Annotated in this window: 47 protein-coding genes and 1 pseudogene; 28 read left to right on the top strand and 20 right to left on the bottom strand. The window is 69.8% G+C overall.

Annotated features, from left to right (window positions below; all coding sequences use genetic code 11):
• Positions 1 to 145 precede the first annotated feature (145 nt).
• Genes HV742_RS32635 through HV742_RS28180 form a run of 3 tightly spaced genes read right to left on the bottom strand, consistent with a single transcriptional unit; the run spans position 146 to position 1,963 of the window.
• Entirely contained in the window at positions 146 to 475 is a 330-nt protein-coding gene (locus HV742_RS32635) for a pentapeptide MXKDX repeat protein (RefSeq protein ID WP_175146944.1), read from the bottom strand.
• A gap of 47 nt (positions 476 to 522) precedes the next feature.
• Entirely contained in the window at positions 523 to 1,314 is a 792-nt protein-coding gene (locus HV742_RS28185) for a molybdopterin-dependent oxidoreductase (protein WP_059270250.1), read from the bottom strand.
• A 10-nt stretch (positions 1,315 to 1,324) separates the two neighbouring features.
• Positions 1,325 to 1,963: a cytochrome b/b6 domain-containing protein gene (locus tag HV742_RS28180; RefSeq protein WP_054416903.1), complete on the bottom strand. Its 639-nt coding sequence runs from the start codon at positions 1,961 to 1,963 to the stop codon at positions 1,325 to 1,327.
• A gap of 211 nt (positions 1,964 to 2,174) precedes the next feature.
• Between HV742_RS28180 and HV742_RS28175 the strand changes: the two genes are divergently transcribed.
• Positions 2,175 to 2,906 (top strand): response regulator transcription factor, encoded by a 732-nt coding sequence (locus HV742_RS28175; protein ID WP_175146943.1) that lies wholly within the window; start codon positions 2,175 to 2,177, stop codon positions 2,904 to 2,906.
• The gene (locus HV742_RS28170) at positions 2,903 to 4,375 is read left to right on the top strand and encodes a sensor histidine kinase (protein ID WP_068979860.1); all 1,473 of its coding nucleotides are present in this window, start codon (positions 2,903 to 2,905) and stop codon (positions 4,373 to 4,375) included. The genes HV742_RS28175 and HV742_RS28170 overlap by 4 nt, the downstream gene beginning before the upstream one ends.
• Positions 4,376 to 4,424: 49 nt before the next feature.
• Here the strand turns inward: HV742_RS28170 and HV742_RS28165 are convergent, their stop codons facing one another.
• The 4 genes from HV742_RS28165 to HV742_RS28150 all read right to left on the bottom strand — a co-directional run bounded on the left by HV742_RS28165 (position 4,425) and on the right by HV742_RS28150 (position 9,008).
• Positions 4,425 to 5,582 (bottom strand): NAD(P)H-dependent flavin oxidoreductase, encoded by a 1,158-nt coding sequence (locus HV742_RS28165; RefSeq protein WP_049074078.1) that lies wholly within the window; start codon positions 5,580 to 5,582, stop codon positions 4,425 to 4,427.
• 183 nt (positions 5,583 to 5,765) lie between these two features.
• Complete coding sequence (locus HV742_RS28160; RefSeq protein WP_020927869.1) at positions 5,766 to 7,154, bottom strand: tripartite tricarboxylate transporter permease; 1,389 nt, start codon at positions 7,152 to 7,154, stop codon at positions 5,766 to 5,768.
• On the bottom strand, positions 7,151 to 7,624 hold the full coding sequence (locus tag HV742_RS28155; RefSeq protein ID WP_054498876.1) for a hypothetical protein: 474 nt from the start codon (positions 7,622 to 7,624) through the stop codon (positions 7,151 to 7,153). Before HV742_RS28155 ends, HV742_RS28160 begins: the two co-directional genes overlap by 4 nt.
• A gap of 94 nt (positions 7,625 to 7,718) precedes the next feature.
• Complete coding sequence (locus tag HV742_RS28150; RefSeq protein ID WP_063581747.1) at positions 7,719 to 9,008, bottom strand: hydroxymethylglutaryl-CoA reductase, degradative; 1,290 nt, start codon at positions 9,006 to 9,008, stop codon at positions 7,719 to 7,721.
• A 141-nt stretch (positions 9,009 to 9,149) separates the two neighbouring features.
• Between HV742_RS28150 and HV742_RS28145 the strand changes: the two genes are divergently transcribed.
• Positions 9,150 to 10,580, top strand: a complete 1,431-nt coding sequence (locus HV742_RS28145; protein WP_175146942.1) for an aminotransferase-like domain-containing protein — start codon at positions 9,150 to 9,152, stop codon at positions 10,578 to 10,580.
• Here HV742_RS28145 and HV742_RS28140 read toward each other — a convergent pair.
• The 7 genes from HV742_RS28140 to HV742_RS28110 form a co-directional block, all read right to left on the bottom strand.
• Entirely contained in the window at positions 10,571 to 11,362 is a 792-nt protein-coding gene (locus HV742_RS28140) for an anaerobic ribonucleoside-triphosphate reductase activating protein (protein WP_175146941.1), read from the bottom strand. The genes HV742_RS28145 and HV742_RS28140 overlap by 10 nt on opposite strands.
• A complete protein-coding gene (nrdD, locus tag HV742_RS28135; protein ID WP_064525441.1) occupies positions 11,328 to 11,510 on the bottom strand; it encodes an anaerobic ribonucleoside-triphosphate reductase in 183 nt (60 codons plus the stop codon). Before nrdD ends, HV742_RS28140 begins: the two co-directional genes overlap by 35 nt.
• A 64-nt stretch (positions 11,511 to 11,574) precedes the next feature.
• On the bottom strand, positions 11,575 to 13,575 hold the full coding sequence (locus HV742_RS28130) for a ribonucleoside triphosphate reductase (protein ID WP_175146940.1): 2,001 nt from the start codon (positions 13,573 to 13,575) through the stop codon (positions 11,575 to 11,577).
• A 139-nt stretch (positions 13,576 to 13,714) separates the two neighbouring features.
• A complete protein-coding gene (locus tag HV742_RS28125; protein ID WP_049074062.1) occupies positions 13,715 to 14,065 on the bottom strand; it encodes a DUF3325 domain-containing protein in 351 nt (116 codons plus the stop codon).
• Positions 14,062 to 15,675 carry a PepSY-associated TM helix domain-containing protein gene (locus tag HV742_RS28120; RefSeq protein WP_175146939.1) on the bottom strand — a complete coding sequence of 538 codons (1,614 nt, stop codon included), beginning with the start codon at positions 15,673 to 15,675 and terminating at the stop codon, positions 14,062 to 14,064. The genes HV742_RS28125 and HV742_RS28120 overlap by 4 nt, the downstream gene beginning before the upstream one ends.
• Before the next feature lie 167 nt (positions 15,676 to 15,842).
• A complete protein-coding gene (locus HV742_RS28115; protein ID WP_175146938.1) occupies positions 15,843 to 16,835 on the bottom strand; it encodes a Bug family tripartite tricarboxylate transporter substrate binding protein in 993 nt (330 codons plus the stop codon).
• 12 nt (positions 16,836 to 16,847) lie between these two features.
• Positions 16,848 to 18,272, bottom strand: a complete 1,425-nt coding sequence (locus HV742_RS28110; protein ID WP_175146937.1) for a M20 family metallopeptidase — start codon at positions 18,270 to 18,272, stop codon at positions 16,848 to 16,850.
• A 143-nt stretch (positions 18,273 to 18,415) separates the two neighbouring features.
• Here HV742_RS28110 and HV742_RS28105 point away from each other — a divergent pair, with 143 nt between their 5' ends.
• On the top strand, positions 18,416 to 19,342 hold the full coding sequence (locus HV742_RS28105; RefSeq protein WP_175146936.1) for a LysR family transcriptional regulator: 927 nt from the start codon (positions 18,416 to 18,418) through the stop codon (positions 19,340 to 19,342).
• 28 nt (positions 19,343 to 19,370) lie between these two features.
• On the opposite strand, the pseudogene HV742_RS28100 reads toward HV742_RS28105, so the two are convergent.
• Positions 19,371 to 19,664 (bottom strand): annotated as a pseudogene (locus tag HV742_RS28100) (efflux RND transporter permease subunit); the annotation flags it as partial.
• On the bottom strand, positions 19,631 to 20,599 hold the full coding sequence (locus HV742_RS28095; protein ID WP_175146935.1) for a LysR family transcriptional regulator: 969 nt from the start codon (positions 20,597 to 20,599) through the stop codon (positions 19,631 to 19,633). The pseudogene HV742_RS28100 and the gene HV742_RS28095, both read right to left, overlap by 34 nt.
• Before the next feature lie 128 nt (positions 20,600 to 20,727).
• Between HV742_RS28095 and HV742_RS28090 the strand changes: the two genes are divergently transcribed.
• Positions 20,728 to 21,882, top strand: a complete 1,155-nt coding sequence (locus HV742_RS28090; protein WP_175146934.1) for an FAD-dependent oxidoreductase — start codon at positions 20,728 to 20,730, stop codon at positions 21,880 to 21,882.
• Between the two features lie 70 nt (positions 21,883 to 21,952).
• Complete coding sequence (locus HV742_RS28085) at positions 21,953 to 22,768, top strand: hypothetical protein (RefSeq protein WP_175146933.1); 816 nt, start codon at positions 21,953 to 21,955, stop codon at positions 22,766 to 22,768.
• A 23-nt stretch (positions 22,769 to 22,791) separates the two neighbouring features.
• Here the strand turns inward: HV742_RS28085 and HV742_RS28080 are convergent, their stop codons facing one another.
• Entirely contained in the window at positions 22,792 to 24,042 is a 1,251-nt protein-coding gene (locus HV742_RS28080; protein WP_175146932.1) for an NnrS family protein, read from the bottom strand.
• Between the two features lie 240 nt (positions 24,043 to 24,282).
• Between HV742_RS28080 and HV742_RS28075 the strand changes: the two genes are divergently transcribed.
• The 15 genes from HV742_RS28075 to ubiT all read left to right on the top strand — a co-directional run bounded on the left by HV742_RS28075 (position 24,283) and on the right by ubiT (position 41,907).
• Complete coding sequence (locus HV742_RS28075) at positions 24,283 to 25,542, top strand: MFS transporter (protein WP_054416918.1); 1,260 nt, start codon at positions 24,283 to 24,285, stop codon at positions 25,540 to 25,542.
• A 19-nt stretch (positions 25,543 to 25,561) separates the two neighbouring features.
• Positions 25,562 to 26,947, top strand: a complete 1,386-nt coding sequence (locus HV742_RS28070; RefSeq protein WP_054416919.1) for a NarK family nitrate/nitrite MFS transporter — start codon at positions 25,562 to 25,564, stop codon at positions 26,945 to 26,947.
• A 149-nt stretch (positions 26,948 to 27,096) separates the two neighbouring features.
• Positions 27,097 to 30,852, top strand: a complete 3,756-nt coding sequence (locus HV742_RS28065; protein WP_175146931.1) for a nitrate reductase subunit alpha — start codon at positions 27,097 to 27,099, stop codon at positions 30,850 to 30,852.
• The gene (narH, locus tag HV742_RS28060; RefSeq protein ID WP_175146930.1) at positions 30,849 to 32,411 is read left to right on the top strand and encodes a nitrate reductase subunit beta; all 1,563 of its coding nucleotides are present in this window, start codon (positions 30,849 to 30,851) and stop codon (positions 32,409 to 32,411) included. The genes HV742_RS28065 and narH overlap by 4 nt, the downstream gene beginning before the upstream one ends.
• Before the next feature lie 14 nt (positions 32,412 to 32,425).
• Positions 32,426 to 33,073, top strand: coding sequence for a nitrate reductase molybdenum cofactor assembly chaperone (gene narJ / locus HV742_RS28055; protein ID WP_068959025.1), 648 nt, complete (start codon positions 32,426 to 32,428; stop codon positions 33,071 to 33,073).
• Positions 33,074 to 33,090: 17 nt separating this feature from the next.
• A complete protein-coding gene (narI, locus tag HV742_RS28050; RefSeq protein WP_049074034.1) occupies positions 33,091 to 33,774 on the top strand; it encodes a respiratory nitrate reductase subunit gamma in 684 nt (227 codons plus the stop codon).
• Positions 33,775 to 33,789: 15 nt separating this feature from the next.
• Positions 33,790 to 34,548 (top strand): peptidylprolyl isomerase, encoded by a 759-nt coding sequence (locus HV742_RS28045; RefSeq protein WP_175146929.1) that lies wholly within the window; start codon positions 33,790 to 33,792, stop codon positions 34,546 to 34,548.
• Entirely contained in the window at positions 34,545 to 35,591 is a 1,047-nt protein-coding gene (gene moaA, locus HV742_RS28040) for a GTP 3',8-cyclase MoaA (protein WP_254601282.1), read from the top strand. Before HV742_RS28045 ends, moaA begins: the two co-directional genes overlap by 4 nt.
• 3 nt (positions 35,592 to 35,594) lie before the next feature.
• Positions 35,595 to 36,254, top strand: a complete 660-nt coding sequence (locus HV742_RS28035; protein ID WP_175146928.1) for a carbonic anhydrase — start codon at positions 35,595 to 35,597, stop codon at positions 36,252 to 36,254.
• The gene (mobB, locus tag HV742_RS28030; RefSeq protein WP_175146927.1) at positions 36,251 to 36,775 is read left to right on the top strand and encodes a molybdopterin-guanine dinucleotide biosynthesis protein B; all 525 of its coding nucleotides are present in this window, start codon (positions 36,251 to 36,253) and stop codon (positions 36,773 to 36,775) included. The genes HV742_RS28035 and mobB overlap by 4 nt, the downstream gene beginning before the upstream one ends.
• Before the next feature lie 93 nt (positions 36,776 to 36,868).
• Complete coding sequence (locus tag HV742_RS28025; protein WP_175146926.1) at positions 36,869 to 38,806, top strand: type IV pili methyl-accepting chemotaxis transducer N-terminal domain-containing protein; 1,938 nt, start codon at positions 36,869 to 36,871, stop codon at positions 38,804 to 38,806.
• 12 nt (positions 38,807 to 38,818) lie between these two features.
• Entirely contained in the window at positions 38,819 to 39,490 is a 672-nt protein-coding gene (locus tag HV742_RS28020) for a response regulator (protein ID WP_049074026.1), read from the top strand.
• Between the two features lie 82 nt (positions 39,491 to 39,572).
• A complete protein-coding gene (gene ubiU / locus HV742_RS28015) occupies positions 39,573 to 40,589 on the top strand; it encodes a ubiquinone anaerobic biosynthesis protein UbiU (RefSeq protein ID WP_175146925.1) in 1,017 nt (338 codons plus the stop codon).
• Positions 40,580 to 41,476 (top strand): U32 family peptidase, encoded by an 897-nt coding sequence (locus HV742_RS28010; protein ID WP_421436998.1) that lies wholly within the window; start codon positions 40,580 to 40,582, stop codon positions 41,474 to 41,476. The genes ubiU and HV742_RS28010 overlap by 10 nt, the downstream gene beginning before the upstream one ends.
• Positions 41,473 to 41,907, top strand: a complete 435-nt coding sequence (ubiT, locus tag HV742_RS28005; protein ID WP_063581769.1) for a ubiquinone anaerobic biosynthesis accessory factor UbiT — start codon at positions 41,473 to 41,475, stop codon at positions 41,905 to 41,907. Before HV742_RS28010 ends, ubiT begins: the two co-directional genes overlap by 4 nt.
• 38 nt (positions 41,908 to 41,945) lie before the next feature.
• Here ubiT and HV742_RS28000 read toward each other — a convergent pair whose 3' ends face one another.
• Positions 41,946 to 44,105, bottom strand: a complete 2,160-nt coding sequence (locus tag HV742_RS28000) for an ABC transporter permease subunit (RefSeq protein ID WP_175146924.1) — start codon at positions 44,103 to 44,105, stop codon at positions 41,946 to 41,948.
• A gap of 93 nt (positions 44,106 to 44,198) precedes the next feature.
• On the bottom strand, positions 44,199 to 45,239 hold the full coding sequence (locus tag HV742_RS27995) for an amino acid ABC transporter substrate-binding protein (protein WP_063581771.1): 1,041 nt from the start codon (positions 45,237 to 45,239) through the stop codon (positions 44,199 to 44,201).
• 168 nt (positions 45,240 to 45,407) lie between these two features.
• Between HV742_RS27995 and HV742_RS27990 the strand changes: the two genes are divergently transcribed.
• From HV742_RS27990 to HV742_RS27980, 3 genes are read left to right on the top strand one after another with little or no spacing between them, the layout of a single operon-like run.
• Positions 45,408 to 46,547 carry an aminotransferase class V-fold PLP-dependent enzyme gene (locus tag HV742_RS27990; protein WP_175146923.1) on the top strand — a complete coding sequence of 380 codons (1,140 nt, stop codon included), beginning with the start codon at positions 45,408 to 45,410 and terminating at the stop codon, positions 46,545 to 46,547.
• A 39-nt stretch (positions 46,548 to 46,586) separates the two neighbouring features.
• Entirely contained in the window at positions 46,587 to 47,882 is a 1,296-nt protein-coding gene (locus tag HV742_RS27985) for an O-acetylhomoserine aminocarboxypropyltransferase/cysteine synthase family protein (RefSeq protein WP_054416933.1), read from the top strand.
• Positions 47,883 to 47,887: 5 nt separating this feature from the next.
• Positions 47,888 to 48,706, top strand: coding sequence for an alpha/beta fold hydrolase (locus HV742_RS27980; protein WP_254601281.1), 819 nt, complete (start codon positions 47,888 to 47,890; stop codon positions 48,704 to 48,706).
• 92 nt (positions 48,707 to 48,798) lie between these two features.
• Here the strand turns inward: HV742_RS27980 and HV742_RS27975 are convergent, their stop codons facing one another.
• Entirely contained in the window at positions 48,799 to 49,722 is a 924-nt protein-coding gene (locus tag HV742_RS27975) for an AraC family transcriptional regulator (RefSeq protein WP_175146922.1), read from the bottom strand.
• Between the two features lie 211 nt (positions 49,723 to 49,933).
• On the opposite strand from HV742_RS27975, the gene HV742_RS27970 reads away from it, so the two are divergent.
• The 4 genes from HV742_RS27970 to HV742_RS27955 are packed head-to-tail and all read left to right on the top strand — an operon-like array spanning position 49,934 to position 53,589.
• Positions 49,934 to 50,491 (top strand): carboxymuconolactone decarboxylase family protein, encoded by a 558-nt coding sequence (locus HV742_RS27970; protein WP_059270307.1) that lies wholly within the window; start codon positions 49,934 to 49,936, stop codon positions 50,489 to 50,491.
• A complete protein-coding gene (locus HV742_RS27965) occupies positions 50,488 to 51,600 on the top strand; it encodes an acyl-CoA dehydrogenase family protein (RefSeq protein WP_175146921.1) in 1,113 nt (370 codons plus the stop codon). The genes HV742_RS27970 and HV742_RS27965 overlap by 4 nt, the downstream gene beginning before the upstream one ends.
• Positions 51,597 to 52,409 (top strand): ABC transporter ATP-binding protein, encoded by an 813-nt coding sequence (locus HV742_RS27960; RefSeq protein WP_175146920.1) that lies wholly within the window; start codon positions 51,597 to 51,599, stop codon positions 52,407 to 52,409. Before HV742_RS27965 ends, HV742_RS27960 begins: the two co-directional genes overlap by 4 nt.
• Complete coding sequence (locus tag HV742_RS27955; RefSeq protein WP_049074005.1) at positions 52,399 to 53,589, top strand: ABC transporter substrate-binding protein; 1,191 nt, start codon at positions 52,399 to 52,401, stop codon at positions 53,587 to 53,589. The genes HV742_RS27960 and HV742_RS27955 overlap by 11 nt, the downstream gene beginning before the upstream one ends.
• The last annotated feature ends 69 nt before the right edge of the window (positions 53,590 to 53,658 follow it).

Raw genomic sequence — 53,658 nt, 5'->3', positions numbered from 1 at the left:
AGGGGCGCCAGGCCGGCGGCGGCCGCGAAGGCGCCGCCCGCGCCCAGGAAATGCCTGCGTGTCAGTCTCATGGGGGCTCCTTGGGAAAGCGGGCCCGCGCGCGGCGCGGCCGGGGCGGCGCCCGCGGGGCGGTTGGCGGGCGGGCTTACTTGCCCATGCTGTCCTTGCTCATGGAGCCGCCCTTGGACATGCCGTCCTTGGACATCCCATCCTTCGACATGCCATCTTTCGACATGCCATCCTTGGCCATGCCGTCCTTCTTCATGCCGTCGTGCGACATGCCGTCCTTGGACATGGAGTTCTTCGACATGCCGTCCTTGGACATGCCGTCCTTCGCCATGCCATCCTTGGCCATGCCATCCTTCGACATGCCGCTCTTGGCCATGCCGTCCTTGGACATGTCGTCGGCCGCGTGCGCGGTGACCGCGCCAAAGGCCAGGCACAGCGAGAATGCGGCGGTGGTGAGTGTCTTCATGATGCGTTCCTCTGGTGTGTCGTGGTGGGAAAAAAAGTGAAAACCACCTAGCTGCCGCCGAACCAGTTGTAGCCCTGGTCCTCCCAGTAACCGCCCGGGTAGGTGTTGGTGACGAAAATCGCCTGGATGTGCTTGGGGTTCTTGTAGCCAAGCTTGGTGGGCATCCGCAGCTTCATCGGGAAGCCGTACTCCGGCGGCAGGGTCTTGCCGTCGTAGGTCAGCGCCAGGATCGTCTGCGGATGCAACGCGGTCGGCATGTCGATGCTGGTGTAGTAGTCATCGGCACACTTGAATCCCACATATTTCGCGGTCAGGTCGGCGCCCACGCGCTTCAGGAAGGTCGAGAACGGCACGCCGCCCCATTTGCCGATGGCGCTCCAGCCCTCGACGCAGATGTGGCGCGTGACCTGGTCGATCTGCGCCATGGCGCGCAGCTCTTCCAGCCGCCAGCGGCGCTTGTCCGCCACCATGCCGGTGACTTCCAGCCGGAAGCTCTCTTCCTCGACCTGCCGCACCTCGTCGATGCCGTAATACGCATTGAACGGGAACGGGCGGGTGATCATGGATTCCGGGTAGGTGGGGGCCAGTTTGTTCGGGTCGAAGATCCAGCCTTGCACGCGGTCGTTGAAGCGCGACACCGCGGTCAGCGCCTTTTCCACGTTTTCATCGTCGGACAGCGTGCAGCCGGACAGCATCGCCAGCCCGCCCAGCGTCAGGCCGCGGCGCAGGAAGGCGCGGCGCGAGGGCGCTTCGACCCGCTTGTCCAGGATCTTCACGGCTTCCTTCAGGATGGCGGGGCCGTCCAGGCCCAGCAGCGCCAGGCGTCGTTTTGCGCTCACGTTGGGCTCCTTATTTGCCGCGGATCATGGCGATCAGGCTGCGCGGCACCAGCGCCACCATGACCAGGTGGACCGCCACGAACGCCACCAGCAGCGCCATGGCGAAGAAATGGATGCGGCGCGCGAATTCGTAGCCGCCCAGCAGCGTGCGCAGCGTGTCGAACTGCACCGACTTCCACAGCACCAGGCCGGACAGGACCAGCACCGTGATATCCGCGATGACGAACAGGTAGGCCAGCCGCTGCACCTGGTTATAGTGGCGCGGGTCGGCATGCGACAGCTTGCCGCGCAGGGCGGCGGCCAGGTCGCGGGCGACGCCGCGCGGGCCGACCGGGAAGAACTTGCGCCACAGGCGGCCGGTGGTCAGGTTCAGGCCCAGGTAGAGCAGGCCGTTGACCAGCAGCAGCCACATGCCGGCGAAGTGCCATTGCAGCGCGCCGCCCAGCCAGCCGCCCAGGGTGGCGCCGTTGGGAAAGGTGAAGTCGAAGAACGGCGCGGCGTTATAGACGCGCCAGCCGCTGGTCACCATAATGACCACGGCCAGCGCATTGAGCCAATGCACGATGCGCAGCCAGCCGGGATGGACCGGGCCGCGGCTGTCGGGCGCCGGGGCGGCGGGGGCGTCTGGGGTGGCGGGCGTGGCCATCATGGCGGGGCTCCTCGGGGAGGCGGTTGTTGTCGTTGGAGCCATTCTTCCCCGGCGCCGATATCGAAGTCCTCACGCAAACTTAAAATAAATGTGATAACTCGCCGGCCACGGATTGGCGACAATAGCGCTGCCGGGGGCGGATCGCCCGCGCCCGGCGTTGCCGGCCGCTGCCGGGCGGCTTACCCTGATTTCCACCCCTGACCGAGCCCCTATGGATACGCCCCGCCGCGTCCTGATCGTCGAAGACGACGCCCACATCGCCGAATTGCTGCGCCTGCACCTGCGTGACGAGGGCTACGCGGTCGAGCACGCGGCCGACGGCAACGAAGGCATGCGCCGGCTGGAGGAGGGCGGCTGGGACGCCCTGGTGCTGGACCTGATGCTGCCGGGCATCGACGGCCTGGAGATCTGCAAGCGCGCCCGCGCCATGACGCGCTACACCCCCATCATCATCACCAGCGCCCGCTCCAGCGAGGTGCACCGCATCCTCGGCCTGGAACTGGGCGCCGACGACTACCTGGCCAAGCCGTTCTCGATGCTGGAACTGGTGGCGCGCGTGCGCGCGTTGCTGCGCCGCACCGAGGCGCTGGAGCGCAACGCCCGCATCGACGCCGGCAGCCTGCGCCAGCACGGCGTGGCCATCGACCCCATTGCCCGCACCGCTTCGGTCGACGAGCGCCGGCTGGAACTGACGCCGCGCGAATTCGACCTGCTGCATTTCTTCGCCCGCAACCCGGACAAGGTGTTCTCGCGGCTGGACCTGCTGAACCAGGTCTGGGGCTACCAGCACGAAGGCTACGAGCACACCGTCAACACCCACATCAACCGGCTGCGCACCAAGATCGAGGCCGATCCGTCCAATCCGCAGCGCATCCTGACGGTCTGGGGGCGCGGCTACAAGTTCGCGGCCGCGCCCGGCACGCCGGCGGAGTCCGCGTCATGAAGCGCCTGACCCTGACCCAGCGCCTGTCGGCCGTGTTCGCGCTGTTGCTGCTGGCGTGTTGCGGCGCGTCGGCCTGGCTGCAGATCTCGGCCAACGTGCGTTACGAGCAGGAAGTGGTGCAGCGCCTGTCCAGCGGGCTGGCGCAGCATATCGCCGGCACCAACGAACTGATGGACGCCAACGGCTGGAAGCCGGACGCGGTGCGTTCGCTGTTCTCGATGCTGATGATGGTGAATCCGGCGGTCGAGGTCTACCTGCTGGACAACGACGGCCGCATCGTGGGCGATGCGGCGCCGCCCGGCCAGATCAAGCGCGACCGGGTCGACCTGGCGCCGGTGCGCCGTTTCCTGGCGGGCGGGGCGCTGCCGATCGAGGGCGACGATCCGCGCCACCTGGATACGGCCAAGGTATTTTCGGCCGCGCCGGTGCGGGTGGCGGGGCGCGACGAGGGCTATGTCTATGTGGTGCTGCAAGGCCAGGCGCATGACGCGCTGGCAATGGCCGCGTCGCGTAGCGCGGTGCTGCGCACCACCCTGTGGTCGATTGCGCTGGTGGCTTTGTTGGGCCTGGTGGCGGGCCTGGCGGCGTTCGGCCTGATCACGCGGCCGCTGCGCGGGCTGACGCGCGCGGTGCGGGCCTTTGGCGACGACGACGGCCGCGCGTTGGCGGCGCTGGAAAAGCCGGCCGACGCCACCGATGCCAGCGGCGACGAGATCTCGGTGCTGCGCCGCAGCTTCGTACAGATGGGCCGCCGCATCACCGAGCAATGGCGCGAGCTGACGCGCCAGGACCAGCAGCGGCGCGACCTGGTGGCGAACATTTCGCACGACCTGCGCACGCCGCTGACCTCGCTGCACGGCTACCTGGAAACCCTGCGGTTGAAGGACGAAACGCTGGACGCGGCCGAGCGCCGCCGTTACCTGGACATCGCCCTGGCGCAGAGCCGCAAGGTCGGCCGGCTGGCGCAGGAACTGTTCGAGCTGGCGCGGCTGGAATCCGGGCTGGTGCGGCTGGAACCCGAGACCTTCTCGCTGCCCGAGCTGGCGCAGGACGTGATCCAGAAATTCGAATTGGCCGCCGAGGCGCGCCAGCAGCGGCTGACCACGGCGATTGACCAGGAGCTGCCGCCGGTGCGCGCCGACCTGGGCATGATCGAGCGGGTGCTCACCAATCTGCTGGACAACGCCATCCGCCATACGGCGCCGGGCGGATGCATCGAGCTACGCCTGCGGCAGGCGCGCGACGGCGTGCAGGTGCGGGTCAGCGACAATGGCGCCGGCATTCCCGACGCCTTGCGCGCCGGCCTGTTCACCCGCGCCTCGGTGCTGGCGGACGGCCCGCGCGATGGCGGCGGGTTGGGGCTGGTGATCGTGCACCGCATCCTGAAGCTGCATCACAGCGATATCCGGCTGGTGCAACGGCCGGAGCCGGGGGCGGTGTTCGAATTCGACCTGCCGGCGGCGCGCTGACGCGGCGTCAGCCGCCCGCGCGCCGTCGGGGCCTGGCGCTGGCGTGCCGTCAGGCGGCCGCCGGCATCCTGCCGTTCAGCAGATAGTCCATCAGCTCGCGCACGCTGCGCATGGCGTCGCCGAACGGCAGCTTCGACGCGCCGCGGAAGAACAGGCCGCGGCTGACTTCGCCGCGCATGGCGGCGGCCAGCTTCAGGTCGATGCAGAACTGGCCGAAGCGCGCGATGCCGTCGCGCAGGCCGCATTGCGTCAGGCAGTCCATGCGCTGGCTGCAACGGCGCGCGTCGCAGCGGGTGCTGTCCTGCAGGGTCTTTTCCTGGCGCAGGTAGCGCGTCAGCCATGGCGTCGGCACGGCGCGCGCCGGCAGGCCGGCCACGCTGGTGAATTCGGCCAGCTTGTCGGGGTCGGCTTCCATCAGCACGCGCTTGAAGTTCTCGTGGGCGTCGCCTTCCTCGGTCACGGCGAAAGCCGTGCCCACCTGCACGCCGTCGGCGCCGTGGCCGAGCCAGTGGCGCACCTGTTCGTGGCTGCCGACGCCGCCGGCCACGATCAGGCGCGGGGCGTCGCGGCCCAGTTGCAGGTCCTGGAACAACTGGCGGCATTCGGCCAGCACGCGCTTGAAGTCGAAGCGTTCGTCGTGGATGTCGTCCAGGCGCGCGGCGCCCAGGTGGCCGCCGGCGTAGCCGGGGTGTTCGATGACCACGGCGTCGGCCATGCGGCCTTTCTTCATCCACTTTTTCAGCACGGCGGCCACGCCGCGCGCTTCCGACAGGATGGGGACCAGCGCCACCTTGGGGTAGTCGGCGGTCATGTCGGGCAGGTCCAGCGGCAGGCCGGCGCCCATGACGATGGCCTGGGCGCCGCTTTCGCAGGCCTGGCGCACCAGGGCGGGATGGTCGCGCACGGCCTTCATGACGTTGACGGCCACCACGCCGCGCCCCTGCGCGGTGTCGAGCGCGGCGCGCACTTCGCGGTCCAGCGCGACGCGGTTGGCGCTGTCGATCTGTTCACGGTCGCGGCAGTCCTCGGTCTGCTCGATCAGATCGGGATGGTGATGGCGCAAGTCCACACTGGCGATGGTGCCGACCGCGTTCTGGCTGGCGACCGCGCCGGCCAGGCGATGGGCGGATACGCCGACGCCCATGCCGCCCTGGACGATGGGCAGCAATTCGCGGCCGGCGAGAGTGAGGGATTTGAACCACGTCATGAAATGAGAGCCTTTATTGGGAACAGTGGCTCCGAGGCTAGAGCAAGGCATGACGCGCCGCCTTGCGCGGAATCAAGCGGGCTGGTGAAAGCGGGGAGAGGGAACGCGGCAGGGGCGTGGCCCGGCCGGGCAGACAAAAAAAGGGGCGGAGCCGGCGGGCTCCGCCCCTGGCCAATGGTGGCCTTACGCCACCAGCTTGACCAGCGCCGGCACCGTCAGCACGGCGGTGTAGTAGCCCATGAACTGCACGCCGGTGTTGAAGCCGAACAGGCGCGACAGCAGCCCGCCGAACAGGCCCATGGTCAGGATCACCAGCAGGCCCAGGAACTGGCCTTCCCACACGCTGATCACGATGATCAGGCCGACGAAGGTGGCGATGATGGCCTCGTGGCTGACCTTGCGCGACACGAACAGCGCGGCGCGGCGCGCGAAGTTCATGGCGAACGGATACGACACGATCGCCGCCAGCAGCACCGCCAGCATGCCGTAGCCGAGGAACTCCCAGTGGTTCAGCAGGTTGTGCAGGTTGTGCGTTTGGCCGCTGGCCGCGTCCACCGTGAAGCGCGGCGGCGCGTTGAACAGCGGCGCGGCCGGCCCGGCGGCCACCGGGCTGAGCGGCAGGCCGAAAGCGATCAGCGGGATCAGGGCCTCGGCGATGTAGGTCGCCTCGGTGACGCCGTTGCGCGCGCTCAGCACCGTGGTCAGGCGGTGATAGGCGTGCTTGACGCGCGAGCCCACCAGTTCGCCCAGCACCACCGTCATCGCCACCGGGCTGAACACGAAGGTGGCGCTGGAGATGGTGGCGGTGGCCAGGGTCCAGCGGGTCTGGATGCGGTCCATCACCTTGAGCGGGTTGGGGAAGTAACCCGACCAGCCCTTGACGTCCGGCGCCAGCGAGAACGTGCGCACCTTGTCGCGCATCATTTTGGCGCGGCCCTGCGGCGCGATCACGGTGAACAGGTCGGCGATCAGCGGGCCGATGGCGATGCCCAGGAAGTAGCTGATGCTGAGCTTGACGCCGTACTTGGCGGTCAGGCTCTGCAGCGCCACGATCACCACCACGAACGGCACCAGCAGCGCCACCGCGGCCCAGCGGCCGGCCGAGAAATAGGCGATCAGCACCGCCGCGGCCAGGAAGATCCACGGCGCCGACTTGGTGATGGCGCCGCCGAACGGCGCCAGCAGCACGGCGAACAGCACCGCCAGCGGCACCGCCACGAAAGCGGCGACGATGGCGCCCGACACCATCTTGCGCAGCGCGATGTGCGGCACGCCGAGCTTGCGCAGCATGTTGGCGTCCTGCAGCAGCGGCGTGGCGAGCGTGTCGCCGGGGATGCCCAGCAGCGCCGTCGGCACCGCGTGGGTCATGTGCTTGGCCACCGCGCCGGCCAGGAAGAAGGTGAAGACGCCGGCGGGCGGCACGCCCAGCAGCACCACCAGCAGCGTCAGCGGCGCCAGCGTGGTGGTCTCGTCGGTGCCGGACACCAGGCCGATGGCGGCGAACACCACCGCGCCCAGGAGGCCCATGCCGGCGGCCACCATGATCTGTTCAAGCAACACGGGATCGCTCATGCCGGCACCTCTTCACGCAAGTTTTGCGGCCGGCCCTGCGGCGCCGGGGCCGCGGCGGGCGCGGCGAACAGCTCGTACAGGTCCAGTTCCTTGAGTTCCTTGACCACCGCCGGTGGCAGGTCCGCCAGCGTGCCCAGGCCGCCCGGTTGCGCGGCCAGTTCGGCCAGCACCTCGGCGCGCCAGGCCGGATCGTGCGAGGCGCTGTGCTCGACCACTTCGCGCTTGGGCGGGAACAGGCGGGCGCAGATCACGCCCGCCAGCACGCAGCCGGCCAGGCCGGCCAGCATGGCGTAGGCGTGCGCCAGCTCGGGCGAGGCGACCTTGTCGCGCAGCCAGCCGCTGGCGGCGTAGAAGCCCGCCACGCTGACGGCGATGCCGATGGCGATGGCCCACGCCAGGTGGCGCAGGTCGACCGTGTCGTTCCATACTTCGGCCAGGCGTCCGGCGGACGCCTTGCTGTCTCTTTCCATGTCTGTCTCCTTGATGGACGGGCGGCGCGGGAGGTTCCCGGCGCCGCCTCTGTTCTTGTGCGGCCGGCGTGCGTGCGCCGGCCGTGCCGCGCCGTCAGGCCGGTTTCCGCAGTTCCTCCAGCAGCGCCAGCGCGCGGTCGGCGCGCACGTCCTTTTCCTCGGCCATGCGTTTGGCCAATTGGTCGACCTCGGCGCCCACCGCGCCCACGGTCAGCGCGATGTTGCGCGCGTGCAGCGCCATGTGGCCGCGCTGGATGCCTTCGGTGGCCAGCGCCCGCAGCGCGCCCAGGTTCTGCGCCAGGCCCACGGCCACGGCGATCTCGCCCAGCTCCTGGGCCGAGCGCACCGCCATGATCTTGAGCGCCAGCCGCGCCAGCGGATGGGTCTTGGTGGCGCCGCCCACCAGGCCCACCGGCATCGGCATTTCCAGCGTGCCGACCAGGGCGCCGCTGGCGTCCTTTTCCCAATGGGTCAGCGAGGTGTAGCGGCCGTCGCGGCAGGCGTAGGCATGGGCGCCGGCCTCGACCGCGCGCCAGTCGTTGCCGGTGGCGACGATGACCGGGTCGATGCCGTTCATGATGCCCTTGTTGTGGGTGGCGGCGCGGTACGGGTCGGTGGCGGCGAACACGTAGGCATCCAGCACGCCCTCGATGATCTCGGCGCCGCTGCGGTCCTTGGTGTCGAGGGTCTGCGGCGTCAGGCGCACGCGGGCCCGCGACAGGCGCAGGTCGGCCAGGTTCGACAGGATGCGCAGCCGCACCGTGCCACCGGTGATCTCCTCGACCAGCGGCGCCACGGCCTCGGCCATGGTGTTGACGGTGTTGGCGCCCATGGCGTCGCGCACGTCGACGATCAGGTGCAGCACCAGCATCGGGCCGCGCGGCGTGTCGGCGAACACGTGCGCCTCGATGTCCTGGCAGCCGCCGCCCAGGCCGATCAGCACCTGGTCGCGGCTGTTGGCCAGCTTGACGATGCGCTCGCGCTCGCGCAGCAGGGCGACGCGCGCGCCGTGCGGATCGGTCAGGCCCAGCACCTGCACCTGGGCGCGCATCAGCGGCCGGGTGCTGGAGGTCTCGAAGCCGCCGTTCTCGCGCGCCAGCTTGGCCATGAACGAGGCCGCGGCCACCACCGACGGTTCTTCCACCGCCATCGGCACCAGCACGTCGCGGCCATTGACCTGGAAGTTGCCGGCCACGCCCAGCGGCAGCTCGAAGGCGCCGATCACGTTCTCGATCATGCCGTCGGCGCGCTCCAGGCCGAGCGCGCCCGGTTCGGCCAGTTGCTGGCGTTCCTCGGGCGTCAGGCCGGCCGCGTCGGCGATGGCGGCGAGGCGTTGGGCGGGGGTGAGGGCGCGGAAGTTGGGCAGGCGTGAATCGGCCACCATGGCATGTGTCTCCATCTGGAAATCTAGGAATTGGGTGACCGGATTCTAGGTAAACTGTACCGGCATTCAGAGGTACAGTTTGGGCGAACAGTACCATCGCACTGCACCAATTTTCGACTTTTTCCCGCTGGAAACCACGCCGTGGACGCCGACAATTCCCCGGGCCGCGCCCCGCGCGCCGCGCCCATCGCCGAAAGCCTGGCGCGCCTGATCGGGCGCCAGATCGCCGAGGGCGTCTACCGCCCGGGCGATAAATTGCCGTCGCTGCGCGAGCTGGCGCAATTGCATCGCTACGCCAAGAACACCGTGGTGGTGGCGTTCGAGATGCTGGTGGCGCGCGGGCTGGTGGAGCCGCGTCGCGGCTCGGGCTTCTACGTGCTCGACACCGGGCCGGCGCGGCGCGCCGCCGATGAAGAGCCGGGCCAGTTGAGCCGCGCCATGGACATCGTCTGGCTGATGCGCGAGCAACTCAAGACGCAGCCCGACGCCATTGCCGCCGGCGACGGTTTCCCGCCGGTGGAATGGCTGGCCGACATGCGCATGGACCGCTATCACCAGAAGGTGGTGCGCACCGGCCTGGGCACGCTGTTCCGCTATGGCAGCCGCTTCGGCTACGCGCCGCTGCGCGAGAGCCTGGTGCGCAAGCTGGGCGACGTCGGCATCAGCGCGGCGCCGTCGCAGCTGGTGCTGACGCACGGCGCCAACGAGGCGATGGACCTGGTGATCCGCTACTTCCTGCCGCCGGGCGCGGCGGCGCTGGTGGACGATCCGGGCTACTACCCGCTGTTCGGCAAGCTCAAGCTGGCGGGCGTGCGCATGCTGGGCGTGCCGCGCCTGTCGGACGGCCCGGATCTGGCGGCGCTGGAGGCGTTGCTGCAGCGCGAGAAGCCGCGCCTATTTTTCACGCAGTCGCTGGCGCACAATCCCACCGGTTCCGACATTTCGCCGGCCAAGGCCTACAAACTGCTGCAACTGGCCGAGCGCCACAACCTGATCGTGGTCGAGAACGATCCGCTGGCCGACTTCAAGCCGACCTCGGCGGTGCGGCTGTCGGCGCTGGACCAGCTGGAACGCACGGTCTACATCGGCAGTTTCTCGAAGTCGTTCTCGGCGGCGCTGCGGGTCGGCTTCATCGCCTGCGGCGCGGGCCTGGCCAGCGACCTGGCGGACCTGAAGGCGCTGGTGCACGTCAGCAGTTCGGAATACTGCGAGCGCATGGTCGACGTGATGCTGCGCGACGGCCACTACGAACGCCATCTGGTGCGCCTGCGCCAGCGCCTGGAAGAGGCCACCGGCGACGCGCTGCGGGTGCTGGATTCGCTGGGCGCGACGGTCTACACGCGGCCCACCCGCTCGCTCTATCTGTGGGCGGCGTTTCCCGGCATCGACAATTCGCTGGCGCTGGCCGAGGACCTGATGCCGGAGAAGGTCATCATGGCGCCGGGCCGCGTGTTCAGCGTCGATCCGACGGCGGCCTCGCCCTGGTCGCGCTGCAATGTGGGCGCGGTGGCGTCGCCGCGCTTTCACGCCGCGCTGGCGGCGCGCCTGGGGCGCGGCGGCGCTCAGCGGTAGGCGAATTCCTCGAACCAGCCGCGCAGCAGGGCCTGCGCCTGCGCGCCCAGCAGCCGCGCCGGCGGGGTGCTGGGGCAACTGCGCGCGCCTTGCACCGCGAAGCGCTTGACGCCGCGCCGCGCCAGTTCGCGCGCCAGGCCCAGCAGCCGGGTCTCGTCGAGCCAGTCGGGATGCCAGGTGATGCGGCATTCGAAATCCACGCCCGCCGTCAGCAACTGCGTCAGGCAGGCCTGCGCCGACCGGTGCGAATCGCGCCGGCCCGTGATGTCGTCATAGCCCTGCGCGTCGGCCTTGATGTCCAGGCCGACCCAGTCCAGGTGGCGCAGCACGTCGGCCAGGCGCAGCGGGTAGATGCCGGCGGTGTGCAGGCCGATGCGGTATCCCATGCGCCGCGCCTCGCGGATCATCGACGGCAGGCGCGGCTCGCTGAGCGGTTCGCCGCCCGAGAACACCACCGCGTCGAGCAGGCCCTGGCGGTTGTCCAGGAAGGCGCGCACGTCGCGCCAGTCGTAGCGCGCGTTGCGCGTCTGCAATTCGGGGTTGTGGCAGTAGTGGCAGCGCCAGGGACAGCCGGCAATGAAGACGACGGCGGCCAGCGTGCCCGGCCAGTCCACGGTGGAGAAGGGCGTCAGGCCGCCCACCGCCGGCGAATGGCGCGGCAGCGGCAGGGCCGCCGGCCGTGGCGGCGCGGCGTGGGCCAGGCGTGGCGGGTGGCGGGCGGGGGCGGCCTTGCGGCCGCCGGCCGCTTCAGGCACGTTGTTCGACGAAGAAGCGGCGTTCATTGAATTCGCCTTGTTTGCCGGTGTTGAAGGAAGACACGGGGCGGTGATAGCCCATGACGCGGGTCCAGACTTCGCAGCGCACGCGCTGGCTGTCGTCCAGATGCGCGGCCTGCGGGGCGATGGTTTGCGGGGTGATCACGGTTTGCATGATGGCTCCTGGGGGAAAGGCCGGGCGGGGATCGCCCGGGGAAAAAACGCGGTGACCGGCGATGTCAGGCCGGCGCGCAGCACGAGGCCTGCTTGGCCTGCAATTCGGCATCGCACTTGGGGCAGAACTCGTGGTGCCCGGCCAGATAGCCGTGGTTCGGGCAGATCGAGAACGTCGGCGTGACGGTGATGTAGGGCAGGCGGAAATTCGACAGCGCGCGCCGCACCAGTTCCTTGCAGGCGCTGGCCGACGACACGGCCTCGTTCATGTACAGGTGCAGCACGGTGCCGCCGGTGTACTTGCCCTGCAGCGCTTCCTGCAGGGCCAGCGCCTCGAACGGATCGTCGGTGTGGCCCACCGGCAGCTGGCTGGAGTTGGTGTAGTAGGGCTGGGCCTCGGTGCCGGCCTGCAGGATGCCGGGATAGCGCTTGCGGTCCTCGCGAGCGAAGCGGTAGGTGGTGCCTTCGGCCGGCGTGGCCTCCAGGTTGTAGAGGTGGCCGGTCTCTTCCTGGAACTCGGTCATGCGCGCCCGTACCCGGTCCAGCAGGCGCACCGCCAGCGCGTGGCCGGCCGGCGTGGTGACGTCGTCGGCGTCGCCGCTGAAGTTGCGGATCATCTCGTTGATGCCGTTCACGCCCAGCGTGCTGAAGTGGTTGCGCAGCGTGCCGAGGTAGCGCCGGGTGTACGGATACAGGCCCTGGTCGATGTAGCGCTGCACCACCTTGCGCTTGGTCTCCAGCACGTCGCGGCCCAGGCCCAGCAGGTGGTCCAGGCGCGCCATCAGCGCCGCCTCGTCGCCGCGGCAGGTATGGCCCAGGCGGGCGCAATTGATCGTCACCACGCCCACCGAGCCGGTCTGCTCGGCCGAGCCGAACAGGCCGTTGCCGCGCTTGAGCAGCTCGCGCAGGTCCAGTTGCAGGCGGCAGCACATGGAGCGCACCATGTGCGGCTCCAGATCGGAATTGAGGAAGTTCTGGAAGTACGGCAGGCCGTAGCGCGCGGTCATCTCGAACAGGCGCTCGGTGTTGGGATGGTCCCAGTCGAAGTCGGGCGTAATGTTGTAGGTGGGAATCGGGAACGTGAACACGCGCCCCTTGGCGTCGCCGGCCATCATCACTTCGATGTAGGCGTGGTTGATCATGTCCATCTCGGCCTGCAGGTCGCCATAGGCGAACGGCATTTCCTCGCCGCCAACGTAGGGGATCTGTTCGCGCAGGTCGGCCGGGCAGGTCCAGTCGAAGGTCAGGTTGGTGAACGGCGTCTGCGTGCCCCAGCGGCTCGGCACGTTCAGGTTGTAGATCAGCTCCTGCATGCTTTGCTTGACCTCGGCGTAGGTCATCGCGTCGCGGCGGATGAAGGGCGCCATGTAGGTATCGAACGAGCTGAAGGCCTGCGCGCCGGCCCATTCGTTCTGCAGCGTGCCCAGGAAGTTGACGATCTGGCCGATGGCCGCCGACATGTGGCGCGGCGGCGTGGCCTCGATCTTGCCGGGGATGCCGTTGAAGCCCTCGGTCAGCAGCTGGCGCAGCGACCAGCCGGCGCAATAGCCGCTGAGCATGTCCAGGTCGTGGATGTGGATGTCGCCGTCGCGGTGGGCCTGGCCGGCTTCGGGCGTGAAGACGTTGGACAGCCAGTAGTTGGCGGTGACCTTGCCGGCCACGTTCAGGATCAGGCCGCCCAGGCTGTAGCCCTGGTTGGCGTTGGCGTTGACGCGCCAGTCGCGCTGTTCCAGGTATTCCTCCATGGCGCTTTCCACGTCCACCAGGGTATGGCGCAGCGCGCGCAGGCGGGCGTGCTGTTCGCGGTAGACGATGTAGGCGCGGGCGGTGCGCCAGTAGCCGGCCTTGACCAGCGTTTCCTCGACCTGGTTCTGGATGGTTTCCACGCCGGGGCAGACGTTGCCCTCGGCGGCCAGCGCCTCGATCACCGCGCCGGTCAGCGCCTGGGCCACGTCGGCGCCCAGTTCTCCGGTGCCGCGGCCGGCGGCGGCGATGGCCGCCGCGATCTTGGCGCGGTCGAATGCGACGACCCGGCCGTCGCGCTTGAGGATGTGTTGGAGTTGCATCGCTGACACCATATGTTGTGGGGTGGAAAAACTCTACCACCACCTATGGTGTCAAAGACCGGGTCGCCGAGGCGTTTGTCAGGCCGGCTTGATGCCGGTCAAACGGCCCCGGCCGGGCCGGGGCGGGCGCAATGCGGCCCTAGAAGCCGAAGCCGACCCCGGCGATCGAGATGACCACCGCCAGCGCGGCGGTGCGCATCGCCGGGCGCGGCGACCACGACAGCATGCCAACCCACAGCAGGGCGCCTGCCGACAGCCAGCCGAGCCAGGCCACCACGCCCACGGTGTTGCCCCACAGGCCGACGCACGGCAGCAGCGCCAGCAGCAACAGCAGGATGCCGGCGGCGCGCAGCACGCGCGAATGGCCGGCGGACGGATCGCGGCCCCAGACCTGATCGTAGTGGCGCGGCATCGCCAGGCTCAGGCAGGCCATGCCGGAATAGGTCAGCAGCAGCGCCATGGCGATGCCGTATGCGTCGTTCAGATTCATGCCGTGGCTTCCTGGGGCGGGCGGGCGTTGCGCGGGGGCGGCGCCGACAACGGTTTCTTGCGCAATCGTAGCGCGGCCCAGCCGGCCGCCAGGCCTGTGGCCACGGCCGTCAGTTCGACGCCGGCGCTTTCCCAGTCGCCGCGCGCGATCTGCGCCAGCGGATGGTCGCCGATCGTCGCCAGCGACAGCAGCGGCAGCAGCAGGCACAGCGCCGACAGCGCGGCCAATTGCCCGATCCACGCGCGCCGCGGCGCGCACAGCCAGGCGTGGGCCAGCGTCAGCGCCCAGACGATGAAGAAAGCGCGCAGCTCCCAGCCGGCGCGCTGCGGCAGCGCCACCGGCAGCAGGCGGTTGGCCCACAGGTAGGCGACGCAGGCGATCGCCAGGCCGGCCAGCGCGGCCACGTTCAGGCCTTCGATCAGGCGGTAGACGCGCGCGGTGGCGGCGCCGAACTCGTTGCCCATCTTGTGGCGGCGCTTGACCATGAACAGCACCGCGCCCGTGCCCATCATCGCGGCGCCGGCCAGGCCGCACAGGAAATACAGCCATTTCATGGCCAGGCCGCCGAACTTGACCATGTGCAGGTCGGCCATCACCTGGCGCGTGAGCGGCGCGGCGCCGCCTTCGACGCCGCCGGGCGCGCGCAGGCGCAGCAGTTCGCCGCTGGCGGCGGAGAATTCGGCCATGCCGGTGGTGGTGCTGATGAGGACCTGCTGGTCGGCGGCCTCGTTCCAGCCATAGACCGCGATCCGCATCGAGCCGTCTTCGGGGTTGTTGATGACGACGGCGCGGGCGGTCTGCCCGATCAGTTGTTCGGCGCGGGCCACCAGCGGTTCCAGCGGCGGCACCGCCAGCGCGGCGCCGGTCGGCGTCGGCCGGTCTTCGCGGGAGAGTTCGGCCAGGTACTGGCGCGCGGCCTCGGCGCCGCCGCCATAGGCCGCCGTGATCGGCGCGGGCATCAGCGTCAGCGCCGAGATCACGATGCCGGTGTAGGCGATCATGAACTGGAACGGCAGCGTCAGCACCGCCGTGGCGTTGTGCGCGTCCAGCCACGAGCGCTGGCCTTTTTTCGCGCGGAAGGTGAAGAAGTCCTTGAAGATGCGCTTGTGCGTCACCACGCCCGAGACCATCGCCACCAGCATCGCCATGGCCGCGAAGGCCACGATCCAGACGCCCAGCGGCTGGGCATGCAGGTTGTAGTGGAAGTCGACGAAATGGTTGCCGCCGAAGGTGGCGCGGCCTTGCGCGTGATGCGCTTCCTCTGGCAGTTCCTGGCCCGTCTCGGGATCCAGTTCGGCGTCGGCGTATTGGCCGTCGCGATCGAACCAGTACGCCACCAGGCCGTTGTCGTGAAAGCGGTCGACCGGCCAGATCTCCCACATGCCGGCGCCGGGGTGATGCTGGGCCATGTACTGCACCGCCAGGTCGAGCCGGCGCGCGCGATCCACCTTGACGGGCTCGCGCGCCGCCGCCTCGGCCTCGGCCTCGTGGTGCTCGGGCGTCATCCAATGGGTGATGGGTTCGGCGAATACCGCCAGGGTGCCCGTCAGGAAGACGGCGAACAGCAGCCAGGAAAACCACAGGCCGACCCAGGTGTGGAGCCAGGCCATGGACAGACGGAAAGTGGGTTTCAGAACGCGCCTCGTTATTTTTCGACGCGGCCGCGGACCGGCGTCCTTTATTGAGAATGGTTCTGATTCTAATAGAAATGGGGCCAGAGTAGGACGGAATCCCTACGCGCTGGCCCTGCAGGCGCAACGCAGGGCGCCCGCCGGCCTCAATCCAGTTTGATGTTGGCGCGCCGGCCCACTTCGCCGAAGGTCTGCAACTCTTGCCGCATGCGCGCCGTGAAGGCCGCGCCGTCCAGGTAGACCGGTTCCAGCGCCAGATCGGCGACGGCGCGCTGCACCTGCGGATCGGCCATGATCTCGGCCACCGCGCGGTTCAGCGTGTCCAGCACGGGCCGCGGCGTGCGGGCTGGCGCCACCAGGCCGTACCAGCCCACCATCGACACGCCGGGCAGGCCGCTTTCGATGAAGGTCGGCACGTCCGGCAGTTGCGGCACGCGGTGTTCGCCGGTGACGGCCAGCGCGCGCACCTTGCCGGCCTTGACCTGCGGCGCGGCCGACGACACCGTGTCCACGCCCAGCGCGATCTCGCCGCCGATCAGGGCGGTGATGAACTGCGCGCTGCCCTTGTAGGGCACCGGCGTCATTTTGGCGCCGGCGGCTTCGGCGAACATTTCGCCCACCAGGTGCGGCGCCGATCCCGGGCCGAAGGTGCCGTACATCAGGCCGCCGCTGGCGGTCTTGTCGCGCGCCAGATCGGCGGCCTGTTGCGCGGTCTTTGCCGGCACGCTGTTCTGCGCCAGCAGCACCACCGGCGCCAGGGCCACGATGGCGATGTGCTCGAAGCTGCGGCGCGGATCGTAGGGCAGGTCGCGCTTGAGCGCCGGCAGCACGGTGTAGGTGGTGCTGCCCGACAGCATCAGCGTGTAGCCGTCGGGCTGCGCCTGCGCCACGGCGTTGGCGCCGATGACGGTCGAGGCGCCGGGCCGGTTCTCGACGATCACGGCCTGGCCCAGCTTGCCCGACAGCCGGTTGGCCAGCAGGCGGGCCACGGCGTCGGTGGCGCCGCCGGGCGTGAACGGCACCACCAGCTTGATGGCCTGTTCGGGATAGGCGGCGTGGGCGGCGGGCGCGCCCACGGCGGCTTGGAGGGCAAGGGCCGAAAGGCAGGCCAGCGCGGCGGCGCGGATTCTGGCGATCATGGTCGGGTCCGGTCAGGGTTGGGCAATGGTAACGGGGTTGCGGGCGGCCTGGCGCAGCGCGGCGCCCTGGTCGCCCAGGTCCCAGAACAGGCCGGCCATGATGGCCAGGCCTTCGCGCGCCACGCTGCCCAGCAGATGTTCGTTGGGGGCGTGCTGGGCGCAGGCGGGGTAGGAATGCGGCACCCACAGCGTGGGCAGGCCGAGCAGGTCGGCGAAGATGTCGTTGGGCAGCGAGCCGCCCAGGTTGGGCAGCAGCGCCGGCCGCAGGCCCGTGCTGCGCTCGATCGAGGCGGCGGCCCAGCGCGCCCACGGGTTGTCGGGCGACAGCCGGGTGGCGCCGGCCTGCATGCCGACGCGCACCTGCACGTCGCCGAAGCCGGCCTCATCGAGGTGGGCGCGCACGTGGCGTTCCAGCGCCTTCCAGTCGGTGCCGACCACGAAGCGCAACTGGCACCAGGCCGAGGCGGCCGGCGGAATGGCGTTGACCGGCTTGGCCGGATCGCCGGCGCCGAAGGTCAGCACGTCCAGGCTGTTCCAGCCGAACACCTGCTCCGCGGGCGACAGCCCCGGTTCGCCCCAGTCGCTGTCGATCGCGGGATCGTCGGGACCGCCGCCGACCTCCAGGTCGGCCAGCGCCGCGGCCACCGCGGCCGGGATGGGGGGCGGGCGCAGGCCCGGCACCTGGATGCGGCCGCGCGCGTCCACCAGCGTGGCGATGGCGTGCGACAGGATGATGGCGGGGTTGGCCAGCAGGCCGCCCCAGTTGCCCGAGTGATAGCCGCGCTCGCGGGCGCGCAGCGACAGTTCGAAATTGACCGCGCCGCGCGAGCCCATGAACAGCGTGGGGCGGGCAGCGGCCAGGCGCGGGCCGTCGCTGGCGATGAAGACGTCGGCGGCGAGAGTCTCGCGCTGCGCCTCGCAGAACGCCGCCAGGCCCGGCGAGCCGGCTTCCTCGCCGGTCTCGATCAGCCAGGTGGCGTTGAATCCCAGCTTGCCGTCGCGCGCCCGCAGGACTTCGCGCAGCGCCGCCAGGTTGATGGTGTGCTGGCCCTTGTTGTCGGCGGTGCCGCGGCCGTACCAGCGGTCGCCCTCGATCCGCAGGCGCCAGGGATCGCGGCCGGCGTCCCATTTGGCCGCGTTGCCGCGCACCACGTCGCCGTGGCCGTACAGCAGCACCGTCGGCAGCGCGGCGTCCTCGATGCGCCGCGCCACCAGGATCGGCAGGTCCACGCCGGCCGGGTTGGGATGCACCTGACAGGTGAAACCCAGCGCCCGCAGCGGCGGCGCCAGTTCGTCGTTCAGATAGGCGTGCTGGCTGGGCGCCTGGCCCGGCTCCTCGCTCTCGGTCGGGTAGGCCACGCGGCGGGCCAGCTCGGCCTGCAGGGTGCCGTCGTCGTAGGCGTTGGTGGCGTGAAGAATGGCTTGTTCGCGGATCACAGCGGTCTCGGAGGCGAAGAAGGCACAAAGTTATTACGCTTGTTCACATGCCACAATTAGATAATTCGCATTTGATCATTGCCATTTTGGCAATGGTTGGCGTGACCATTGCGAGACGGTCGGAATGACCTGGGGAGCGTGTCGTGATTTCGCTGGGTTTGAGGTATTTCCTGGAGGTGGCGCGCTGCGGCTCGATCGCCGGCGCGGCCGCCGCGCAGCACGTGGCGGCCTCGGCCGTCAGCCGCCAGATCGCCAAGCTGGAGGACGAGCTGGGCGTCGCGCTGTTCGAGCGCCAGGCGCGCGGCATGGCGCTGAGCGAGGCCGGGCGCCAGCTGGCGGCCTACGCCAGCGCCGCCGCGCTGGAGGCCGAGCGCATCGCCACTGGCATCCGCCAGCGCAGCGCGCTGGGCGACGTGACCGTGCGACTGGCTTGTACCGAGGGCTTCGCGCACCGCTTCCTGCCGCAGTGCATGGCCGATTTCAAGCGCCTGCATCCCGAGGCGCGCTTCCATCTGCTGGTGGAGCGGCCGGAGGAGGTCAACCGGCTGATCCTGGAGGGCCTGTCGCAACTGGCGCTGCGCTACACGGTGGCGCCCGACGAGCGTCTCAAGACCGAGCTGCTGTGCCGCGCGCCGGTCTACGCCATCATGTGCCGGCATCATCCGCTGGCCGCGCGCCGCAGCGTCGGCGTGCGCGATCTGGCGCAGGCGCCGCTGTCGCTGGGCGATCCGGGCACCACGGTGCGCGACCTGTTCGACACGGCCTGCGCCAATGCCGGCGTGCACATCGAGCCGGCCTATGTGTCCAACCATTCGGCGGCCTTCCTGCCGATGCTGCCGGGCAGCCAGATCGTGGCGTTGACCGGCTACCTGACGGTGATCGGCCTGCTCGACAGCGCCGGCCTGGTGGCGGTGCCGTTCAGCAATCCCGAAATGCGCCAGCGCAGCATCCAGGTCGTGACCTTGCGCGGCGCCCACCTGCCGCCGCTGGCGCGGGCCTTCCTGGCGCTGCTGGCCGAACGCCTGAGCGTGGCGCCGCGCGCGCAGGAAGTGGAACGGGGCGCGGGCTGAGGCGTCGGGTGCGGCGCGGACGGGCGGATCAGGCGCGCCGCGCGCGCCACCCGGCCACCTTCAGCCGCAGCCGCTCCAGCGCCAGGTACACGATCGGCGTGGTGTACCGCGTCAGGAACTGGCTGATCATCAGCCCGCCGACGATGGTCACCCCCAGCGGCCGGCGCGGTTCCGAGCCTTCGCCCATGCCCAGCACCAGCGGCAGCGCGCCCAGCAGGCCGGCCACGTTGGTCATGACGATGGGGCGCAGGCGCAGCATGGCGGCGCGATGGATGGCCTGTTCCGGCGTCAGGCCCTCGCGCCGCTCCTGGCCGAGCGCGAAGGGCGGCCAGCGCCAGCCGCGGGCGCGCCCAGGCCGGCCTCGGCCAGCCGGGTCTGGATCAATTCAAGCAGCGCCCGGGCCCGCGCGCTGACCGAGTGGCGGTGGCTGTAGACCCCGAGCAACTGCAGGGGCGCCGGTTGCAGGTCCAGCGGCACTTCGCACAGGCGGCCGGCGGCCAGGTCCTCCTGGCATGAGGCGGCCGCCAGGATCGCGAAGCCGATGCCCTGGCGCGCGCCCATCAGCGCCAGTTCGCCGCTGTTGACGCGGTAGCGGCTGCGCACCGGCACCTTGACGATGTCTCCGGCCGCGTCCACGAATTGCCAGGGCATGCCCTTGAGCGCGCTCAGGGTGGTGATGCAGGGCAGCGCCTTGAGCTGGCGCGCCTGGCGCGGCACGCCGACGCGGCTCAGCAGCGCGGGCGAGGCAACCACGATGCTGGGCAATATCGCCAGTTCGCGCGTGATGAGGCTGCTGTCGTCCTGGCGGCCGCGATGGAACACGATCGACAGATCGACATCCTCGCGCAACGCGTCGATGCCATCGAGGCGGGTGTCGCAGGCCAGGTCGATGCCGGGGTGGCGATCGCAGAACTCCGCCAGGATCGGCGCCAGCAGCCGTGGCGCTTCGCCCGGCATGCACAGGTGCAGCGGCCCGCGCAGTTCCTGCCTGGCCGCGCCCAGTTCCTCTTCCGTGGCGGCCAGGCTGTCCAGCAACGGCTTGGCCCGCTGGTACAGCAGTTGGCCGGCTTCGGTCATGCGCAGATGGCGGGTGCTGCGTTCCAGCAGCCGCACGCCCAGCCGCCGTTCCAGTCCCGCGACATGGCGGCTGACGTTCGACGACGGCATGGCCAGGCGCCGCGCCGCGCCCGCGAAACTCTGTTCATCCACCACCGCCGCGTAGACGCGAACGCTGTTCAGATCCAGGGCCTGACCCATGATTATCCCGTTTGCGATATGAAAGGAACCCATTTTTCCATACTAGTTCTCGCATCCGGCGGAATCTACGATGCGGATCCTGTGTGCGGCGATGGGCCGGCACGCGGAATTTGAAGCAAGGATTCAGCATGGATATCGGAATACTGGGCGGCGGGATCGCCGGCCTGAGCGTGGCGCTCGCCCTGCATCGGTCGGGACACCGGCCGCGGGTCTACGAACGCGGCGCCGCGCCGGCCACGATGGGGGCCGGCGTGACGCTGTGGCCCAATGCGGGGTTCGTGCTCGACCGGCTCGGCCTGCTGCCGGACATCGCCGCGCTGGGGGGAAAGCCGGTGGCGATGCGCCGTTACGACCCCGCGGGCAATGCCCTGGGCGGACTCGACATCACCGCGCTGGATCGCCTGATGGGGTACCCGACCCATGCGATCCTGCGCCGCGACCTGCTGGCCGTGCTGCTGGCGCACACGGCGCGCGCCGGCATCACGGTCGAGTACGGCCATCGCGCGGTGGCGATCGAGCCGGGCGATGATGGCCGCGCCACGGCGCGGTTTGACAATGGCGCCGCCATCCGGCCGGACCTGCTCATCGGCGCGGATGGCCGCATGGAATCGGTGGCGCGCCGCTTCGTCACGGGTGACAACAAGCCGGTCTACCAAGGGTTCGTGAACTGGATCGGCGTCGCGTCGGCGCCAGGCCTGGCCGATGACATCGCCATCCAGGACTATTGGGGCGTCGGCGAGCGTTTCGGCTGCGTCGCGGTGCGGCGGGATCTGGTCTATTGGGCCGGGGCCCAGGTCCGGCCGCTGTCCGCCGCCGGGGAGGGGGCGGATCCGCGCGCGGAGGTTGCCGGCCTTTTCGCCGATTGGGCCGCGCCGGTCGGGCGCCTCATCCAGGCGACGCCCGCCGACGCCGTGCGCCTGATCGCCGTGCATGACCTGGACACGCCGGCGGTCTGGCATCGGGACAATGTGCTGCTGGTGGGCGATGCCGCGCACGCGCCGTTGCCGACCTCGGGCCAGGGCGCGTGCCAGGCGCTGGAGGATGCCTGGCACCTGGGCCAATGCCTGGCGGCCGGGCCGCGCGACCTGGAGGCGGCGCTGGCCGCCTTCACCGCGATCCGCCGGCCCAAGACCGCCGGCTTGACCGAGCTGGCCCGCGTCCATGCGCGCGGCCTGTTCGAGCGCGATCCGGAGATCTGCCGCCTGCGCGACCAGCAGGCCAGGGCGGCCGACCCGGCGGCGGCGCTACGAGGTTTGGCCAGCGCCTGGGGCGAAGGGCTGTGAACGGGGATAATACGGTTTTCCAGCCAGTTTCCGCCCCGGCGTGCGCCGGGCCGCTCATAGGGTTTCATCCATGCAAGAAAATACCTCCGCCGCCGCGCTGATCGACGCGCTGCGCACCGACCGCGCCGCGTTGCAGCTGTGGCAAACCTTGGCGCGCGAGTACCAGGGCAAGCATGCCGAGGTGCTGGCGCCGCTGGAGGTCACCGAGATCGAGCTCAAGGCCAGGCTGGTGTTCTGCTTCGACCATGCCGCCAGGCAGAAGGAGCTGACCAAGGCGGAACGCCAGCTGGTGTCCGAGATCGCCGCGCAATTGGGGCAGGAAACGCTGTTCTCGATCCTGCTGGATGGCACGCCGGCCGAATGCGACGTCGAGCGCCTGAAGGCGGTCTACCGCAAGCACAGCGATTCCGACATCGACGCCGAAGTGGCCGAGGAACGCGAGGCCGAGGCGGCCGAGATGGCCGAGATGACCCCCTCCGCGCAGGCCCAGGCAGACGCGCCCGCCATCGCCGCGACGTTCGCGCCCGACGCGCTGGCGCAGGCCGAGGCCTTGCTGGCGCTGGGGCCGGACGGGCTGGACGGCGTGGCCGAAGACAAGCTGGCGCTGGCCATTCCCGTGCTGCGGGAGCAACTGGTGGCCGTGAACCGCGAGCTGGCCGCGTTCGAACGCGACTTCAAGGCCGAATACCGCTTCGATCCGGAGCAGCCGATCGACCCGGCCGACCTGATGGAAGACCTGGACGCGGAAATCGCCGATGTGCGGGACTACATCGGCGAGCTGGAGTTCGAGCTGTCGCAGTTCGTCGACATGCAGCAGCTCAAGGCCTGGCTCAAGGCCATGAAGAAGCAGCTGGAAGCGACCCGCCGGCGCGAAGCGCGCGGCTGATAAACGGGGCGGCCGTCCGCGCTTCAAGGCGCCCGGCGCGGCCCGGCGGGCACGATCTTCATCATCGGCGCCGCCGGCTTGGCGGCGGCGTCCGCGCGCGGCCGGATCATCCACGGCCAGAAGCGCCACAGGTACAAGCCGAACCCCAGCGCCCAGGCGCCGGCCGACGCATGCAGCAAGCCCAGCGTGGCGCCGGTCGGCACCAGGGCGGCCAGGCGCAGCAGCGCCGCCAGGATCACCAGCGCATAGCTCAGCACCATGCTGCGGTCGGCGCGCAGCGGCCGGCCCAGGTGGCCCATCGCCGTGCGCGTGGCCATGCCGATGATCAGCACCGAGAAACCGGCCACGCCGATGACGTGCGCCGGCCAGGCGGGCCGCGCCACGTAGCCGGCCAGTTGCGCCGCGCCCGCCAGCAGGCCGAGGCCCAGGCCCAGATAACCCACGTACAGGACCCAAAGCAGCGGCACGCGGCGCGCGGCCCACGGCTTCCAGGCCAGCCACTGCGCCAGCGCCAGGATGCCGGTGACCGCGAGCAGCAGCGCGGCGGCACGCGGCGCCCCGGCCAGCAGGCCGGCAATCGCCAGCACGCCGGCGCCCAGCTGCCAATGGCCGCTGCGGGTGTGGGGCGGAATTTCCAGGCCGGCGACGGCCCGCTTGGCGAAGAACGGCAGCACGCGGCGCGCGATCAGCAGCGTCAGCACCGCCATCATCAAAAGGCCGGCGTTGAAGTAGCGCATCAGCGCCACGTAATCGCCGGCCAGCGCGGCGCGCAGATACAGCGCGTGGGCCGCGGCCAGCGCCAGCAGCAGCAATGGCACGCCGTAGTTGCGGCGATTGCGCGTGATCCAGACGGCGCGCGCCAGGGCAATGGCGGCCCACAGGAAGAACAGCAGGTCGGCCACGGCGGCCACGGTGAAGGCCGTCATGCCGGGCGCCAGGTAGGCGCCGCGCGCCACCAGCCAGAGCGCGCACAGCGCCGCCAGCGGCGCGCCGCGCAGCGGGTTGCGGCCGGTCCAGTTGGCGCCGGCCGTCAGCAGGAAGCCGACCGCGATGGTGGCCACGAAGCCCCACAGCATCTCGTGCGCGTGCCAGGGCATGGCGGTCAGCACGCCGGCCAGCCGGGCCGGGGCGAACACCCATAGCAGCACCGACAGCAGCGCCCAGGCGCAGCCAGCCAGGTAAAGCGGGCGAAAGCCCATTTCGGTGAAGGCGCGCCAATTCGGCCGCGCGGCGCCGTCGGCGGCGGGTTCTTCCAGGGTGAGCAGGGTGGACATGATGACCTTTGACCGGTAGCCGGCGGAGTGATTTTGAATGTGTATTTGAAATACATATTAATGCCGAAGGAGGCTTTCGGCCCATCGCGCGGATTTGATCCCGCGCAAACGCGGCGGCTTTTCCGGGGTGACTAGTCACATCGGCGCCGCCGATATGGTCGGCCGGCGAATGGTGGCGGCGGGCGCGGATGCCTAGGCTTGGGGCTGTCGTATTCCGTGTGCAAAAAAGCGAGAACCACCATGGCATCAACCCACCCCTCGGCCAGCGCGCCCATGCGGGTCCTGGTATCCAGCACCTTCGCCTTCACCATCTGCTTCGCGGTATGGATGATCTTCGCGGTGCTGGGCATTCCCATCAAGACACAGCTCGGCCTGTCCGAGACCGAATTCGGCCTGCTGGCCGCCATGCCGGTGTTGACCGGTTCCCTGGTGCGCGTGCCGCTGGGCATCTGGACCGACCGCTACGGCGGCCGGCCGGTGTTCTTCGTGCTGATGCTGCTGGCGGTGGTGCCGATCTGGCTGCTGTCCTACGCCACCGAGTACTGGCAATTCCTGGTGCTGGCGCTGTTCGTGGGCCTGACTGGCGGCTCGTTCTCGGTCGGCACGCCCTACGTGGCGCGCTGGTTTCCGCGCAACAAGCAGGGCCTGGCCATGGGCGTGTTCGGCGCCGGCAATTCGGGCTCGGCCATCACCAAGTTCGTGGCGCCGGCGCTGATCGCCGCCGCCGGCGGCGCCTGGGTGATCGTGCCGCAGGTGTACGCGGTGGCCCTGCTGGTGACGGCGATCCTGTTCTGGCTGTTCTCGGCCTCGGATCCGTCGCACCGGGTGGCCGGCGGCGCCAGCCTGAAGGCGCAATTCGCGATGCTGAAGGACCCGCGCGTGTGGCGCTACTGCCAGTACTACTCGGTGGTGTTCGGCGGCTACGTGGCGCTGGCGCTCTGGATGACCAAGTACTACATCGGCGAATACGGTTTCGACATGAAGCTGGCGGCGCTGCTGGCCGCGTGCTTCTCGCTGCCGGGCGGCGTGCTGCGCGCCGTGGGCGGCTGGATCTCGGACCGCTACGGCGCCTACAAGACCACCTGGTGGGTGATGTGGGTGTGCTGGGTGGCGTTCTTCATCCTGAGCTATCCGCAGACGCACTTTACCGTGCTGACCACCGGCGGCCCGCGACAGTTTGACATCGCCCTGGGGCCGACCAGCTTCACCATCCTGCTGTTCATCGTCGGCATCGCCATGGCGATTGGCAAGGCCTCGGTCTTCAAGTTCATCTCGGATGAGTTCGGCCAGAACATCGGCGCGGTCTCGGGCATCGTCGGCCTGGCCGGCGGCCTGGGCGGCTTCATCCTGCCGATCCTGTTCGGCGTGCTGCTGGACCTGACCGGCGTGCGCTCCAGCGCCTTCATGCTGCTGTACGGCACGGTCTGCGTCTCGCTCATCTTCATGCATTTCAGCTTCCGGCCCGAAAGCGCCGCCACCGCGCGGCGCCAAGCCGCCTGATCCTCACCGGAGAAAACCTATGTCTTCCCATGTCCTGGCGCGCTGGGAGCCGGAAAACCCCGGCTTCTGGAAACAGACCGGCGCCCGCATCGCCAACCGCAACCTGTGGATTTCCATTCCCGCGCTGATGCTGGCGTTCAGCATCTGGATGCTGTGGAGCGTGGTGGTGGTCAACCTCGACCGCGCCGGCTTCATGCTGTCCAAGAACCAGCTGTTCTGGCTGACCGCGCTGCCGGCGCTGTCGGGCGCCACGCTGCGCATCTTCTATTCGTTCCTGGTGCCGGTGTTCGGCGGCCGCAAGTGGACCGCGATCTCGACCGCCTCGCTGCTGATCCCGGCGCTGGGCATGGGCTTCGCGCTGCGCGACCCGACCACCTCGTTCCCGACGCTGCTGATCCTGGCGCTGCTGTGCGGCCTGGGGGGCGGCAACTTCAGCTCCAGCATGGCCAACATCAGCTTCTTCTTTCCCAAGGACAAGAAGGGCCTGGCCACCGGCCTTAACGCGGGCATCGGCAACCTGGGCGTGTCGCTGGTGCAGTTCGTGGTGCCGGTGGTGATCTCGATGGGCGTGTTCGGCGCCCTTGGCGGCGAGCCGCAGACGATTACCGCCGGCGGTGTCCAGCGCAGCCTGTGGCTGCAGAACGCCGGCTTCATCTGGGTCATTCCCATCGCGCTGGCCTCGCTGGCGGCATGGTTCGGCATGAACGACATCGCCGACGCGCGCGCCTCGTTCGCCGACCAGGCGGTGATCTTCAAGCGCAAGCACAACTGGCTGATGTGCTGGCTGTATGTCGGCACCTTCGGCTCGTTCATCGGTTTCTCGGCGGGCTTTGCCATGCTGACCAAGACGCTGTTCCCGCAGGTCGACCCGACCACCTATGCCTTCCTGGGCCCGCTGGTGGGCTCGCTGACCCGTCCCGTGGGCGGCTGGGTCTCGGACAAGCTGGGCGGGGCGCGCGTCACGCTGTTCACCTTCATCGGCATGATCGCCGCGGTGCTGGGCGTGGTGATGTTCCTGCCGCTGAACGGGCAGGGCGGCGACTTCAATGGCTTCCTGGCCATGTTCATCGTGCTGTTCGCGCTGACCGGCGTGGGCAACGGCTCGACCTTCCGCATGATCCCGGTGATCTTCCTGCGCGAACGCACCCAGGCCGCGCAAGGCAAGGGCGCGGCCGCGCAGAAGCAGGCGCTGACCGACGCGGCGCGCGAATCGGCGGCAGTGCTGGGCTTTTCCGGCGCGATCGGCGCCTATGGCGGCTTTTTCATCCCGCGCAGCTTCGGCACCTCGCTGGAGCTGACCGGCAGCGCCCAGGCGGCCCTGTATTGCTTCATCGGCTTCTACGCCACCTGCGTGCTGATCACCTGGTGGTACTACGCGCGCCGCAACGCGCCGGTGCCCTGCTGACGGCAGGGTTGGCCGGGGTGACTAGTCACTCTGCCGCGCCCGCCCTGTGCCACCGGCGAATGGTCGGCCGGGCGGGCGAACACTAAAGTGATTTTGACAGCACAGATTGCAGTACGCGCCGGCCGGGCCGGCGCTCTTGGAGAAACGCAATGAGTCATTTTCTTGACCGGTTGAAGTTCATGTCGCGGGTGAAATCCACCTACGCGGACGGTCACGGCGCAGTGGTCAATGAAGACCGCAAGTGGGAAAACGCCTATCGCGCCCGCTGGCAGCACGACAAGGTGGTGCGCTCGACCCACGGGGTCAACTGCACCGGCTCGTGCTCGTGGAAGGTCTACGTCAAGAACGGCCTGATCACCTGGGAGACCCAGCAGACCGACTACCCGCGCACGCGGCCGGACCTGCCCAACCACGAGCCGCGCGGCTGTCCGCGTGGCGCGTCCTATAGCTGGTACGTCTATTCGGCGCAGCGCGTGAAGTACCCGATGATGCGCGGCCGCCTGATGGAAATGTGGCGCGAGGCGCGCAAGACCATGGACCCGATCGCGGCCTGGGAATGGATCAGCCAGGACCCGGCGCGCGCCAGGCGCTACAAGTCGGTGCGCGGGCTGGGCGGCTTCGTGCGCACGGACTGGGACACGGCCACCGAGATGATCGCCGCCGCCAACGCCTACACCATCAAGAAGTTCGGCCCCGACCGCCTGATCGGCTTTTCGCCGATTCCCGCCATGTCGATGGTCAGCTATGCCGCCGGCGCCCGCTACCTGAGCCTGCTGGGCGGCGCCTGCCTGAGCTTCTATGACTGGTATTGCGACTTGCCGCCGGCCAGCCCGCAGATCTGGGGCGAGCAGACCGACGTGCCGGAATCGGCCGACTGGTACAACTCGACCTACCTGATGGTGTGGGGCTCGAACGTGCCGCAGACCCGCACCCCCGACGCCCACTTCTACACCGAGGTCCGCTACAAGGGCACCAAGACGGTGGCGGTGTCCAGCGACTTCGGCGAAATGGTCAAGTTCGGCGACATCTGGCTGGCGCCCAAGCAGGGCACCGACGCCGCGCTGGCGATGGCCATGGGCCACGTCATCCTCAAGGAATTCCACCTGTCGGGCGCCTCGGCCTATTTCCGCGACTACGTGCGGCGCTACACCGACATGCCGATGCTGGTGCTGCTCAAGGAGCGCGACGGCTTTTACGCGCCCGACCACTTCCTGCGCGCCTCGCAGCTGGACGGCGCGCTGGGCGAGCAGAACAACCCCGACTGGAAGACGCTGGTGTTCGACGACACCAGCGGCGACCTGGTGGCGCCCAATGGCAGCATCGGCTTTCGCTGGGGCGAGGGCGCGGTCAACGGCGGCGAGAAGGTCGGCCGCTGGAACCTGGAAGCGCGCGACGGCGGCAGCGGCCGCGCCATCGAGCCGCGCCTGAGCCTGCTGGACGGCGCCGATGCCGTGGTCGGCGTGGGCTTCCCGTACTTCGGCGCCGAGCACGACGACCTGCTGGTGCGCAACGTGCCGGCGCGCCGCATCCGCCTGGCCGACGGCAGCGAGGCTCTGGCGGCCACGGTGTACGACCTGCAGATGGCCAACTACGGCCTGGATCGCGGCCTGGGCGGCGGCAACGTGGCCGCGTCCTATGACGACGACGTGCCCTACACCCCGGCCTGGCAGGAAAAGCACACCGGCGTGCCGCGCGCGCAGGTGATCCAGGTGGCGCGCGAGTTCGCCCAGAACGCCCACGATACCGAGGGCAAGTCGATGGTCATCGTCGGCGCCGGCCTGAACCACTGGTACCACATGGACATGATTTACCGCGGCATCATCAACATGTTGATGATGTGCGGCTGCGTCGGCAAGAGCGGCGGCGGCTGGGCCCACTACGTGGGCCAGGAAAAGCTGCGCCCGCAGTTCGGCTGGGCGCCGCTGGCGTTCGCGTCCGACTGGGTGCGCCCGCCGCGCCAGATGAACGGCACCTCGTTCTTCTACGCCCATACCAGCCAGTGGCGCCATGAAAAGCTGAACGTGCAGGAAGTGCTGGGCCCGACCGCCGACCGTGGCCGCTATGGCGACCTCAGCATGATCGACCTGAACGCCCGCGCCGAGCGCATGGGCTGGCTGCCGTCGGCGCCGCAGCTGCGCACCAATCCGCTGGACCTGACCGCGCAGGCCGAAGCCGCCGGCAAGGACCCGGTGGCGTACGCCGTCGAGCAGCTCAAGTCCGGCGAACTGCGCATGTCCTGCGAAGACCCGGACGACCCCGCCAACTTCCCGCGCAACATGTTCGTGTGGCGCTCCAACATCCTGGGTTCCAGCGGCAAGGGCCACGAGTACTTCCTGAAGTACCTGCTGGGCACGCAGAACGCGGTGTTCGGCGACGAGGCCGACGCCATCAAGCCGGTCGAGGTCACCTACCAGGAAGACGCGGCCGAGGGCAAGCTCGACCTGCTGACGGTGCTGGACTTCCGCATGAGCACCACCTGCCTGTACGGCGACATCGTGCTGCCGACGGCCACCTGGTACGAGAAGGACGACCTCAACACGTCCGACATGCACCCCTTCATCCACCCGCTGAGCGAAGCCGTGCAGCCGCTCTGGGAAAGCAAGACCGACTGGGAGATCTACAAGCTGCTGGCCAGGAAGTTCAGCGACATCGGCGGCCCCTATCTGGGCAAGCGCCGCGACCTGGTGCTGACGCCGCTGATGCATGACACCCCGGGGGAACTGGGGCAGGCTTTCGAACCCAAGGACTGGAAGCTGGGCGAATGCGACCTGGTGCCGGGCAAGACCGCGCCCAACATGACCGTGGTCGAGCGCGACTACAACGACATCTACCGCAAGTTCACCTCGGTCGGTCCGCTGCTGGACAAGCTGGGCAACGGCGGCAAGGGCATCAACTGGAACACCGAGCATGAAGTGGGCGAACTGGCCGGCATCAACGAGCGCGTCGACGAACCCGGCGTGAGCCAGGGCCGGCCGCGCCTGGACAGCGCCATCGACGCCGCCGAAATGATCCTGACCTTCGCGCCCGAGACCAATGGCCACGTGTCGGTCAAGGCCTGGGAAGCGCTGGGCAAGATCACCGGCCGCGACCACACCCACCTGGCGGTGGGCCGCGAGCACGACAAGATCCGCTTCCGCGACATCCAGGCGCAGCCGCGCAAGATCATCTCGGCGCCGACCTGGTCGGGCCTGGAAAGCGAAGAGGTCAGCTACAACGCCGGCTACACCAACGTGCACGAGCTGATCCCGTGGCGCACCCTGACCGGCCGCCAGCAGTTCTACCAGGACCACCGCTGGATGCTGGACTTCGGCGAGGGCTCGTGCGTCTACAAGCCGGCGATCGACACCAAGACCGTGGCGCCGATGCTGGGCCGCTATCCCAATGGCGAGAAGGAACTGGTGCTGAACTGGCTGACGCCGCACCAGAAGTGGGGCATCCACAGCACCTATTCCGACAACCTGCGCATGCTGACGCTGAGCCGCGGCGGTCCCCACGTGTGGATCTCCGAGGCCGAGGCCAAGCAGGCCGGGCTGGTCGACAACGACTGGGTCGAGGTGTTCAACGTCAACGGCACGCTGACCGCCCGGGTGGTGGTGAGCCAGCGCGTGCCGGTCGGCATGTGCCTGATGTACCACGCCCAGGAAAAGATCGTGAACGTGCCGGGCGCGGAAACCAGCGGCAAGCGCGGCGGCATCCACAACTCGGTGACGCGCACCGTGCTCAAGCCGACCCACATGATCGGCGGCTACGCGCAGCAGGCCTACGGCTTCAACTATTACGGCACCGTGGGCGCCAATCGCGACGAATTCGTGGTGCTGCGCAAGATGAAGAAGGTGGACTGGCTGGAAGGCCCGCTGGTCGAGGATCCCGCCGCCCAAACGCAACAGGAAGAGAAGCAATCATGAGGATACGCGCCCAAATCGGCATGGTGCTGAATCTGGACAAGTGCATCGGCTGCCACACTTGCTCGGTCACCTGCAAGAACGTCTGGACCAGCCGCGACGGCGTCGAGTACGCCTGGTTCAACAACGTCGAGACCAAGCCCGGCATCGGCTATCCCAAGGAATGGGAGAACCAGGAGAAATGGCAGGGCGGCTGGCGCCGCACGGCGGCGGGCAAGCTGGAACCGCGCCAGGGCGGCAAGCTGCGCATCCTGGCCAACCTGTTCGCCAACCCCAACCTGCCGCAGATCGACGACTACTACGAGCCGTTCACCTTCGACTACGAGCACCTGAAGAACGCGCCGCTGTCGCAGACGCCGCCTACCGCGCGCCCGGTGTCGGTGCTGACCGGCAAGAAGATGGACAAGATCGTCTGGGGGCCGAACTGGGAGGACGACCTGGGCGGTGAATTCGCCGCGCGCAGCCGCGACGCCTTGTTCGAGGGCGTGCAGAAGGAGATGTACTCGACCTTCGAGAACACCTTCATGATGTACCTGCCGCGCCTGTGCGAACACTGCCTGAACCCGGCCTGTGTCGCCAGCTGCCCGTCGGGCTCGATCTACAAGCGCGAGGACGACGGCATCGTGCTGGTCGACCAGGACAAGTGCCGCGGCTGGCGCATGTGCATCTCGGGCTGCCCGTACAAGAAGATCTACTACAACTGGCACAGCGGCAAGGCCGAGAAGTGCACCTTCTGCTATCCGCGCATCGAGGCCGGCCAGCCGACCGTGTGCTCGGAGACCTGCGTCGGCCGCATCCGCTACCTGGGCGTGATGCTGTACGACGCCGACCAGATCGAGCGCGCCGCCGCCGTCGGCAACGAGCAGGACCTGTACCAGTCGCAGCTGGACCTGTTCCTGGATCCGCACTCGCCCGAGGTGATCGCCGCGGCGCGCGAGCAGGGCATCCCGGAATCGTGGCTGGAAGCCGCGCGCCAGTCGCCGGTCTACAAGATGGCGGTGGAGTGGCGCGTCGCCTTCCCGCTGCATCCGGAATACCGCACGCTGCCGATGGTCTGGTACATCCCGCCGCTGTCGCCGATCCAGACCGCGGCCGAGGCCGGCAAGATGCCGCAGCGCACGCTCGGCACCAGCGCCATGATCCCGGACGTGGCCAGCCTGCGCATTCCGGTGCGCTACCTGGCCAACCTGCTGACGGCGGGCAAGGAAGCCCCCGTGTTGCAGGCGCTCGAACGGATGCTGGCGATGCGCGCCTACAAGCGCGCCGAGACCGTGCATGGCGAGCGCGATACGGCCTTGCTGGAACAGGTCGGCCTGTCGGAAGCGACCGTGCAGGACATGTACCGCATCATGGCGATTGCCGACTACGAGGACCGCTTCGTGGTGCCCAGCAGCCACAAGGAAATCGTCGAGGACAGCTTCAACGAGAAGGGCAGCTGCGGCTTCACCTTCGGCAACGGCTGCTCGGGCGGCGTCTCGGAAGGCACGCTGTTCGGCCGCAAGCCGCAGGGCAGCGAGATCTTCATCGACATGCCGAAGTCGCGCAAGAAGGCCGCGGCCTGAGACGGGAGAACATCATGAGCCTTTATCGCCTGCTTTCCGCGCTGCTCTGCTACCCCGAACAGGAACTGCTCGACGCCCTGACCGAGGTCGAGGGCGCGTTGGCCGCCCATCCCGACGCCGAGGAAGCCCTGCAACCGCTGATCGGCCACCTCGCCAGCCAGGACCTGATCGCGCTGCAGGAGACCTACGTGGCCACCTTCGACCGCAACCGCGCCCATTCGCTGCACCTGTTCGAGCACGTGCACGGCGAAAGCCGCGACCGTGGCCAGGCCATGGTCGACCTGCTGGAGACCTACCGCCAGCACGGCTTCGAACCGGTGGTGTCGGAACTGCCGGACCACGTGCCGCTGTTCCTGGAGTTCCTGGGCGTGATCGACCCGGCCGTGGCGCAGGACCTGCTGGACGACGCCATCCATGTGCTGGCCGCCATCGGCGCGCGCCTGGCGCGCAACGAGAGCCCGTACGCCAGCGTCTTCGTCGTGCTGCGCGGCCTGTCGCGGGTCACGCCGCGCGAGCAGACCGCGCCGCCGGTGCGCGACATGGACGAAGCCATGGAGACCTTCGGCGCCGGCGCCGACGGCGTCGAACCGCTGCTGCGTCCGTTCTCGGGCGACGGCGCGCAGGCCGTGCGCTTCTATCCCCGGGCGCCGGTCACCCGCTAATTTCCAGGACACGCATCATGAATTCCCTGAACCAGTTCTTCTTCGGCATCTATCCCTACATTGCCCTGACGGTGTTCCTGCTGGGCAGCCTGGCGCGTTTCGAGCGCGAGCAGTACACCTGGAAGACCGACAGCTCGCAGCTGCTGCATCGCGGCCAGCTGCGGCTGGGCAACATCCTGTTCCACGTCGGTATCCTTGGGCTGTTCTTCGGCCACCTGGTCGGCCTGTTGACCCCGGTGGTGGTGTGGGACACGCTGGGCGTGTCGCACACGCTCAAGCAGACGGTGGCCATGGTGGCCGGCGGCGTCATGGGCGGGCTGTGCCTGATCGGCCTCTTGATCCTGATCCACCGCCGCCTGAGCGACCCGCGCATCCGCAAGGCCACCCGGCCCGGCGACAAGCTGTTGCTGGCGTGGATCCTGGCGACGCTGCTGCTGGGCCTGTCGACCATCGCGCTGTCGGCCGGCCACATGGACGGCGAGATGATGGTGCGCCTGATGCACTGGGCGCAGCACATCGTCACCTTCCGCAGTGGCGCCGCCGACTTCGTGGCCGAGGTGCCGCCGCTGTTCAAGGCGCACCTGTTCATGGGCCTGACGCTGTTCGTGATCTTCCCGTTCACGCGCCTGGTGCACGTCTGGAGCGGCTTCGCCTCGGTCGGCTACCTGGGCCGCGCCTGGCAACTGGTGCGTCCGCGCTGACCCGAGGAGGCCGACATGCCTGTGACGATCAATGGCGTCGAACTGACCGACGCCGACATGGAGCAAGAACTGCCGCTGCACGCGGACGCGCCCAACCCGATGCGCGCCGCCACCACGGCGCTGGTGCTGCGCCGGGTGCTGCGGGACGAGGCGGCGCGGCAGGGGTTGGACCTCGCCTCGGAAGACGACGCCATCGGCGTGCTGCTGGAACGCCACGCGCCGGCGCCCGAGGCCGACGAGGCGGCCTGCCGGCGCTATTACCAGGCCAATCCGCAGCGCTTCATCGTGGGCGAGCTGATCGAGGCCGATCACATCCTGTTCCAGGTCACCCCCGGGGTGAATCTGGACCTGCTGCGGGCCCACGCCGGCGCGGTGCTGGCCGACCTGCTGGCCGATCCGTCCGGTTTCGCCGAGGTCGCGCGGCGCCAGTCGAACTGCCCGTCGGCGGCGGTGGGCGGCAACCTGGGGCAGCTGGGGCGCGGCGACACCGTGCCCGAATTCGAAAAGGCCGTGTTCGCCCTGCCGGCCGGCGGCCTGTTGCCGCAGGTGCTGGAGACCCGTCACGGGCTGCACATCGTGCGCGTGACGCGGCGCATCGAAGGGCGCCTGCTGCCGTTCGAGCAGGTGCGCGAATCGATCGCGTCGGCCCTGGCCGCCGCCAGCCGCGACACCGCCTGGCGCCAGTACGCCAGGCTGCTGGTGGAGCGCGCCGACGTGCGCGGCATCGACCTGGGCGCGGCCGAGGACGACCGGGTGTTCGGGAGCCCGACATGACACCCGCGCCCGCCCTGGCGGCGGCCCCGGCGGCCTCGGTCGCCACCCTGGGGCCGACCGCGCCGCGGGGGCTGATTGACGGCTTCGGCCGCCGTATCGACTACCTGCGAGTCTCGGTCACCGACCGCTGCGACCTGCGCTGCGGCTATTGCATGCCCAAGGGCTTCAAGGGCTTCGAAGAGCCGTCCAACTGGCTGCGCCACGACGAGATGGCGCGACTGGCGGGCCTGTTCGCCGGCCTGGGCGTGCGCCGCGTGCGGCTGACGGGCGGCGAGCCGCTGCTGCGCCGCGGCGTGGCCGGCCTGGCCGCCGCCATCGCGGCGCTGCCGGAGGTGGACGACCTGTCGTTGTCGACCAACGGCACCCAGCTGGCGCGCCATGCCGCCGCGTTGCGCGCGGCCGGCGTGGACCGTCTCAACATCAGCCTGGACACGCTGGACGCGGCCGCATTCGGCCGCATCACCGGCCGCGATTGCCTCGACGCGGTGCTGGCCGGCCTGCGCGCCGCGCGCGACGCCGGTTTCGCGCCGATCAAGCTCAACAGCGTGGTGCACGCCGCCACGCCCGAGGCCGACGTGCGCCGGCTGCTGGACTACGCCGTGGCGCAGGGCTTCATCCTGCGCCTGATCGAACCGATGCCGTTGGGCGACTGCGGCCGCCGCTATGCCCATGCCGACCTGGGCGCGCTGGGCGCGCGGCTGGCGGCCGACGCCGGCCTGGTGCCGGCGCTGGCGGGGCAGGGCGCGGGCCCGGCGCGCTACTGGGGCACGGGCAGCGGCGCGGCGGCGCTGGGCGTCATCACCCCCATGTCGCGCCATTTCTGCGCCGCTTGCAACCGCGTGCGGCTGGGCGTGGACGGCACCCTGTACCTGTGCCTGGGCCAGGAAGACCAGGTGCCGCTGGGCCGGCTGCTGCGCGACGGCGCCAGCGACGCCGAGCTGGAACAGGCGATCCGCGCCGGCATCGCCGCCAAGCCGGAACGCCACGAATTCACCACCCGGCCCGAGCGCATCGTGCGCTTCATGTCGCAGACCGGAGGCTGACCCATGCGCGATCTAGAACGGCTGGTGGACGGCTTCCAGCGCTTCCAGCACCAATACTACGAAGCGGCGCCGTCGCTGTACCGCAACCTGCGCGACGGCCAGCACCCCAGCACGCTGCTGGTGGGCTGCTGCGATTCGCGGGTCGATCCGGCCATGCTGCTGGGCTGCGACCCGGGCGACATCTTCACCGTGCGCAACGTCGCCAACCTGGTGCCGCCGCCGGACCGCGACCAGGGCCACCACGGGGTGCTGGCGGCGATCCAGTTCGCGGTCGAGCAGTTGAAGGTCAGCCGCATCATCGTGCTGGGCCATGCCCAGTGCGGCGGCATCCGCGCGCTGATGGAACGGCCGGCGCGCGGCGATGGCGAACCGGACTACCTGAATCGCTGGATGGATATCGCCGAACCGGCGCGCCAGCGGGTACTGAACCAGATGCCGGCGGCGTCCGCGGCCGAGCGTCGGCGGGCCTGCGAGCAGGCGTCGATCCTGATCTCGCTGCGCAACCTGGAGGCGCTGCCTTGCGTGCAGCGGCGCCTGCAGGCCAGTGACCTCACTTTGCACGGCTGGTATTTCGACCTGGTGGCTGGCGCTTTGCTGGCATACTCGGCGCGGGCGGATGCGTTCCTGCCCATTGTCTGTCCTTTGTTCACGGAGTCCGCATGACCCCTGTTTTCGGTATCGCTGGCCGCTCAGGCAGCGGCAAGACCACCCTGATCGAGGCTATGCTGCCGCTGCTGGGCGCGCGCGGCCTGAAGGTCAGCGTCATCAAGCACAGCCATCACGACTTCGAGATGGAGCCGCCCGGCAAGGACAGCGCGCGCTTTCGCCAGGCCGGGGCGCAGGAGGTGATGGTGGCGTCGCCGTTCCGCTACGCCATCGTGCGCGAGCTGCGCGGCGCGCCCGAGCCGTCGCTGGCCGAGCAGGTGGCCCGCTTGGCGCCGGCCGACCTGGTGCTGGTGGAGGGCTTCAAGCAGGTCGCCATTCCCCGCATCGAGGTCTACCGTCTGGCGCTGGGCAAGCCGCCGCTGCATGCCGAGGACGCCAGTTTCCTGGCGATCGTCAGCGATGCCATGCTGGACACGGACTTACCCTGCCTGCCGCTGAACAACCCGGCGGCGGTGGCGGATTTCATCGTCCACGCGGTGGTGCGGGGCTGGGCGAAAGGACTACACTCAACCCGTTAAGCCGCGCGGCGCGCGGCAATCCCGGCCCAAGCCGCGCCGCGCACGGCAATCCCCGACCCGCCCGCACGCCTGTCCTACCGCAAACCTTTGCTGATGACGCCGCCCGATCCCTGCACCGCTGCCCAGGCGCTGCCCTCGCCACGCCACCGGCTGTCCACGCGCATCGTCGCCAGTTCGCTGGTGGCGTTGATCGTGGTGCTGGGCATGATCGGCCTGACGCTGTGGCTGTCGTGGCAACTGGAAGGGGCGGGCGCGGCCATCAACGACACCGGCAGCCTGCGCATGCGCGCCAACCGCGTGGCGGTCGAGCTGATGCGGCCCGAGGCCGGCCGCCAGGCGCGCACCGAGGAACAGGTGCGGCTGATGGACGACACCATTGCCCGCCTGGCGCGCGGCAACCCGGCGCGGCCGCTGTTCATTCCCAACGACCCGCTCATCCGCCGGCACTGGGCGGGCGTGGCCGACTACTGGCGCGACATCATGCGGCCGGCGGCGATGCGCGCCATCGCCCGCGACGACGCGGCCGAGTACTTGCGGACGCTGCCCGATTTCGTCGCCCGCGCCGACGAACTGGTGCGCATGATCGAACAGGACAACGCCGGCAAGACCACCTCGCTGCGCCTGTCGCAGGGCGTGCTGGCGGCCATCGCCAGCGCCGGCACCCTGGCCATGATCTACCTGCTGTACCTGTGGATCATCGCGCCGGTGCTGCGCCTGCGCGACGGCCTGCAGCGCATGGCCGCGCGTGAATTCAGCACCCGCCTGCCGGTCGAGAGCCAGGACGAATTCGGCGTGCTGGCGCGCGGCTTCAACCGCATGGCCGATGAGTTGCAGAGCCTGTATGCGGGGCTGGAGCAGCGCGTGGGCGAAAAGACCGCCCAGCTCGCGGCGCAGAACCGCGACATCGGCGCGCTGTACGACATGGCGGCATTCCTGAACCAGCCCAACGACATCGAGGCGATGTGCCAGGGGTTCCTGCGCCGCGTCATGCTGCAGTTCGACGCCGAGGGCGGCAGCATCCGCGCGCTCGACCCCGACAACGAAAAGCTCAACCTGGTGGTGTCGGTGGGGCTGTCGGAGGAATTGGTCGAGTCCGAACACTGCATGCAGGTCGATGACTGCTATTGCGGCGTGGCCACGCGCCAGGCCGGCGTCATTGTGATTCAGGACTTGCGCCAGGCGCCGGCGCAGGCCGACCTGAACTGCCAGCGCGACGGCTTCGCCAGCGTGGCGGTATTCCGCATCGTCACGCGCGACGAGGTGCAGGGCTCGTATTCGCTGCATTTCCGCGAGCCGCGCAAGCTGACCGCGTCCGAATCGCAGCTGCTGGAAACCCTGGGGCAGCACCTGGGCGTGGCGCTGGACAACCGCCGCCTGGGCGCCCAGGCGCGCCAGCTGGCGGTGGTGCAGGAGCGCGGCCTGGTGGCGCAGGGTCTGCACGACAGCCTGGCGCAAGGCCTGAACTTCCTCAACCTGCAATTGCAGCTGCTGGACGCCGCCGTCAAGCGCGGCGACCAGGACGAGGTCGAGGAAATCCTGCCGCTGCTGCGCACCGGCGTGGACGAAAGCTACAAGGACGTGCGCGAACTGCTGACCAATTTCCGCGACAAGCTGGGCCAGGGCGACCTGAAGACGGCCATCGAGGACACGGTCGAGCGCTTCCGCCGCCAGACCGGCGTGCGCACCGAGCTGGCCTTCAGCCAGGGCGTGGGCGCGCCGCTGGCCCCGGAGCAGCAATTGCAGGTGCTGTTCATCCTGCAGGAAGCGTTGTCCAACGTGCGCAAGCATTCCGAGGCCGACCGGGTAGACGTGGTGGTGCGCAACGACCGCGACTTTAACCTGCTGATCGCCGACAACGGCCAGGGCTACGATCCGGACGAAGTGGCGCGGCGTGGCGAGGCTCACATCGGCCTGCACATCATGCGCGAACGCGCCGCCCGGATGCATGCCTTGATTACAATGAAGTCCCGGCCCGGCGGCGGCACGCGCATCGCGTTGACCCTGCCCGACGCCGAACGCCAGGCCGCCTGACCCTTCAAGACCATGCCCATCCGTATCCTGCTCGTCGACGACCACACCCTGTTCCGCTCGGGGATGCGCCTGCTGTTGCAGCGCCAGCCCGATTTCGAGGTCGTGGCCGAGGCCGGCGACGGCGTCGAGGGCCTCAAGCGCGCCAAGGAGCTCAAGCCCGACGTGGTGCTGCTGGACCTGAACATGCCGGGCCTGTCGGGGCTGGAGACGCTGCAACTGCTGACGCAGGACCTGCCGTCCTGTGCGGTGATCATCCTGACGGTCTCGGAAGAGGCCGACGAACTCGGCCAGGCGCTGCGCGACGGCGCGCGCGGCTACCTGCTCAAGAACATCGACGCCGAGGCGCTCACCACCGCCATCCGCCGCGCCGCCGGCGGCGAGCCGGTCATCGCCGAAAGCATGACGGCCAAGCTGGTCGAGCAGTTCCGAGGCCAGGCCAGCCTGGCCGCGCAGGCGCCGGCGGGGCAGGCCGAGCGCCATCGCCTGACGGCGCGCGAACGCCAGATCGTGCAATGCCTGGCGCGCGGCGCCAGCAACAAGGTCATCGCGCGCGAACTCGACGTCAGCGAAAGCACGGTCAAGATCCATGTGCAGAACGTGCTGAAGAAGCTCAACCTGACCAGCCGCGTGCAGGTCGCGGTCTACGCCGTCGAACACGGGCTGCACGGCGACGATCCGGTCTGACGGCGCCGCGCCGGCTCGCGCTGGCCGCGCGGTTTGATCTGCGACAAGGCCACGGGCCGCGCCGGCCCCTAGACTGGCCTGCATGCAAATCCGAACCACTCCCCTGGAACTGGTGGCCCCGGCCGGCAGCCTGGCCGCGCTGAAGGCGGCGGTCGAGGCCGGCGCAGACACGGTCTACCTGGGCCTGAAGAACGCCACCAACGCCCGCAACTTCGCCGGGCTCAATTTCACCGAAAGCGACATCCGCGCCGGCGTCGAGCTGGCGCACAGCCGCCAGCGCAAGGTGCTGTTCGCCATCAACACCTTCGTGCAGGCGGGCCGCGGCCAGGAATGGCGCGAGGCGGTCGACGCCGCGCATGGGCTGGGCGCGGACGCGGTCATCATGGCCGACGCCGGCCTGCTGGCCTACGCCCGCGACCGCTATCCCGACCTGCGCCTGCACCTGTCGGTGCAGGGGTCGGCCACCCACACCGACGCCATCGAACTGATGAAGGAACAGTTCGGCATCCAGCGGGTGGTGCTGCCGCGCGTGCTGACGCTGGCCGAGATCGCCCGCATCTGCGCCAACGTCAGCGTCGAGGTCGAGGTGTTCGGCTTCGGCAGCCTGTGCGTCATGGCCGAAGGGCGCTGCCTGCTGTCGTCGTACGCCACCGGCGCCTCGCCCAACAACAAGGGCGTCTGTTCGCCCGCCGGCGCGGTGCGCTGGGTCGAGCAGGACGGCCGTCTGGACGCGCGCCTGAACGGCATCCTGATCGACCGCTACGGCCCGGGCGAGGCCGCGGCCTATCCGACGCTGTGCAAGGGTCGCTTCGAGGTCGAGGGCCACGCCGACCACGCGCTGGAGGAACCCACCAGCCTGAACGCCATCGGCCTGTTGCCCAGACTGGCCGAGATGGGCGTGGCGGCGATCAAGATAGAAGGGCGCCAGCGCAGCCCGGCCTACGTCACGCAGGTGGTGTCGACGCTGCGCGCCGCGCTCGACAGCGCCCACGGCGACCCCAATCGCTATTCCCCCCGTCCCGAATGGAACGCCATGCTGGCGCGCCATGCCGAGGGTTCCCAAGTCACGCAAGGCGCATTCGAACGTCCATGGAAATGAATCCCAAGGTTTTCCGCATCTCGGTCGGCCCGTTGCTGTACTACTGGCCGCGCCAGCGCACGCTGGCGTTCTACGCTGAACTGGCCGACAGTCCGGCCGATATCCTCTACGTCGGCGAAACCGTCTGTAGCCGGCGCCACGAATTGCGCGCCGACGACTGGCTCGACCTGGCGCGCGACCTCGCCGCGACCGGCAAGGAAGTGGTGTTGTCCGGCCGCACCCTGATCGAGACCGGCGCCGAGGCCTCGGCCCTGCGGCGCCTGTGCGAGCAGCGGGATTTCATGGTCGAGGCCGGCGAGGCCGGCGCCATGCGCCACCTGGGCGGCCGGCCGTTCGTGGCCGGTCCGCACATGAACGCCTACCACGGCGGCACGCTGGAATGGCTGGCCGCGCGCGGCGCGACCCGCTTCGTCGCGCCGCTGGAAATGCACGTCAATGCGCTGGCGCGGCTGCTGGCCGAGCGGCCGGCCGGGTTGCAGGCCGAGATCATGGTGTGGGGCCGCATGGCGCTGGCGTTCTCGGCGCGCTGTTTCACCGCGCGCCACTTCCGGCTGAAAAAGGACGAGTGCGGCTTCCGCTGCATCGAGCATCCCGATGGCCTGGACATGCGCACGCGTGAATCGCGCGAGTTCCTGGCGATCAATGGCATCCAGGTGCAGTCGGCCGCCTGTCTCGACCTGCTGGACCAGGCCGCATACCTGGCCGACATGGGCGCCGACGTGCTGCGCGTCAGCCCGCAGTCGGCCGGCACGCTCGAAGCCATCGCGGCGCTGGACGCCGCGCGTGGCGGCCGCGCGCCGGAAGCGGTGCAGCCGCCGGCCGGCATCGGCCGTTGCAATGGCTATTTCTATGGCAAGTCGGGGATCGCCTGGCAGGAGGGGCTATGAGCGACAGCCGATTCGCCGTGCCGGGCCTGGTCGCGCGCCTGGGGCGGCGGCTGCCCGCGCCGCTGGTGTCGCTGCACTTCGTCGCCGGGCTGGAGTTGGCGCGGCGCCTGAACTGGCTCAGCCCGCCGCCGGAACTGGAGGGCCGCAGCTTCGCCATCACCATCGAGGACCTGGGCCTGTGCAGCCGCTTCACCGTGCGCGGCGGCGTCTTTCGACCAATGTGGAACCGCGAGGCCTGCGAGCTGGCGCTGGGCGCGGGCGTGGCGGAACTGCTGGCGCTGATGCGCGGCGAGACTGACGCGGACACCTTGTTCTTCCAGCGGCGGCTGCGCATTTCCGGCGATACCGAGCTGGGGTTGATCGTCAAGAACTGGCTGGACGCGGCGCCGCGTCCGGCCTGGCTGCGGCGGCTGGGCGCAGGCGTCCACTAGGCGTGGCCGCGAAGGCGGCACGCGCGCGGGCGCGGGTCTCAGGACGCCGCCGGTCCTTCCATGCGCCGCGCCACCCGCGACAGCGCCAGGCTGGCGCCGAAGTACAGCAGCGCCACCGCCAGGTAGACCTCGACATGGTAGGGTCGCCAGTCGGTGCCCGCCACCACCGCCTTGGCCGCGCCCAGCACGTCGAATACGCCGATGATGCTGACCAGCGAGGTGTCCTTAACCGCGCCGACGAACACGCCCAGCGCGGCCGGCGCCGCGATGCGGCGGGCCTGCGGCCAGATCACCGTCCAGTAGGCCACTGCCGGGCGCATGCCGAGCGCGCGCGCCGCCATCATCTGGCCCGGCGGAATCGCCTGCAGCGCGCCGCGCAGCACCTCGGCCAGCAGGCAGGCGGTATGCAGCGTCAGCGCGGCCAGCGCCATGCCGAACTTGGACACGCCGCCGCCCAGCAGCAGCGGCAGCACGAAGGATGCGAACAGCAATTGCGTCACCAGCGGCACGCCGCGCACGGCCTCGATCAGCGCGGCGGCGGCGAGCGACCCGCCCGGGCTGCCGCCGCGCCGTAGCAGAGCCAGGCCGAAGGCCAGCGGCAACGCGGCCAGCAACGCCGCGATCGCCAGGATCAACGTCACCAGCAGGCCGCCCCAGCGCAGCGGGCCGATGGCGCTGCCGCCCCACGGCCAGCCGCCCAGCGCGGCCGCCGTGACGGCGACCATCAGCGCGATCCACGCCAGGCGCGGGCGGGCCGCGAGCCGACCCACCCCCAGCGCGACCGCCACGCCGGCGAGCAGGGCGGCGCAGGCGACCAGCGCCTGCGCGCGGTCGGCCGGCGCCATGGCGCCGAACAGCAGCAACGGCAGGTTCTCGCCCACGGCGGCCCAGCAGGCGCCCGCGGCGGCGGCGCAGGTGGCCGGGCTGCCGCTCCAGACGGCGCGCAGCAGCGCCCAATCGAGCAACGCCCAGCCGGTGGCGGCCAGCAGCAAGACTGTCAGCGCCGCGCCCAGCCAGCCACTGATGCCGCGTCCCTCGCGCGCCAGCAGGCGCAACGCGGGCCGCTCGCCCAGGCGGGCGCCGTGGCTGTCGCCGGGGCCGTGGCGGGCGTGGCGCGCGTTCCAGGCCGACAGCGCGCCGCCCAGCGCCAGGGCCAGGCCCAGGTAGACGGCCACGGCCAGCGTGATGCCTTCCAGCGCCAGCCCGGTCTGGGTGATGGCGGTGTTGATCACGGCCATCAGCTCCTGGTAGCCGATGGCGATGGCCAGGGTGCTGTTCTTGACCAGCGCCAGGCACTGGTTGGCGTAGGGGGGCAGGGCCACGCGCGCGGCATAGGGCGCGACAACGTGGCGCAGCACGCCCCAGGGCGTCAGCGCCATGGCCTGGCCGGCTTCCACCAGGCCGACCGGCACCGCCCGCACGGCGGCGCGCACGATGTCGGCGATGTAGGCGGCATGGAACACCACCAGGCCGATCACCAGGGCGGCGAATTCGATGCTGGGCTGCCAGCCGCCTTGCAGGCCCAGGCCGCGCTTGACGGGCAGATCGATGGTGACGCCGGGCAACAACGCCCAGGCCAGCGCCGTCGCCGCCAGCGCGGCCCAGGGCGCGGCGCGGCCGAGGCGGTGACGCAGGCGCCAGCCGAGCAGCACGGCGCCCGCCGCCGCCAGCGTGTACGGCAGCCAGCCATGCAGCGCCGGCAATGCCAGCCCGCGGTTCGACAGCAGCACGGACGGCAGCGGCGTCCACGCCTGGCGCGCGTCCGGCAGGCGCAGCAAGAGGCCATACCAGACGAACAATTGCAGCAGTACCGGGGTGTTGCGCAATGGCGCGATGACGAGCGCGGCAGTGCGCGATGCCAGCGGCTGCGACGACAGCCGCAGCAGGCCCAGGCCGACGCCCAGCAGGGTGGCGAGCGGAACCGCCACCAGCGCGACCGTCAGCGTGTTCGCCAGCCCGGCGGCGATCGACATCCAGTAGGGATCGTCGGGCGTCACCGGCAGCAGGCTTTCCGAAATGCGGAAGCCCGCCGGCTGGAACAGGAAGCCGAAGCCGCCGCGGATGCCGCGCGCCGCCTGCGTGGCCTCGATGTGCAGCAGCAGTAACGCCGCCAGGGCGGCAAGCCCCAGGGTCCAGGCGGCGGCTGGCCACCAGCGCCGCAGCGCGGCGTTCCAGGGCGAGGGGTGAAGGGCAATCATGTCTGTCCTGGCCTGCGCCGGAAGGCCCGGCGGCTTCTCAAAAGCGCGCAGGCGAGCCGTCGGCCCGCCTGGCGGCAGCGCGTGCGTGAAGGCTTATTGGAACGGCGGCGAATACAGCAGGCCGCCCTGGTTCCATTGCCGGTTCAGGCCGCGATCGAGCTTGAGCGGCGTGGCCGCGCCCAGGTTGCGGTCCCACACTTCGCCATAGTTGCCGACGGCCTTGATTACGTTGCGGGCCCAGCCTTCGTCCAGCCCGAAGCTCTTGCCGATGCCGGGGTCCAGACCCAATAGGCGGCGCACCTGGGCGTCGCTGCTTTGCGCCTGGCTGTCGACGTTCCGGGAGGTGATGCCCAGTTCCTCGGCGGCCACCAGCGCGTTGACGGTCCAGCGCACGATGGCGGTCCAGTTGGGATCGTCCTGGCGCACGAAGGGGCCGAGCGGCGACTTGTTGATGCGTTCGGGCAGGATGACGAAGTCGTCCGGATTGGCGGCGCGCGCGGCGCGGCTGGCGGCCAGCGTCGAGGCATCCGACAGGTAGACGTCGCAGCGGCCGGCGTAGAAGGCCTGTTCCAGCTCGACCAGGTTCTCGATCACCACCGGCCGATAGTTGAGCTTGTGCTTCTTGAAGTAATCGACCAGGTTCTGTTCGTTGACGGTGCCGGGCTGCACGCAGACCTGCGCGCCGTCCAGTTCGGTGGCGCTTTTCACGCCCAGCTTCTTCGGCACCAGGAAGCCCTGGCCGTCGTAGAACACGATGCCGGCCGAGACGATGCCCAGGCCCGCGTCGCGGCTGGAGGTGATGGTGGTGTTGCGGTTGAGCACGTCGATCTCGCCGCCTTGTAGCGCGGGGAAGCGTTGCTGCGAGCTGAGCGGCACGAAGCGCGTTTTTTCCGGGTCGCCCAGCACCGCCGCGGCCAGCGCGCGGCACAGGTCGGCGTCCAGGCCGGTCCAGCGGCCCTGCTTGTCGGCGATCGACAGGCCGGCCGAGCCCTGGCTCACGCCGCACACCAGTTCGCCGCGCTTCTTGATGGCGTCGACCGTGGCGCCCGCCGTGGCGGCGTTGGCCGTGGACATCGTCATATGCGCCAGCGCCGCCGCCACCCCGGCGGTCTTGAGTAAAGAGATCAACCGCATGCCGTTCCCGTATTCGAAGTATGCAAAAAGGCATGAATTCTAGGGCTGCGCATCGCCATTGTGAGCGACTGTATCGTCATATGGTTATGAGAACTTAGCCTTATCCAAATTCGCGTCATATACCTAGAATCCGTCCATACCAAGTTGCAGGATTGAAGAAGGTTGCGCATGAGCTGGCAGGACGGCTTCCGGGAATGGTTTCCCATCACTCGCGACAAGGCCTACGCCAACATCGCCTACACCAGCCCGCTCGCGCCCAAGGTGGCCGAGGGCGTGGCCGCCTTCTTCGACGGCATCACCCATGCCCGCAGCGACAAGCCGCAATGGCTGCGCGATGCCGGCGCGCTGCGCGCAAGGCTGGCGCGGCTGATCGGCGGCGACGCGCGCCGGCTGGCCTTCACCAAGAACACCACCGAGGGCCTGAATACCGTGGCGCAGGGCCTGTCCTGGCGGGAGGGCGACAACCTGGTGGTCGACGACCAGGAACATCCCACCAATGCCTTGCCCTGGCTCAACCTGCGCCGTCGCGGCGTGCAGGTGCGGGTGCCGCCGTCGCGCGCGCACCGCTATACGGTCGATGACCTGTGGCAGCACGTCGACGCGCGCACGCGGCTGATCGCGGTGTCGTGGGTGCAGTACGGCACGGGCCTGCGCACCGACATCGCCGAACTGGGCCGGCGCTGCGCCGAGCGCGGCATCTGGCTGGTGGTCGATGGCATCCAGGGCGCGGGCCTGCTGCGCGCCGAGGTCGACGCCTGGGGCGTGGACGCGTTCGCCAGCGGCGCCCACAAGGGCTTCCTGGGACCGCTGGGCGTGGGCCTGCTGCACGTGTCGCCGCGGCTGCTCGACGCGCTCGATCCGCTGTACGTCGGCCCGTCGGAAGTCACCACGCTCGACAAGGCCGGCCTGCAATGGCGCGTGGGCGTGTCCGACGCGGGCGACGCCCGCCGCCTGGAGACCGGCAACCTGAACTATCCCGGCATCGCCGGCTGGGCCGCGGCGCTGGACCTGATCGAGTGGGCGCGGCCCGAGCGCATCGAACCCTGGGTGCTGGAACTGTCCACGGCTTTGGCCGACGGCCTGCGCGCCCAGGGCCTGCAGGTGGTATCGCCGGCTGACGCGGCGCTGCGCAGCACCACCACCGCCGTGCGCGTGCCCGATCCGGCCGCGGCGCTGGCGCACCTGGCCCGCGAGGGCGTGGTGGCCAGCATTGTGGAGTATGGTTACCTGCGCCTGTCCGTGGGCGCCTATAACAATCACGGGGACATCGACCGCATCCTGCGCGCCGCGCGCGGGTTCGCCGCCTGATCCCATCACCGATAACGCATTTTCGAGGAGCACTACATCATGACCGAAGCGAAGAAGCCCGACTGGCGGCTGGAAACCATCGCCGTGCACGGCGGCTACAAGCCGGACCCGACCACGCGCGCCGTGGCCGTGCCGATCTACCAGACCGTGGCCTACGCCTTTGACGACACCCAGCATGGCGCCGACCTGTTCGACCTGAAGGTGGCGGGCAACATCTACACCCGCATCATGAACCCGACCACCGACGTGCTGGAGCAGCGCGTCGCGGCCCTGGAAGGCGGCATCGCCGCGCTGGCCCTGGCCTCGGGCCAGGCCGCCGTGACCTACGCGATCCTGACCATCGCCGAGGCGGGCGACAACATCGTCTCGTCCAGCACGCTGTACGGCGGCACCTACAACCTGTTCGCCCACACGCTGCCGCAGTACGGCATCACCACGCGCTTCGCCAACCCCAGCGACCTGGCGGCCTTCGAGGCGCAGATCGATGAGCGCACCAAGGCCATCTTCGCCGAATCGGTCGGCAACCCGCTGGGCAACATCACCGACATCGCCGCGCTGGCCGAGCTGGCCCACCGCCACGGCCTGCCGCTGATCGTCGACAACACCGTGCCGTCGCCGTACCTGCTGCGTCCGATCGAGCACGGCGCCGACATCGTGGTGCAGTCGCTGACCAAGTACCTGGGCGGCCACGGCACCAGCCTGGGCGGCGCCATCATCGACTCGGGCAAGTTCCCCTGGGCCGAGCACAAGGCCCGCTTCAAGCGCCTGAACGAACCCGATGTCAGCTACCACGGCGTGGTCTACACCGAAGCCTTCGGCCCGGCCGCCTACATCGGCCGCGCCCGCGTGGTGCCGCTGCGCAACACCGGCGCGGCGATCTCGCCGTTCAATGCGTTCCAGATCCTGCAGGGCATCGAGACGCTGGCGCTGCGCGTGGACCGCATCGTCGAGAACGCGGTCAAGGTGGCCGGCTATCTGCGCGAGCATCCCAAGGTCGAGTGGGTCAACTACGCCGGCCTGCCGGATCACCCGGATCACGCCCTGGTGCGCAAGTACCTGGGCGGCAAGGCGCCGGGCCTGTTCACGTTCGGCGTGAAGGGCGGCCGCGAAGCCGGCGCGCGCTTCCAGGACGCGCTGCAGTTGTTCACGCGGCTGGTCAACATCGGCGACGCCAAGTCGCTGGCCACGCACCCGGCGTCCACCACCCACCGCCAGCTCAATCCCGAAGAGCTGCAGAAGGCGGGCGTGCGCGAGGAAACCGTGCGCCTGTCGATCGGCATCGAGCACATCGACGATCTGCTGGCCGACCTGGACCAGGCGCTGGCAAAGGTGTGAGCGGCATGAGCATGATTTCCCGCAGGACCCTGTTGCAACTGGCCGCCGGGCTGCCCGCCCTGGCGGCGGCCCCGGTCATCGCGGCCAAGCCGGCCGCCGGCCGCGCCAAGACCTACGTGCTGGCGCACGGCTCCTGGCATGGCGGCTGGTGCTGGCGGCCGGTGGCCGACCGGTTGCAGGCCGCCGGCCATCGCGTCTACGCGCCCAGCTTCACCGGCATGGGCGACCGCGCCCACCTGCTGCACAAGGGCATCACCATCGACACCTTCGTCGAGGACCTGGTCCAGGTGATCCAGAGCGAAGAACTGAACGACGTGATCCTGGTGGGCCACAGCTTCGGCGGCATTCCGATCTCGGGCGTGGCCGACCGCATTCCGGAGCGGCTGGCGCACCTGGTGTACTTCGATTCCATCGTGCTGCAAAGCGGCCAGGATGCGTTCTCGGTGTACCCCAAGGCCGACGCCGACGCGCGCATCGCGGCCGCCTCCAAGGCCACCAACGGCCTGGCCGTGCCGATTCCCGACCCGCTGCCGGCGGCCTGGGGCTTCAAGCCGGGCAGCGCCGACGAGGCCTGGGTCAAGCGCCGGCTGACGCCGCACCCGCTGGCCAGCTACACCACGCCGCTGACGCTCAAGCATCCCATCGGCAACGGCCGGCCGCGCACCTACATCCATTGCACCCAGCCCGAGCTGCCGGTGCTGGAGCAGTCGCGCCAGCTGGTGAAGTCGCAGCCGGGATGGAACTGGGTCGACATCGCCGCCCCGCACGAAGCCCACATCACGCACCCGCAGGTGCTGGCCGACCTGCTGCTGGGCCTGTCCTGACGCGCGGGCAAGTGGGGGCCACGGCGCGCCCGATAGCGACTGTGTAGGGTTCGCCGCGCGTCCGCGGGCCGCGGCCGGGACCGGCGTTCAGTTCAGGCGCCGCCGCGACGCCAGGCCGAGGGCGCCACGCCCTCGGTGCGCTGGAACACGCGGCTGAAGGCCGCCTGCGAGCGATAGCCGACCCGTTCGGCGGCGTCCGCGATGGCCACGCCCTGCGCCAGCAGGCGCCGCGCCACGCGCATGCGCAGCAGTTGAAGCAGTTGCGCCGGCGTGGTGCCGCTTTGCAGCGTGAAGCGGCGGTGGAAGGTGGCCTTGGACATGTGCACGTGGCGCGCCATGTCGTCCATGCTCCAGGGATCCGCCGGCCGCGCCAGGATCGCCTGCAGCAGACTCGCCATGGCCGGGTCGCGCGCCAGCACGAACAGGCCGTGGGCCTGGCGGTCGTGGATCGCCAGGTGGCGCAGCATGAAGAACACCAGCATGTCGGTGAGCCGTTCCAGCACCACGGTCGAGGCGCCGCCTTCACGCAGGGTTTCGCCCAGGATCAGGTCGAACACGCCACGCGCGCTGGCGTAGCGGGCATCGTCGGCGCGCAGCACCAGCAGGTCGGGCAGCGTATCGGCCAGCAGATCCGCCAGGCCCGGGCGGAATTGGAAGAAGCCGCAGGCCAGGCCGGTGCCGTCGGGCTGGCGCGGCAGCAGCGGCTGCATCTCGCGGCACGCGGGCGCCGCCGCGTCGGCCGCGTCCAGCGGCGTCAGCGTGTGCGGCAGGTCGCGCAGGAAAAACACGCCGTCGCCCGCCGCCAGGGTCAGCGGCGCCTGGCCCGTCCCCAGGTCGACGCGGCAGCGGCCGTGCAGGATCAGGTGGAAGCTGGCGCGGGCCCGGCCGCTGGTGCTGGCCGACCAATTGCCGCAGTACTGGCCCAGGTGATACAAGCTGGACTGGACCTCCAGGCTCGACAACAGCAGGGCGTCGACGGCGGCTTGATCGGCGTTCGGGGCGGGCGAGGGCGGCATGGCGAAGTCGGCAAGGCGTGGGGCGGCCGCTCTGGTATGGCGGCATGACCGGATCAGTTTGGCGCGATCATACGCGGGGCGCCTGGCTGGTTATAAGCGCATAGCTGAAAGTCGATAAGATCGAGCATCAGCTTGCGATCCGCGTGCATTGTCGCGCGGGGCGGGGCGCCCGCACAATCGAGTTTTCGTTGATCCCATTCCGGAGACCTTCATGGCCCGTTTGCCCGTCCATACCGCGCAGAGCGCGCCCGAACCCACCCGCGCCGCCCTGGCCGCCGCCGAGCAAGGCGCCGGCTACCTGTCCAACCTGCTGGGCGTGCTGGCCAATGCGCCGGTGGCGCTGGAGGCCTACCAGACGCTGTCGCAGATCAACGCCCGCGCCGGGCTGACGCTGCAGGAGCGCGAGGTGGTCCAACTGGTGGCCGGCACCCGCCATGGCTGCACCTTCTGCGTCGCCGGCCACACGGCGCTGGCGCGCAACAAGGCCAAGCTGTCGCCCGAGGTGGTCGACGCGCTGCGTGCCCAGGGCACGCTGCCGGACGAACGCCTGCAGGCGCTGGCCGCCTTCACCGAAGCCGTGATCCGCACCCGTGGCCGCGTCAGCGACGCCGAACTGCAGGCGCTGCGCGCGGCCGGCTACAGCGACGGCAACGCGCTGGAAGTGATCGTCGGCGTGGGACTGGCGACGATCTGCAATTTCGGCAACAACCTGGCGCAGACGCCGCTGAACGAACAGCTCGGCGCCTACGCCTGGAGCGGCGCGCAATGACGGCGCGGCAGCCGGATCAGCGACTGTCGCCCGGACTGACCGCCTGGCTCGACACCCACGCCGGCGCGCTGGATGATGGCAGCCACGACGCCGCCGAGGTCCTGCCGCAATTGGCCGCGGCGGGTGTATTCCGCCTGGGCGTGCCAGCCGCGCAGGGCGGCGCGCCGGGCACCGACATCGGCGACGCCATCGAGGCCGTGTCGCAGGTGGCCGAGCATTCCGTGGCCGCGGCCTTCGTGGCCTGGGGTCAGCGGGTTTTCATCGAGTACCTGCTGCGCAGCCCCAATGCCGCCTTGTCGCAGGCCTGGCTGGCGCCCTTGCTGGCGGGCGAGGTGGCCGGCGCCACCGCGCTGTCGAACGCCATGAAGTTCCTCAGCGGCATCGAGTCGCTGCAGATCGAGGCGCGTCAGGAGGGCGCGCACTGGGTGCTGGATGGCCGCATGCCGTGGGTCACCAACCTGCGCAAGCAGGGCTTCCTGGTGGCGGCGGCCGTCTCGGCCCCCGACGGCACGCCGGCCGTGGTGGCCTTGCCGCATGACATCGCGGGCCTGACGCGCAGCGCTGACCTGGATCTGTTGGCGCTGCAGTCCAGCAACACCGCGGCGCTGGAGGTGCGCGGCGTGCGCATCGATCCGCAATGGCTGATCCATCCCGATGCGCGCCAGTACCTGCCGCGGGCGCGGCCGGCCTTTGCCGGGCTGCAATGCGGCCTGTCCATCGGCCTGGCGCGGCGCGCCTTGCGCGCCGCCGGCGAGGCGGGTCAGGGCCAGGCGTCGCGCGGCATCCTCGGCGAACCCTTGCAGGCGCTGGCGCGCCAGCTCGACGAGGCGACCGCGCGCCTGGTCGACGGTGTGCGCAGCGAACGTTTCGTGGCCGAACCCTGGCTACTGTTCGAAAGCCGCATCGCGCTGGCCGAGATCGCCAGCCAGGCGGTGCAGCTGGAATTGCAGGCCAGCGGCGGCGCGGCCTACCTGAAACCGGCCGGCGACGGCTTTGCGCGCCGCTGGCGCGAGGCGGCCTTCCTGCCCATCGTCACCCCCAGCTTGGTGCAGCTCAAGACCGAGCTGGCCAGGCGCCGCGCGCGGCTGGCCGCCGAGGGCTCCGCATGAGCGCGCCGCCGCGCCCCGTGTTGCAGGCCCGTGGCCTGGCGCTGCGCTACGCCGGCGCGCCGCAAGAGGTGTTCCGGGACGTTGACCTGGCGCTGGACCGCGGCGAGGTGGTGGCGGTGCTGGGCGCCAGCGGCGCCGGCAAGTCCAGCCTGCTGCGGGTGCTGGCGGGGTTGCAGCCGGCCAGCGCCGGCACGCTGCTGATGGAAGGCGCGCCATTGACCGGCGTGCATCCGCGCGTGGCGGTGGCATTCCAGGATCCGAGCCTGCTGCCGTGGTTGTCGCTGGAACGCAATGTCGCGTTCGGCCTGGACTTCGCGCACCAGCCCTCGCTGGACGCGGCCGAGCGACGCCTGCGCATCGACCAGGCGATCGACGAAGTCGGCCTGTCGCACGCGCGGCACCTGCGGCCGGCGCAGTTGTCCGGCGGGATGGCGCAGCGCACCGCGCTGGCGCGTTGCCTGGCGCGGCAGCCGGCGGTGCTGCTGCTGGACGAGCCGTTCGGCGCGCTCGATGAAGTCACGCGCGGCGAGATGCAGGCGCTGCTGCGCAAGGTGGTGGCCGACTTCCATACCGCCGCCGTCCTCATCACCCACGATATCGACGAAGCGCTGCTGCTGGCCGACCGCATCGTGCTGCTGGGCGGCGCGCCCGGCGGCATCCTGGGCGTGTGGGCGGTGGACCTGCCGCAGCCGCGCGCCGACCTGTTGCCTGAAATGGGCGCGTTGCGCCTGGAAATCCTGACCCGCCTGCGCGATGCGCTGCGGGTCGCTCGCGGCCAAGCGGCCAAGGAGTCTATCGATGTGCCTTGAACACATGTCGCGTCGCGACTGGTTGAAACTGTCGGCCCTGCTGACGGTGGGCGGCGCCGCGCCGCTGCTGTCGGCCTTCAACGCGCGGGCGCAGAGCGAGCCGGACGCGCCGGTGCGCATCGGCTATCTGCCGATCACCGACGCGGCGCCATTGCTGGTGGCGCACAACAACGGCTTGTTCGACAAGGCCGGCGTCAAGGCCGAGAAGCCGACGCTGCTGCGCAGTTGGGCCCAGGTGATCGAGGCATTCATTTCAGGACAGGTCAACGTGGTGCACCTGCTGTCGCCCATGACGGTGTGGGCGCGCTTCGGCAGCCAGGTGCCCGCCAAGGTGGTGGCCTGGAACCACGTGGGCGGCTCGGGCCTGACGGTGGCGCCGGCCATCAACGACGTCAAGGAACTGGGCGGCAAGACCGTGGCGATCCCGTTCTGGTATTCGATCCACAACGTGATGCTGCAGTACCTGCTGCGCGAGAACGGCCTGGCGCCGGTGTCGCGCAAGGACGGCGCGCCGGCCGCCAACGAGGTCAACCTGGTGGTGATGGCGCCGGCCGACATGCCGCCGGCGCTGGCGCAGAACCGCATTGCCGGCTACATCGTGGCAGAGCCTTTCAACGCCGTGGCCGAAACGCTGGGCGTGGGCAAGGTGCTGCGCTTTACCGGCGACATCTGGCGCAACCACGCCTGCTGCGTGGTGTTCATGCACGAGCGCGACCTGCAGCAGCGGCCCGAGTGGTCGCAGAAGGTGGTCGACGCCATCGTCCAGGCGCAGCTGTGGATCCGCGATAACCGCGAAGAGACCGCCAGGCTGCTGTCCAAGGAAGGCATCAACCGCTATACCCCGCACGGCCTGCCGGCCTTGAGCAAGGTGCTGGCGCCGCCGCCGTCCGACCGCGAGCAATACCTGGCCAGCGGCGCGATCCGCCATGCCGACTGGGACGAACGCCGCATCGACTTCCAGCCGTATCCGTTCCCCAGCTACACCGAGGAACTGGTGCGGCGCCTGCGCGATACGCTGATCGAGGCCGACCGCGGCTTCCTGGCCAACCTGGACCCGGCGCGCGCGGCCGCCGAACTGGTCGACGACCGCTACGTCAAGCGCGCCATAGAGGCCGCCGGCGGGTTGGGGCGCTTCGGCTTTCCCGATTCGTACAGCCGGGCCGAGATGGTGCGGGCGTGACGGCGCGCGAGTCGCTTGCCGCGGGCGCCCGCCAGCCCGCCAGCGTGGCCGCGCCGTCCCCGCCACGCG

The organism is Achromobacter ruhlandii (assembly GCF_902859695.1).
GTDB lineage: Bacteria > Pseudomonadota > Gammaproteobacteria > Burkholderiales > Burkholderiaceae_B > Achromobacter > Achromobacter ruhlandii.
The sequence above is the reverse complement of the archived record's forward strand: the minus strand, read 5'-3'. Positions and strand labels throughout refer to the sequence as shown.

Excerpts from the sequence above, each read along its gene's own strand:
- HV742_RS27970 (WP_059270307.1), top strand. The coding sequence starts at position 49,934 with ATGGCCCGTTTGCCCGTCCATACCGCGCAGAGCGCGCCCGAACCCACC.
- HV742_RS28170 (WP_068979860.1), top strand. The coding sequence starts at position 2,903 with ATGAAGCGCCTGACCCTGACCCAGCGCCTGTCGGCCGTGTTCGCGCTG.
- HV742_RS27960 (WP_175146920.1), top strand. The coding sequence starts at position 51,597 with ATGAGCGCGCCGCCGCGCCCCGTGTTGCAGGCCCGTGGCCTGGCGCTG.
- HV742_RS28115 (WP_175146938.1), bottom strand. The coding sequence starts at position 16,835 with ATGATCGCCAGAATCCGCGCCGCCGCGCTGGCCTGCCTTTCGGCCCTT.
- HV742_RS28140 (WP_175146941.1), bottom strand. The coding sequence starts at position 11,362 with ATGAACGCCGCTTCTTCGTCGAACAACGTGCCTGAAGCGGCCGGCGGC.
- narI (WP_049074034.1), top strand. The coding sequence starts at position 33,091 with ATGAATTCCCTGAACCAGTTCTTCTTCGGCATCTATCCCTACATTGCC.
- mobB (WP_175146927.1), top strand. The coding sequence starts at position 36,251 with ATGACCCCTGTTTTCGGTATCGCTGGCCGCTCAGGCAGCGGCAAGACC.
- HV742_RS27955 (WP_049074005.1), top strand. The coding sequence starts at position 52,399 with ATGTGCCTTGAACACATGTCGCGTCGCGACTGGTTGAAACTGTCGGCC.
- ubiT (WP_063581769.1), top strand. The coding sequence starts at position 41,473 with ATGAGCGACAGCCGATTCGCCGTGCCGGGCCTGGTCGCGCGCCTGGGG.
- HV742_RS32635 (WP_175146944.1), bottom strand. The coding sequence starts at position 475 with ATGAAGACACTCACCACCGCCGCATTCTCGCTGTGCCTGGCCTTTGGC.
- HV742_RS27965 (WP_175146921.1), top strand. The coding sequence starts at position 50,488 with ATGACGGCGCGGCAGCCGGATCAGCGACTGTCGCCCGGACTGACCGCC.
- HV742_RS28070 (WP_054416919.1), top strand. The coding sequence starts at position 25,562 with ATGTCTTCCCATGTCCTGGCGCGCTGGGAGCCGGAAAACCCCGGCTTC.
- nrdD (WP_064525441.1), bottom strand. The coding sequence starts at position 11,510 with ATGCAAACCGTGATCACCCCGCAAACCATCGCCCCGCAGGCCGCGCAT.
- HV742_RS28155 (WP_054498876.1), bottom strand. The coding sequence starts at position 7,624 with ATGGAAAGAGACAGCAAGGCGTCCGCCGGACGCCTGGCCGAAGTATGG.
- HV742_RS27990 (WP_175146923.1), top strand. The coding sequence starts at position 45,408 with ATGAGCTGGCAGGACGGCTTCCGGGAATGGTTTCCCATCACTCGCGAC.
- HV742_RS28035 (WP_175146928.1), top strand. The coding sequence starts at position 35,595 with ATGCGCGATCTAGAACGGCTGGTGGACGGCTTCCAGCGCTTCCAGCAC.
- HV742_RS28000 (WP_175146924.1), bottom strand. The coding sequence starts at position 44,105 with ATGATTGCCCTTCACCCCTCGCCCTGGAACGCCGCGCTGCGGCGCTGG.
- HV742_RS28020 (WP_049074026.1), top strand. The coding sequence starts at position 38,819 with ATGCCCATCCGTATCCTGCTCGTCGACGACCACACCCTGTTCCGCTCG.
- HV742_RS28125 (WP_049074062.1), bottom strand. The coding sequence starts at position 14,065 with ATGAATCTGAACGACGCATACGGCATCGCCATGGCGCTGCTGCTGACC.
- HV742_RS27985 (WP_054416933.1), top strand. The coding sequence starts at position 46,587 with ATGACCGAAGCGAAGAAGCCCGACTGGCGGCTGGAAACCATCGCCGTG.
- narH (WP_175146930.1), top strand. The coding sequence starts at position 30,849 with ATGAGGATACGCGCCCAAATCGGCATGGTGCTGAATCTGGACAAGTGC.
- HV742_RS27980 (WP_254601281.1), top strand. The coding sequence starts at position 47,888 with ATGAGCATGATTTCCCGCAGGACCCTGTTGCAACTGGCCGCCGGGCTG.
- HV742_RS28180 (WP_054416903.1), bottom strand. The coding sequence starts at position 1,963 with ATGATGGCCACGCCCGCCACCCCAGACGCCCCCGCCGCCCCGGCGCCC.
- HV742_RS27995 (WP_063581771.1), bottom strand. The coding sequence starts at position 45,239 with ATGCGGTTGATCTCTTTACTCAAGACCGCCGGGGTGGCGGCGGCGCTG.
- HV742_RS28175 (WP_175146943.1), top strand. The coding sequence starts at position 2,175 with ATGGATACGCCCCGCCGCGTCCTGATCGTCGAAGACGACGCCCACATC.
- narJ (WP_068959025.1), top strand. The coding sequence starts at position 32,426 with ATGAGCCTTTATCGCCTGCTTTCCGCGCTGCTCTGCTACCCCGAACAG.
- HV742_RS28085 (WP_175146933.1), top strand. The coding sequence starts at position 21,953 with ATGCAAGAAAATACCTCCGCCGCCGCGCTGATCGACGCGCTGCGCACC.
- HV742_RS28120 (WP_175146939.1), bottom strand. The coding sequence starts at position 15,675 with ATGGCCTGGCTCCACACCTGGGTCGGCCTGTGGTTTTCCTGGCTGCTG.
- ubiU (WP_175146925.1), top strand. The coding sequence starts at position 39,573 with ATGCAAATCCGAACCACTCCCCTGGAACTGGTGGCCCCGGCCGGCAGC.
- HV742_RS28010 (WP_421436998.1), top strand. The coding sequence starts at position 40,580 with ATGGAAATGAATCCCAAGGTTTTCCGCATCTCGGTCGGCCCGTTGCTG.
- HV742_RS28090 (WP_175146934.1), top strand. The coding sequence starts at position 20,728 with ATGGATATCGGAATACTGGGCGGCGGGATCGCCGGCCTGAGCGTGGCG.
- HV742_RS28080 (WP_175146932.1), bottom strand. The coding sequence starts at position 24,042 with ATGTCCACCCTGCTCACCCTGGAAGAACCCGCCGCCGACGGCGCCGCG.
- HV742_RS28065 (WP_175146931.1), top strand. The coding sequence starts at position 27,097 with ATGAGTCATTTTCTTGACCGGTTGAAGTTCATGTCGCGGGTGAAATCC.
- HV742_RS28025 (WP_175146926.1), top strand. The coding sequence starts at position 36,869 with ATGACGCCGCCCGATCCCTGCACCGCTGCCCAGGCGCTGCCCTCGCCA.
- HV742_RS28045 (WP_175146929.1), top strand. The coding sequence starts at position 33,790 with ATGCCTGTGACGATCAATGGCGTCGAACTGACCGACGCCGACATGGAG.
- HV742_RS28165 (WP_049074078.1), bottom strand. The coding sequence starts at position 5,582 with ATGACGTGGTTCAAATCCCTCACTCTCGCCGGCCGCGAATTGCTGCCC.
- HV742_RS27975 (WP_175146922.1), bottom strand. The coding sequence starts at position 49,722 with ATGCCGCCCTCGCCCGCCCCGAACGCCGATCAAGCCGCCGTCGACGCC.
- HV742_RS28150 (WP_063581747.1), bottom strand. The coding sequence starts at position 9,008 with ATGGTGGCCGATTCACGCCTGCCCAACTTCCGCGCCCTCACCCCCGCC.
- HV742_RS28160 (WP_020927869.1), bottom strand. The coding sequence starts at position 7,154 with ATGAGCGATCCCGTGTTGCTTGAACAGATCATGGTGGCCGCCGGCATG.
- moaA (WP_254601282.1), top strand. The coding sequence starts at position 34,545 with ATGACACCCGCGCCCGCCCTGGCGGCGGCCCCGGCGGCCTCGGTCGCC.
- HV742_RS28130 (WP_175146940.1), bottom strand. The coding sequence starts at position 13,575 with ATGCAACTCCAACACATCCTCAAGCGCGACGGCCGGGTCGTCGCATTC.
- HV742_RS28075 (WP_054416918.1), top strand. The coding sequence starts at position 24,283 with ATGGCATCAACCCACCCCTCGGCCAGCGCGCCCATGCGGGTCCTGGTA.
- HV742_RS28095 (WP_175146935.1), bottom strand. The coding sequence starts at position 20,599 with ATGGGTCAGGCCCTGGATCTGAACAGCGTTCGCGTCTACGCGGCGGTG.